The following is a 57,671-nucleotide window of genomic DNA, read 5'->3' as shown; positions in this document are numbered from 1 at the left end:
AAGACCTGATTGATGACGACGGGAAGAAGTTCCAGATAGCCCATATCCACATCTTTCACGATGTAGTCGCTGGCCCCCAGGTGCAATGCTTCAACGGCGATTTTTTCATTCCCCCTGCCGGTTAGCATGATCACCGGAGGAGAGGTTTTGCACTCCGCCATAATCCGCAAGACGTCGATGCCATCGCATGAGGGCATGCTGTAATCGAGCAGCACGACATCGAAGGGTGATTTCTCGAGCGTAGCCAAGCCGTCATCACCGTTTCTGGCGATTTCAACCGAGAAGGACTGTCGCTGCAATTTTCTCTGCAACAGCCTGGCTAAACCGGCGTCATCTTCCATATACAATACGCGAACGGACTTATTTTCGACCACACATCCTCCCCGATTAATTCCATCGCATCGTTACTCACAGATTGTGAAGTAAAGCCGCCAGGTCTATTCCCTGGCCGCTCTGCAATACGTGGGGCTACTTACTTACCACATCCGAGTCTTGTTGGGCAACGCTTAAACTTGTTATCTTTCCCAATCTTTCCCATATAAAACAGGCGTTTCAGTGGCTGTTGGGCTGGAATGGTCCGGCAACCCGGCGTTATGCCAAGGGGGGGAGCGTTCCTCCGCTCCCCTTGACACATCTTCTGGAAGAATGTAGCGTCTTACGAAGTTTCCATCGTTGTCTCTTCTGTCGCCATCGACGCATCTCCCGTTTATAGACAGAACTACGGCAACGCAGTCTCTTTCCGGAGCGAACAGTCATCGTGGTTTCCTGTCTGATCTTTGCCTTCAAGCGTACGGTTCTTTTGACCTCATTCGGTCTGTTCATGGTTCTCCTTCTGGTCTCATCGGCTTTAGCCCAGGGGAATATCGCCAAGTATCCCTATCTGCCGTCAGGCTATTCGTCGGTCAAGGTTTTCGACCGCAACGGACGGTTCGTGGGACGTCTCCTTCCCGAAAAACGCTACTGGGTCTCCATAGATAACATTCCCGCTTTCCTGCAAAAGGCAGTGGTGGCTGTGGAAGATGCACGGTTTTTCGAGCATGGAGGCATTGATATTCGAGGGATCGCCCGGGCGCTGGTGAAGGATGTGGTCAAGGGTAAGCTGGTGGAAGGGGGATCGACCATTACCCAGCAACTGATCAAGAACAGATATCTCTCCGGGGAGAAGACCATCGAGCGGAAGCTTGAGGAAGCCCGGATGGCCATGGAGTACGAGAAGATATATACCAAGAAGCAGATTCTTGAGATGTATTTCAACGAGATCTACTACGGCAATGGGGCGTGGGGCATTGCCCAGGCGGCCCGGATCTATTTTGACAAGACCCCCGATGAACTGACCGATGCCGAATGCGCCCTGTTGGCTGGAGTGCCCAAGAACCCGGGCCGTTACAACCCCCTCGGAAAAGCGGTCGATGTCAGCAGGCGAAGGGACGTGGTCCTTGCTCGCATGCTTGACCTCAATATGATATCCGCGCGGCAGAAACAGAAGTTGAGAACCCGCCCCATAACAACGGTGCAGCGCAGTCAGGCTCCCTACTATCTGGCCCATATCCGGAACGAACTTGTGGAGCGCTTCGGCCCGCAGATCATCGAGCAGGGGGGGCTGGAAGTTACTGCCGCCATGGACCTGAACCTGCAGAAACTGGCCGAAAAGACCTTGAAAGAAGGGGTAAAAAGGATTTCCCCCGAGCTTCAGGGGGCATTGGTTTCTCTGGATCCTGCAACGGGTGATGTGCTGGCAGCCGTAGGGGGGGTAGATTTCACGAAGAGTCCCTATGATCGCGCCTTCCTTGCCAGGCGTCAACCCGGCTCAGCCATCAAGCCGCTGATCTATGCCGCAGCCCTGGAAGTGGGGATTACCGCCGGCAGCGTCTGGGATGATACGCCGGTTGCCTACGATCGCGGGAACAATCAGACCTGGAAGCCGCTGAACTACGGGAAGGAGCGGTATGGCCAGCTGTCGCTGCGGCGAGCCCTGGCATACTCGAACAACATCATAGCGGTCAAGTTGCTGGACACGATCGGGGTCCCGTATTTTGTCGATTTTGCCCACAAGGCGGGACTTCCCCTGCGTCCAAACAACGATCTTTCCCTGGCCCTCGGGACGGAAGACGTTACCTTGCGCGACCTGGTAAGAGCCTACACCCCTCTGGCCAACGGAGGGCTCAGGTCCGAACCGAGAACTATCGTGCGTATCTATGACAGGAATCGCCGCGCCTGGACGGAAAACGCTCCGTCAGTTACATCAGCCCTCTCCCCGGCGGCTGCCTTTGTCACCACCCGGATGCTTAAGGACGTCATGGTGTACGGCACCGCAAAATCCCTCAAATCCTTCAGCCAGAAGCGTCCCTCGGCCGGGAAGACCGGCACCACCGATGATTACCGTGATGCCTGGTTCATCGGCTACACTCCCCAGGTGCTGACCGGCATCTGGGTGGGATACGACAAGCCGCGGCCGGGAGGGAAGGGCTTTACCGGCGGGGCTGTGGCGGCGCCCATCTGGGAGCGGTTCATGGGGCCGGCTCTGGCATCAAAGCCAGTTGTGGATTTTTCCAAACCCGATACGGTTGTTTCTGTTTCCATCGACCCGGCAACCGGTTATCAGGCAACGCCGGACTGCCCGGAAAAGCGCGACGAATTCTATATCGAGGGAACCCAACCCACCGAATACTGTCCGAAACATGGCGGCGATCGCCTCAATCAGGTACCGCCCGTCCTATCCCTCCCCAAGGAGGAGACTCAGCAACCCGAGTGAATCCTCTCGCCTCCTTTCCCTCCATCACACTATGAAGCCCTTTGGCACTGGTGCGCACACTGCCGGTCATCCCGCCGTTTTGAACATGATGACCTCGGCCTCGGCCATGGTCTGACCGTCCATTTCGATGACCCCGCGCACATCGATGAGCCGGCGCCGGTCGCCAACGATCTCGCCGATAACGGTTACCACGCTGCCGGTGGGTACCGGTTTCCGGTAGCGTAGGCGCATCTCGCTGGTCACCACCTGGAGTCCGCGGGCCATGCAGGCCTGGGCGCATATTTCGTCCAGAAGGGCCGAGAGGATGCCGCCGTGGACTATCCCCTGCCACCCCTGGAAATGCTCCGGAATACTGACCCGGGTCTCGGCCCGGCCCTTTTCCGGATCGGCTGTGAAGACGGCGTGAAGTCCGATGGGGTTATTGCTGCCGCAGATGAAGCAGTGGTTGTCGTCGATTACCTGCATGGGGTCTCCTGTGGTTTCATGATTTGACACTCGGCAATCCAGTAGATCTGTTTGTGCTGGACGCGGGTCAGGGCAGTCAGTTGGCGTTCGGCGGCGGCGCGGTCGTCAAAGGTGCCGACCAAAAACCGGTTGCCGTTGTCGTCTTGGCGCCAGAGTTCAAAGGCGGCATGATGGTGGTTCACTCAGTACGCCCAGTAGGGTCCGGTGCCGAGGCTGGAACTGGTCCCATTAATCCCCACGAAAACGGAGCGGCCATAGAAGAAGGGGAGGCCCCAGTCAAAACTGCTTCCAAAGCCTGATCCGCCAAGTTCAGCGAAGGCACTATGTGACGTGTTGAACAGACTGGTTGCGTTGGCTATGCTGAATGATACGGAGCCGCTCGGGGTGCCGAAAGCGCCGGAGTTGGTAGCGCTCAGCGATAGGGTGGATGGAGGACAGTACCATTCCTGGTTGGGAGACGAGCATGCAGGTATTGTGGGATCGTCGAAAAAAAGCCCGTTTGATCCGCTGTCGATGAAGCTGTTGTTGAAGGTCGTACCATTGAATACGGTTGTAAACTCTCCAAAGTTACTGGCTGGGTAGGATGTTACCCCGGAAGGCGTATTGTTTGTTTGGGTGCCTATGCCGAGAATGAGCTTGCCGCTGGCTGTTGCAGCCCCTCCGGCGGGAATACCTTGCATTTGCACGACAACGCCGTTGTTGTTCTGGCTGAGATGGGCAACCGGGTTTTGCACCTGGTTGGCGATGGGGACGATGATTCCGGCGCAGTTCGATCCGCTGCAGGTGAAGTACACGCCGTTAGTGTCGCTCCTGGCACATCCGTCTCCACAATCCTCGACAAACAGACCGACACCGAGAATTCCGTTATATCTTGCGTCAGACGGGCTTTGGTTCAGACGCGTTACGTTCGGAGTTGTGCATTCGAGAGGAATGGCACCTGAAAAATAGGTGGCATCGATAATTTGAATCGGGACGTTGAGAGCAGTCTCAACACCAAGCTTTACATCGGCTCTCTGCACTGGCCCCCAGATTCCCGAGCCATCCAAGAAGGACAAACACTCGGCGACAGGAGCAGAACCGACCAACTCCGGCGGCAAGGTAATGTTGGAAGAGGCTTGTTTGAATATCCTCAGGCCATAACTGCCGGTATCCAGGAGAACGTTGCCGACGGTCTGGCAGTTGGATGTCCCAGGCTCACAGACCGTGACGCTGACGGTCGGTTTATTGGGGTATGACAGGTCATTGGGGACGGTGATTGCGAGGGCGTTGGCCTCCGTGCCGGTCCCACCACCACCTCCTCCTCCGCCACCACCTCCCCCACCGCCACCACAGCCGGAAATACCCAGTGCAACGATAAGGGAAAGCAGAAGGATTCTATTTGATTTCATTGATGGTCACTCCGGTCGGGATCAAGGCGGGCACATAAGCTCTCCCTTGCAGGTTGCGCATGTGCCCCCATTTTTCGACCACGACCCTGTTGCCTTGAACTTGAAAACGACGCTGCCCCCGCTGCCTGGGGGACTGCCGTAAAGCCTGCTTATACTCGGTGAGATAGGACCCCAGCAGCGGCGTGAGGTCGGGGTGGGAAACCCCGTTCCAGGCAACGGCGAACACGATGCCTGACGGAGTAATGTACTCACGCACGGTGTTGCCCCCGGTTACGAGTTCCTGAACCGAATATCCCTTCCGGGGTGCGGCGGCACGTTGTGAAGCAGAAAGGGCCTTGCGGTCAACGGCAACCGAAGCGGCAGGTTCACCGAGCGCAGCTTCTGCCCGATGAAGAGGTATGAACGGCGTCATCAGAAGGCCGGTAACAAGGCTCAGAGCAACAACGCTTCTTCTCATGATCGGTTCCGCTCCTTTCGGATGTGAAGTGCAATCTTTCATATTTTCCCACTCATGCCGGTGAGTGTCCAGCAGCAATTATAGAGCCGGCTCCCGGTAGACGCAGAAGTGACCCGCATATTTTCGTTACTTCCCTTGCGCAACCCGCCTCTTCACGGGACAATTGCGATACAGTAGCCGACTATTCCGCGAGGTGGCCATGAGTTATATCCTTGCCCTGGATCAGGGCACTACCAGTTCCCGCGCCATTGTCTTCGACACCACCGCAACGATCCGCGCCATTGCCCAGCGGGAGTTCCGCCAGATATTCCCCCGGCCCGGCTGGGTGGAACACGACGGCCGGGAAATCTGGGCCACCCAGGTTGGAGTGGCGGCCGAAGCCCTTACCAGGGCCGGCATTTCTCCCCGCGAGGTTAAGGCCATCGGCATCACCAATCAGCGGGAGACGACGCTCCTCTGGGACCGGCGAAGCGGCGAGCCGCTCCACAACGCCATCGTCTGGCAGGACCGACGCACCGCGGAACTTTGCGATCGCCTCAAGGCCGATGGCCTGGAGCCGCTCTTCAGGCAGAAGACCGGCCTGGTCCTGGATGCCTACTTCTCCGGCACCAAGCTGGCCTGGCTGCTGGATACCATACCCGGCGCCCGCAGTCGCGCCGAAGCGGGAGAGTTGGCCTTCGGCACGGTGGATTCCTGGCTGGTCTGGAACCTGTCGGGAGGAACGCTCCATATCACCGACGCGAGCAATGCTTCCCGGACGCTCCTCTTCAACATTACCACCCTGGATTGGGACGATGAGCTGCTGGCTACCCTCGGGATACCCCGGGCCGTGCTGCCCCGGGTGGTGGATTCCAGCGCCGTCTATGGCGAGACCGCCGGGGATATCTTCGCCGCCACGATTCCCCTTGCCGGCATGGCCGGAGATCAGCAGGCGGCCCTCTTCGGCCAGGCCTGCGGCACGGCAGGGATGGCCAAGAACACCTACGGCACCGGCTGCTTCATGCTGATGCACTGCGGTGCGCAGCCGGTAGGGTCCCGGTACAGCCTCCTCACCACCGTTGCCTGGCAACTGGGCGGCTGCGCCGAATACGCCCTGGAGGGAAGCGTATTTGTCGCCGGTGCCGCGGTTCAGTGGCTTCGGGACGGTCTCGGGATTATCCGCTCCTCCGGGGAGGTGGAGGCCCTGGCGGCCAGCGTCCCGGACAGCGGCGGCGTCTGCCTGGTTCCCGCCTTCACGGGCCTTGGCGCTCCCCACTGGGATCCCTATGCCCGGGGGACCATCGTCGGCATCACCCGCGGCACCACCGCCGCCCATATCGCCCGGGCCACTCTGGAAAGCATCGCTTACCAGAGCGCCGACCTTCTCACTGCCATGGAGGCCGATGCCGGCATCAAACTGGCCGAACTGCGGGTCGACGGAGGCGCCACGGCCAACGGGCTCCTGATGCAGTTCCAGGCCGACCTCCTCGGGGTGCCGGTGGTGCGGCCCAGAATCAGCGAGACTACAGCCCTGGGGGCGGCCTACCTGGCAGGGTTGGCGGTGGGCCTCTGGCGCGACCGGCAGGAGATTGCCGGCCACTGGCAGGTGGATCGGGTCTTCGAACCTGCCATGGGCCGTGAGCAGGCTGCAGAACTGCGAGGAAGGTGGGAACGGGCCGTGGAGCGGGCCCGGGGCTGGGCGGCGCCATGACCAGATCGATGCTTTTGCAGCAGCTTGAGGATGAGAAGTGCTGGGATCTGCTCGTAATCGGCGGCGGTGCGACGGGACTCGGCGTGGCCGTAGAGGGGGCAAGCCGGGGCTACCGGACGCTGCTCCTGGAGCGCGACGACTTCGGGAGCGGCACTTCTAGCCGGAGTACTAAGCTGATCCATGGCGGGGTCCGGTATCTGCAACAGGGAAATATCTTTCTCGTGCTGGAGGCCCTTCATGAGAGGGGAACACTGATCCGCAATGCGCCACACCTGGTGCACAACCTCTCTTTTGTGGTGCCGCTCTACGACTGGTGGGAAGGGCCGTTCTACGGCATCGGACTGAAGCTCTACGACATGCTGGCGGGTAAGCTGGGGCTCGGGCCGTCGCAGATACTTTCCCGGGAAGAAACCCTGCGCCGCATTCCCACCGTGGAGCCGGCAGGGTTGCGCGGCGGAGTGATCTACCACGACGGCCAGTTCGACGATGCCCGGCTGGCCGTGGCCCTGGCCCGCACCTTTGCCGATCTGGGCGGAGTTCCCCTGAACCGTCTGGAAGTGTCCGGACTGCTCAAGGCCGGTGGCCTGGTCTGTGGTGCAGCGGCCCGCGACCGGGAGAGCGGTCGTGAATACGAGCTTGAGGCGCGGGTGGTGGTTAATGCCGCCGGCCCCTTCTGCGACGCCATCCGCCGGCTGGACGAGCCTGGCGCGCAACCGGTCATCGCCCCGAGCCAGGGGGTGCACCTGGTCCTCCCCCGGGAATTCCTCCCCGGCGACAGCGCCATCATGGTGCCCCACACCGACGACGGCCGGGTGCTTTTCGCCGTCCCTTGGCACGAACGGGTGATCGTCGGCACCACTGATACGCCGGTGGACCGGGCCACCGTTGAGCCCCGTCCCCTGGCCGCGGAAGTGGAGTTCCTTCTGGCACACGCATCCCGGTATCTCTCCCGTGACCCCGGCATAACCGACATCCTCAGCGTCTTTGCCGGTCTCCGGCCCCTGGTGCGGGGAGGCGACATAGCCCACACCGCCACACTCTCCCGCGATCACACTATTCTGGTTTCGGCTGCCGGCCTGGTCACCATCACTGGCGGCAAGTGGACCACCTATCGCAGGATGGCCGAGGATACAGTGAACAGTGCGGCCAGGCTGGCGGGGCTGGAAGAGCGCCCTTCGCGCACAGCCGACCTCCCCATCCACGGCTGGCTGGCCAAGTCGGCCGCTGACGGCGAGTGGTCCATGTACGGAGCAGAAGCCGCCGCCCTGGAAGAACTGTGCACCGTTCAGCCGGACCTGCGCCGGAAGCTCCATCCCCGGCTTCCGTACCGTCTGGCTGAAGTGGTCTGGGGGGTTCGTTACGAATGGGCGCGAAGCGTGGAGGATGTGTTGAGCCGCCGTACCAGGGCACTCATCCTCGATGCCCGTGCCGCCATGGAGGAGGCCCCGGCGGTTGCGGCTCTGATGGCTGCCGAGCTGGGACGTGATGAGACCTGGCAGGCGGCAGAGGTTGCGGCTTTCCGTGCCCTGGCCAAGGGGTATCTTCCCTCCGGCGTGTCAGGTTCCTGATCTACCCCGATTGGGGATTTTCTCTTTGCGGGGGATGAGGATGCGTTTTGTCCGGAGCGTCAACGCCCCGTCGGGTCCAACGGATTCTTCTCTGCATTCAACAGCTTCTCCGTCGCGCCATTTCGGGTCGCGGCAGTGCCGGATTCCTGAGATCTTCTCCCCTGATGCGTCGAAAACCGCCACGTCATGGAAAAGCTGGTCGCCTCCCTGTTCCCGCACGCAGTGAAAGGCGATGCGCCCCTGCCGCGTGGCCACGGGGCCGGGGTCGATGCAGTTTTCCTCCAGCACCGTGCGTTTGCCGGAGGGGGAAGCCAGGATGACCCGCTCCCGCCTCCCTTCCAGAGGATCTCCGGCCGCCGGGGAATAGGAGCGTACAACGACGATACTGCGCCCGTCGGGGAGCGGACGTACGGTGGAGATCCGGTCCTTTTCCTCCCAATTCACTGCGTTTTCCGGGACATCTGCAATGGAGGGAGCCACCGCGGTCATCCTGAGCGCGAGCAGGGTCTGCGGTTCCGCGTCGCAGCGCTTCAGATATGCATCGCCTGTGGTGGCGCGCATGCGGGAAAGGGCGGCACGTGCGGCTTCGGGAGAGGCGGCAATCTCGGGAACCCAGGCAAAGATACTCCTCTTGTCGCCACAGTCGCCTGTCCGGACAACAAGGGGATCGGGATCAGCGGGGGCCAACGCCTTGGCCTTCCGTGCTATTCCCGCCGCAGTGGGATCGCTTGCCCCGATGACGAGCCAGAGGCGCTCCCCCCTGGCCGGGAGCGCCGTGCCGGCGATCAATGCTGCCGCAACGAAAGCCCTGATCACAGACCGCTCTCTTGCTTGACCCGTACCAGTTCTCCGTTCTGCACCAGTTGCACGTGGGCCCAGTCCCGGAAATTCACCCAGTCGCCCCCCCAGATGAGGCCGCACTTCTTCGCCTCTACCCCCAGGGCTTTCCAGAAACCCGTCTGTTCCGCCTCCGGTGCCCAGCCGAAGCGGCTGTCGACGATGTCAGCGGCATAGGCGTTGGGGGTGCCGTCGGGGTGTTGGGCGTTATGGAAGCTGAATTTCACCTTGCTGTTCCCCTGGTAGTAGAGCTGCATCTGTACCGCCACGGAACGCCACCCGTAAAAGACCTTCGGCTGGAATCCCCGGGCACAAAGAGCCTGCAGCACCTTCTCAACCTTCGGGCGCAGTTCCGGATGCAAACTTTGGAGCTTTTTCTCCTGGGTCCACCGGGCGCTGTCGCCACTCCACTGGGAAAGGTCGGGCGCGGCGCCACCGGTGCCCGCCAGCTTCTGCCACGTCTTGCGTCCCGGCTCAATGAGCCCGTCCGGATTGCTCAGGAACGTGGCCTGGAATCTGCGGATCGCCGCGATGGTGTCCTTGCCGCAGACGCCATCCACCCCGTTCGGGTCGAAGCCCTTGGATTTCAGGAGACTCTGGACCGTTTCAACATCCCCCTTCAGGTTTTTCCCATTTTCGCCGACGGATGCCTGGAGCACGCTCATGGTTGTATCTCCTTTGGATGGTATGAATCGAAATTATTTTGTTTAATTAAATCACCGGAATGATAGGAGTCAATCAACCGTCGCCCATCGCGCCGGAACAAAAAAAGGCCGGTCCTTGCGGGTCGGCCTTCATGGTGCGGTGATGATATGGTGTTACTTCTTTTTTTCAACCTTCTTTTCTGCCTTTTTCTCTGCTTTCTTCTCGCCGCCCTTCGCCTCGATGCTGGCGGCCTTCATGGTGTACTGGACCGTGACCTTGGAGCCGACCTTCAGGTCGCCGGTAACTTTGGTATCCTTGTCCTTGGCGATTTCCCACTTCTCTTTCCCCTTCTGGACAACGATCATGTCGTCCTTCACTTCGAGGACGGGACCGGTTGCCTGGTAGGTCTTGGTGGCGCCAAAGGCGAGGGACGAGGAGAGCATCAGGGCGGCGGTGAGCAGTGCGGTACGCTTCATGGGAATCCTCCTTGGTAAATTAGATGGCTTCTAACCTTACTTAATAGAACGCTGTTGTCAATGGGGATTTTTCAGTTTGTCGCGTTTTGTGGCGACGAGCTCACGGTAGGGGTTGCGGGGGAGCATCCTCCCATCGGCGTACGAGAGAACCATGAAATGGAGGTGGGTAGGAGACCGGCGCGGGTAGGCGTTCTTTCCGGTTCTTCCCAAAAAACCGATGGGGTCGCCCGCGGTCACGGTTTGCCCCGGCGCTACCGTCACGGACGACAGGTGAGCGTAGTAGTAATAGCGCTCCTCGGCGGGGTTGAAGATCCAGACGTACTTCCCTCCGCGGATGGGACTCGGGTACTCCCAGTCGGGATTCGTTGCGATGATGACACCATCCGTAAACGATACGATGGCGACCGGTTTGCCGGTGGCGTCATCGAGAAAATCCTGGTTTCGGTCCCGCACGAAGATGTCGTGGGCCGGATGGCCGCCGTGCCGGACTCCCTGGTAAAAGGAGTACCCGCTGGGGCGGTAGTCGTTGCCGTGCCGTCCCCCGATGGCGCGGTAATCATAGCCCGCCACGGGGAAGACCTTTGCCGAATTGGCTGCAGTGGTGCCATAGGTATCGAGGAGGAGCCGGTGGAGGAGGGTGATGCGGTTTCCGGCGGATGCGCGGTCGATGAGACCGTCGCGGATCTCCTTCTCCAGGATGTTCCAGTCATCGCAGGGGCTTGCCGCGGCCACCCCGTGAAAAGCCAGGAGCACCGCGACCGCCAGGAGGATAATCCGTTTCATAGTGTCATCTCCCGATCAATGTGGATAAAGGAATGAGCCAGGGCTGGACTTATAGGGTTTGAGGCTTGATTGTGCAAGGACTTAATTCTCTGGAGAGTACCCTCTGGAGTGACGGGGATCATAAGGGTCTTTCACCTCTTGTGGTCGCCATAGCGGTATAAATAGAGCCGACAAAATTCAAGCATTTTAATTGATTGCCGCAAAAAGTAAATGTATAGTTCGCAGCACAAAAAGAGCGCTATTTTCGAGTTAATTCAATGGTAACACGCTTGAAGCTGAAGCCTGGTCAGAAAGGAACCAAGGCACTGGTCGAAAAGTATGGTGACGCCCTTGTCTGCGTGCGTTACCGCTATAGATACCGGTCCTGGCCGGTCAATCACGAGTTGTAGAACCAGATAAAAATAAAGGACGTGAATTAAACTTGAAAGCAAATACTGAGTTTTGGTCCCTATGGCATGAGCAAACAAGTCGGAACCTTTGCCTCAATTTCTCCCCCCGCACAAGGAGAGAATTAAGAAGATAAAATACTGTACAGTCAAATATCTTACTCTATAGGAGGGTATATGAAAATCACTATTGCAATATTAGCCGTTCTACTTCTAATTACTGTGATTTATGCGATTTATATTTACTTTAAAAGACAAGAATACACAAGAGAACGTTTTGCATTCGCAGCATTAACATCTTTATCTTCAATGACAATGTTAGTACTATCCTGCATCAAAAGCAATCTTATGCCCTGGAATTTTGGTCTAGAATTATTTAACAAGGTAACTGGTGAAAATATAGTAGTCCATGAAGTCACTTGGACAGATTATGGGCTATTAATAATAGTCTATTTTGTAGGTGTTCAAGCCATATTATCTTTATATAAAAATTGGGATGGTTTGAAAAGTTATGAGCAATACCAACGTGAACAGAGAAATCAGCCTTCAGGGATCATTAGCGAGGGCGTGAATGAAATACGCAGAATGGCAAAAAAGGAGCCACCTCCCGCAGCATTTTCGCCTCTATCGGTTAGAAACTTTTTTGAGTTAGAGCCAGTAACAGATTCTCTAGCGTGGAAAGATCAAGCTAGAGAATTGCTTAGGCTTTCATCTTCCTCTTATGTTTTTCCAAAGGTTGGATGGCATGACAATGTAGGATATTGGATTGGTAAAAATGTTGACAATAATTCTGATGTTTATCTTTACCCCTCACACTCTGACATTTCTGATAAAGAATTAAATGAATTCATAGAATATACTTCACATCTGAAGGCAGTTGAGAATGTTCAAACTGAATATATTATAGCATTACACTGCGATGTGCCAAGTAGAACTATTAAATATAAAGGTAAAAATATACGCGTGGAAAGTGAATCATCATTACTTTCAGACTTAGTGAACTTTACAGATTACAAGAACCACATAACCCAAAGAGTTACAATAGACAACCTTCCAGATTCAGATTTTAAATTGATAGATGTCTATGTACCTGCTCGTTTTGTGAGTACACAAGATATAATAGAGGTAAATAATAAAAGTTTACAAGATATAGAACAGTTGCTACAAGACTGGCTTGGTGATATTGGTGGGCGGCAACTTGCACTGTTGGGGGAATATGGTCAAGGGAAAAGCACTGCAACGTTGATGTTTACCTATCACCAACTCAAAGATTCGAGTGCTAAACGATTGCCATTACTGATTGAATTAAGAGGGACCAGCCCTCGAAATTTAACGCCTTTACAATTGCTCGGCGCGTGGGCATCACAGTATAATCTAAATCCGCAGGCTTTAATGAAGCTGCATATTGCCGGTAAGCTTTTACTCATTTTTGAAGGTTTTGACGAAATGGCGCTGGTTGGCGATGCAGAAATGCGGCTAAAGCATTTTCGAACACTATGGGATTTTTGTTATCCGAAAGCTAAAATACTTATAACTGGTCGTCCTAATTTTTTTCTTGACGAAGATGAAATGAAGACTGCTCTAGGGATCGCACAAGCAACTTCCGACAGGCCGCACTGTGAAGCCTTAAGACTGCTGCCATTTTCTCTGACTGAAATTGAAAAGTCATTACGTAATCATAAAAGCAACGTAAGAAATCAAATATGTCAGTTAGTTAAACATAATCAACGTTTTAAGGAACTAGTATCACGACCATCATTATTGCATATTGTTTCTACCTTGTGGGAGTCAGAACGACTATTCGAAAAGGTTGAAAGTTTGAATTCAGCATTTGTAATGGATCTTTTTATAAGGCACAGTTATAGAAGACAAGGACTTAAAGAGAATGATTCAAGAGATTTTATGGCGCTAAATTCTTCTGAACGGGAATATTTTATGTGCGGAATTGCTGCTTATATGGCAGCAAATGACCTTCCTAATCAAATACACTCAAATCAATTAAATACTCTCATAGACAATCTGATTCAGTGCATTCCTGATTCTATTTCCGCGAATACTTCAGCGATTACAGGGGAGGTAAGAGCTCCATTAAAACAAAGAATTGAAGACTCTGAGTATGGGATAGATCATGTAAAGACCGATGTTAGGGCATGTGGAATTTTAGTTGATGATCCATCCACACCTGGAATGTTTAAATTTGGGCATAAATCCTTCATGGAATACCTGTTGGCTAGCGTAGTGGCAGAAAAGATTCTCGACAGAAATTCACCGAAAGCAAATGCAATTTTTAAAGCGACAGAGGTAAAGATTGAGGACGCCGTCAAACTTCCAGTTTCAGTAGAGTTTCTGTCCGAAATACTAAATGATAAAATGCAAAGCCCAAAAGGCACAGCTGAAAGTCTAAAAATAATTGCAATAAATGTGCTTAATTCATTCTTGAGTGACAATAAAATAAAAAGGTTACTTGGAAAGGTTATTTTGTTCGAGGAGGCATACTACTTTATCTTAAAAATAAAATTTTCTCCATTTAAGCGGCATCTTTTAAGTTATTTATCGCCAGTTAAGTTATTCATGATAACTTTTGTTGTATTTATTATTTATACTCAAAAATCATCTGCAGTTGCACAGGAAAGTTCTATTATTACAAGGGTTTTATCTAGTACTTCAATGGTATTTTCGACTGCCTTTCTCATAGCCATGTTTGGCAGAACGTTCCCTTCATCATTCATGAAAAAAAGATTGATCTTATGGCTTAGGCTGTGTACTGCTTTAAATATTGACTGTGCTGTCTTGCATAAAATTTTGTTCACATATTATGTCCCATGGGCTAACTCAACTCCGCTCAAAATCACAGTTATTCAGGATGCAGATTAGATTGCTAAGACGAAAGATAAAAGTGACAACCTAACACAAGACAAAAGAGAATAATCGAAAAAGGCAATAGAAGTGTCAAAGCTCCAATTCTTAAAACGGAGCAGTTCCAAAAAGGCTTACGACCCGACACCAAGAAGCCGGCGGGTCAAGCCATACCCGTTATGCAGAAAAATAATTGAACGATGGTAACATATAAGGTACTATTCTGGCATGGGGTTACAGGGCTGAGGAATATATCCGTGAAGATGGAACAAGCCCATATGAAGAGTGGTTTATTGGGTTGGATACCGTCGCGGCTGCAAAAATTGCGATTGTGAAGCTCAAGATGGAGCAAGGAAATCTCGCCAACGTAAAATGGTTTGGTGGAATCGGAGAATACCGGCTTGATTGGGGGCCTGGCTATCGCGTCTATATTGGAAAAGACGGTGACAGGTTGATCATTCTTCTCGGTGGAGGGACAAAAAGAGGACAGCAAAAGGATATCAATAAAGCAGAAGCTATGTGGAAGGAATACAAGAAACGAAAGGCCAACCAGAAAAAGAAATAGATGTAAGGAGTTGAAAAATGGCCCTGACAAGAGATTTCAAAGAAACTATTAAAAAACGGGTTGAGTCTGACCCTGATTTTGCCAAGTCACTGCTTCATGAGGCGATTGATTTAATGCTGGATGGCGACTCCGTGACCGCCAAGCTCGTTCTCCGCGACCTTATAAATGCAACGGTCGGATTTGAGCGATTGGCTGAAGAAGTTCAGAAGCCGAGTAAAAGCCTTCACAGGATGCTTTCTGCTTCTGGAAATCCTACCATGGATAATCTATCAGCCATCTTTGCAACCATCAAAAAAGCTCTGCATGTGAGAATTGATACCAGGGTCGATTCTCTCCAGGCATAGGAAACATCACGGACAAGCCAAACTCAAAACGCCGTGAGCCTCATTCACAGGGGCTCACGGCGTTTGTGCATCTGCTTTTGTCAATTCAATTAATCACAGCACCTTGTTCAGGGAGTACTCAATGATCCCCTGGGCGCCGAGCCTGATGAGCTCCGGCACGATCCGCCGCACTTCCTTCTCGTGGAGGATGCTCTCGATGGAAACCCAGTCGGATTTGTAGAGGTGGGCCACGGTGGGGTGGTTGAGGCTCGGGAGGATTTGGGTAATAGCCTCGACTTTGTCATTGGGGGCATTCATCTTGAGCCCCACCATTCCTTCGGCAGCCAGGGACGCCTTGAGGAGCGTGGCGATTGATTCGATCTTCTGTCGCTTCCAGGGATCGGCCCAGGCGGCCTTGTTGGCGATGAGGACCGGCACCGACTCCATGAGGTCGCAGACGATCCTCAGGCCGTTGGCCTTGATGGTGGAGCCGGTTTCGGTCACCTCAACGATGGCGTCGCAGAGGCCGTCCACCACCTTGGCCTCGGTGGCCCCCCAGGAGAACTCCACGTTCACCGGGATGTTGCGCTCGGCAAAATAGCGCTTGGTGAAGCCGACCAGCTCGGTTGAGATGGTGGCGCCGTGGAGGTCTTCGGGCTTCTGTACCGGCGAGTCCTTGGTGACCACCAGCACCCAGCGGGCCGGGCGGCGGGAGACCTTGGAGTAGACCATCTCGCAGACTTCCACCACGTCGGAGTCGTTCTCCCGGACCCAGTCGCGGCCGGCGATGCCGGCGTCGATGGTGCCGCGCTCCACATACTTTCCCATCTCCTGGGGACGGATCAGCTTGCAGTTCAGTTCGTCGTCGTCAACGCCGGGGAAGTAGCTGCGGGAGGAGATGCTGATCTGCCAGCCGGCCTTCTTGAAGAGGTCCACGGTGGCGTTTTCGAGGCTCCCCTTGGGGATGCCGAGGTTCAGGAGGTTGCTCATTTCTTGTAGACCTCCTTCGGATCGAAGAGGGGGTTGGAGTGCTCCACCCACTGGCCGTCCTCCCACCGCACATAGAAGCAGCTCCGGTTGCCGGTGTGGCAGGCGGCCGGGCCGTTCTGCTTCACCTTGATGACCACCGAGTCAGCATCGCAGTCGGTGAGGACTTCCATAACCTCCTGGGTGTTACCCGACTCCTCGCCCTTCATCCAGTACTTGTTGCGGGTGCGGCTGAAAAACCAGGTCTTGCCCGACTCAAGGGTCAGGTTCAGGGTTTTTTCGTCCATGAACGCCACCATGAGAACTTCGCCGGATTCGTGGTCCTGGATGATGGCAGGAATGAGCCCCCCCATTTTCTGGAAATCGATCTGGATCATGACTGTTTACGCGCCTCCTCTTGAAAGTGTTCGTGAAAACAACCTGTGTTTAATACCGTGGTGTCTAAGAGAGTGTCAACAGAAGAAACGCCCTTGCTCCTCCCTTCCTTTTCCGGGCAAAAGCGTATAGTCTGATGTTCCCGGTGGCGGCGCAAGTTCAAGACGTATTGTGACTCATTGTCTTCCTACGATGCACCTTGAGAATATTTTTTTCGCGGAGACCCCATGTCCCTTTCTCTCTACTCCAGCAACCGGATGGAACATCTCGTCGCCCGGCTTGTCGAGGTTCTTCGGCGTCCTCTGGCCGACCCCCTGGCGCCGGAGGTGATCGTTGTCCAGAGCAAGGGGATGCAGCGCTGGCTGGCCATGGAACTGGCAACGGCACAGGGCGTCTGGGCCAACGGTGCCTATCCCTTTCCCAACGCCTTTGTCTGGGACCTGTTCAGGAAAGCCTTGCCGGAGCTTCCCGCCACATCCCCCTTCGACCCGGCGGTTCTGTCGTGGCGGATCATGGGGCTGCTCCCCGCCTTCCTGGACCAGTCGGCGTTCGCCCCCCTGGCGGGATACCTGACCGGGGGGCAACGGGAGTTGAAACTCTATCAGCTTGCCGGGAAGATCGCCGACACCTTCGACCAGTACACCATCTTCCGTCCCGGCATGATCACCCGTTGGGAAAAGGGGAGCGAGGACCACTGGCAGGCCATCCTCTGGCGGGCCCTGGCGGAGCAAGGGAGGGGGCTCCACCGGGAGGCGGTGCGGAGCGAGTTCTTGCGGCGCCTGGCCCGGGGAGAGGTGGACACTCCCCTTCTTCCGGAGCGGATCACCGTCTTCGGCATCTCGTACCTCCCCCAGTTCCACCTGGACGTCTTCCGGCGCATCGCCGACGTAACCGAGGTGAATCTCTTCGTCATGGGCCCCTGCCGCGAGTACTGGGCCGACATCCTCCCGGAGCGTATTATTGCCCGGCTCTCCCCGGAGGAGCGGGAGGTGCGGATCGAGGGGAACCCGCTCCTGGCTTCCCTGGGGCTCCTGGGAAAGGAGTTTTCGGACACCCTCGTTGAGCTGGGGGCCACGGCCGGCTGCGACACCGACCTCTACGGCGAGACTCCCGACACGACGCTTCTCGACATGGTTCAGAACGACATCCTCCGCCTGGAGGGGAGCGGCGGCGAAAAGCGACCCGTGACCGCAGCGGACCGTTCCGTCCTGATCTCCTCCTGCCACAGCCCCATGCGGGAGGTGGAGGTGCTCCACGACACCCTCCTGAACCTCTTTGCAACGTCAGGCGACCTCACCCCCCGCGACATCCTCGTCATGACGCCGGACATCGAGACCTACGCCCCCTACATCTCCGCCGTCTTCGACGGGTGCCAGGACCCGCGGCTGAAGATCCCCTACTCCATCGCCGACCGGAGCATCCGCAGGGAAGGGGGGCTGGCGGAGACCTTCCTGGCGATCCTTGACCTTCCCGGCAAGCGGTTCCCGGTGACTGGGGTCACCGAGATCCTGGCCTCTCCCATGGTCCACGCCAGGTTCGGCCTCGACGCCGGTCATCTGGAGCTGATCCGCACCTGGCTGGAGGAGACCCGTATCCGGTGGGGGATGGACGAGGAGGAGCGGCGCCGCGCAGGATTCCCTCCCTATCGGGAGCACAGCTGGCGGGCCGGCCTGGACCGCCTCCTCCTGGGATATGCCATGCCCGAGGAGGATGGCCGGATGGTGAATGGCATCCTCCCCTTTGACGCCATGGAAGGGGAGGGGCCGGCGGTCCTCGGCCGGTTCGCGGGTTTTGTGGAAGGACTCCATGCCCTGGTGGACGAACTGGAGCGCCCCCGCACCCTGACGGAATGGGTGCGGCTCTGCCGGCGGATTCTCGATGATTTCTTCGCCCCCGGAGAAGAGGGGGCTTTCGATCTGGCTGCCCTGAACGGCATTCTCGCCGAGCTTGAGACGGTGCGTGACGAGGCGGAGTTTGGCGGAGAGGTGGAGCTGCCGGTGATTCGCGCCTGGCTCCGGGGGAGGCTCGATCGGGAGGTGCGGGGGCTCGGCTTCATGACCGGCGGGGTCACCTTCTGCGCCATGCTCCCCATGCGGAGCATCCCCTTCGCGGTTATCGCGCTCCTGGGAATGAACGACGGGGCTTTCCCCCGCCAGAACCGTCCCCCCGGTTTCGACCTCATCGCCCGGGATCGGCGGCGGGGGGACCGCTCCCTGCGGGACGAGGACCGTTACCTCTTCCTGGAGGCCCTCCTCTCGGCCCGGCGGCATTTCATCATCAGCTACACGGGGCAGAGCATCCGGGACAACAGCACGCTCCCCCCGTCGGTCCTCGTGGACGAGTTTCTCGACTACCTGGGGCGCCGCTTCATGGACGGCTCCCCGGATTTCCCGAAAAACCTCGTGACGCAGCACCGGCTCCAGCCCTTCAGCCCGGCCTATTTCACCGGCGCCGGCACGCTTTTCAGCTATTCGGAAGAGAACCGCAAGGCCGTGGCGCAGCGCCAGAAGGGGAGTGCCCCGGTGCCGTCTTTCATGACGGAGCCACTGCCGGAGCCCCCGGAGGAGCTGTTGACGGTCTCCCTTGCCGGCCTCCTCTCCTTCTTCGATAACCCGGCCCGGTATTTCGTGCGGACCCGGCTCGGGATCCGGCTCGATGAGCTTCCGCCCTCCCTCGACGACCGGGAGCCTTTCGAGCTGGATTCCCTCGACGCCTTTCGGCTCAAGGGGGAAATGCTGGACCTGGCCCTGGCGGGGAGGGATCCCGTGGAAATCTTCCCCGTGGCCCGGGCCAGGGGAGTGCTCCCGCCGGCTCGCCAGGGGGAGCTCATGTTCCGGGGACTCGACGATGGGGTCCGGGAACTGGCCGGGAGGATCAAGGAGTTGATCGGGGGAAGGGCCCCCATGGATTCACTTCCGGTTGACCTGGCCATTGGCCCGTACCGGATAACCGGCACCCTGGGCGACATCTGGCCCGATGCCCTTCTGCGCCATCGGGGCGCGAAGCTCTCCGGGCGGGACCAGGTGCGGCTCTGGATCGAGCACTTGGTGTTGAACGCCCTCATCCGCGAGGGATATCCGGCTTCAAGCATCTTTGTTGCCACCGATGCCTCCCTGTGCCTGGTGCCGGTGAAGGAATCCCTGGCGCACCTGGAGACCCTTGTTGGCCTATACGGGAAAGGGCTGCGGGAGCCGCTCCGGTTCTTCCCCCGCACCGCGGCCGCCTATGCGAAAAAGTGGGAGCTTTCCGCCGCCCGCACCGCCTGGGAGGGGGAGTTTTTTCCGGAGAGGGATGACCCCTACTACCGTCTCTGCTTCGGCGCCACCGACCCCCTCGACGGGGAATTCGCGCGGATCGCCCGGGCCGTCTTCGAACCCCTGACCGACCACAGACAGGGCAGGGGGGAGTGAGCGATGGAAACCTACAATAACCTGACAATCGACCTCTCGGGACGCAACCTCATCGAGGCCAGCGCCGGCACCGGCAAGACCTACGCCATCGCCTGCCTCTACCTGCGCCTGGTGGTGGAAAAGGGGCTCAAGCCCGAAGATATCCTCGTGGTCACCTTTACCGAGGCGGCCACCAAGGAGCTCCGCTCCCGGATCCGGGAACGGCTGCGGGAGGCCCGCGACGTCTTTGCCGGGGCCGGGACATCGGACGAGTTCCTCCTGAAAATGGACGAATCAGGCCGCATCGAATGGCCGGGGACCGACGAGGCCCTGCGGCGCCTCGACCTGGCCCTGCGGACCTTCGACTGCGCGGCCATCTCCACCATCCACGGCTTCTGCTCCCGAGCCCTGCAGGAAAACGCCTTCGAGAGCGGCTCTCTTTACGACACGGAGCTTGTGGCCGACCAGAACCCCCTTATCCAGGAGATCGTGGACGACTTCTGGCGCCGCACCTTTTTCGGCGCCGATGCGCCCCTTCTCCCCCAGGCCCTCCGGTTCAAGTGGTCACCCGAGGGGCTTGCCCGCTTCCTCCGTGGGAAGCTCGGTAATCCGGAGCTGGTGGTGGTTCCCCTCTTCGGCGACGATGAGGTGGCAGTCCTTGTCAGTGAGTGTGAGGCCCTCTACGGCGAGCTGACCCGCATGTGGGAGTCAAAGCGGGGTGAGATCGAGGAGATCATCACTAACCACAAGGGGTTGAGCCGATCACAGAAAAACTATCATCTCGACCTGGTTCCCGGCCTCCTGGAGGGGATGACGAATTACGCGGCCTCAGGGAATCCGTGGGATCTCTGCCCAGGGTTCGAGAAGTTCACCACCGCCTTTATCCTGGGCCAGATCCTGAAAAAAAACGAGCCGCCGGAACATCCCTTTTTCGATCTCTGCGACCGGCTGCTCCGGCTCGTGGAGAAGCGTTTCCTGGCCCTCCGGGGAAGTCTCTACACTTTCGCCCGGGAGCGGCTTGCCATTCTCAAGGGAGAGCGTGCCAACCGCTCCTACGACGATCTTCTTGTGGATCTCCACCGGGCGCTCCGGGGACCCACCGGGGCCGATCTGGCCGAGCGGCTCGCAAAACGCTACCAGGCAGCCCTCATCGATGAGTTCCAGGACACCGACCCGGTCCAGTACCGGATTTTCAGGGAGATCTACCGGGACGCGACCACCCCCCTTTTCCTCATCGGCGACCCCAAGCAGGCCATCTACAGCTTCCGGGGGGCCGACATTTTTGCCTACCTGGAGGCCCGGAACGATGTCCCCGCGGAGACCCGTTTCACCATGGGGGAGAACTGGCGTTCCACCCCCCCGATGGTGGAGGGGGTCAACACCCTGTTCCGGCAGAAACGGGAAACTCCCTTTGTGGTTGAGGCCATCGGCTACCCGGAGGTGACAGCGGCCAAACGGGAAGATCCCCTTATTATGGACGGGCGCAACCTGGCCCCTCTCCAGCTCTGGTTCATGGCACGGACTCCGGAGGATGGCGCCGGAATCTCCCTTGGACCGGCCAGGGAGAAGATTGTGACGGCAGTGGGGGCCGAGATCGCCGGGCTCCTCGTTGACGGCCGGGCGGGAAAGGCGACCATCGACGGCCGGGGAGTGGTGCCCGAGGACATCGCCGTCATCGTCCGGAGCCATAACGAGGCGGCCCTTGTGCAGGAGGAGCTGCGGCGGCTCGGCATCCCGTCGGTGGTCCAGAGCGCCATGAGCCTCTTCGCCACGGCAGAGGCGGCGGAGGTCTTTCGGGTGCTGGAGGCCGTTGCCGAGCCCTCCAGCGAGACCAGGGTGCGGGCAGCCCTTGCCACAGCCCTTCTCGGCGTGTCCGGGAACGAGATCGCCCGCCTCCTGGAGGACGAGCGGGGATGGGAGGATCGCCTTGCCACGTTCCGGGAGTACCATGATCTCTGGCAGGGGCGCGGCTTCATGACCATGTTCCGGACCCTCCTGGCCCGGGAGGGGGTGCGGGAACGGTTCCTTCCCCTCGCTGACGGGGAGCGGCGGCTCACCAACGTCCTCCACTGCGGCGAGGTGATCCACGGGGCCGCCACGGAGGGGAGCCTTGGTGTGGATCCCCTCTGTGCCTGGTTCGGCGAACGGGTGAACTCTCCTCCTCCCAACGAGGAGTACCAGATTCGACTTGAATCGGACGAGAAGGCGGTCCGGATCGTGACGATCCATGTAAGCAAGGGGCTTGAGTATCCCATTGTTTTCTGTCCCTTCACGTGGGGTGGCGTCCGGGATGACGACGATACCGCCGTCTGTCACGACGGCTACCGGATGGTGGCGGACTTCGGTTCCGACATGTTCGAGGCCCGCCGTCGGAAGGCCCGCACCGAGGTCCTGGCCGAAAACGTCCGGCTCCTCTACGTGGCCCTGACCCGGGCCAGGTACCGCTGTTACCTGGTGTGGGGGAAGTTCCGCCACGCCGAGACCTCGGCCCTGACCTATCTCCTCCATTGTCCCGATGATCGCCAGGGCGACGACTTGACGGCGGAGCTTGGTCGAGTGATGAAGGATATCTCCGACACCCAGCTCCTGGCGCGCCTTGAGAAGTTGAAGGAGGAGGGGGGAGGGGCCATCGCCGTCTCCGTCGATCCCGCGCCGGTGGCGGGGAGCTTCCGGAGCGGGTCAGCGGTGGCCGAAGCTCCTGTCTGCCCCCACTTCGGCAGAAAGATCGAGAGCGACTGGCGTGTGGCGAGTTTCACCTCTTTTGCGGCCCGTCACCGCCCCGAGGAGGAACTCCCCGACCGGGACCAGGCAACCCCTGATGCCGGGTATGAGCAGGTCGCCGAGGAGGCTGTGCTACCGCAAGAAGGAAGCATTTTCGCTTTTCCCCGGGGGCCACAGGCGGGGATCGCTCTCCATGCCGTCTTCGAGAAACTCGATTTTTCCGACACCGCACCGGAGAAGGTGCGGGACGTGGTGGTCCATGAATTGGCGCGCCACGGCTTCGGCGGCGAGTGGTGCGGTGCGGTTTGCGCCATGGTCCATAACGTTCTGGCCGCTCCCCTCGGCGCCGGGGAGGGGGCCTTCAGACTCGCCGATCTGGCGCCGAAGAGCTGGCGCCCCGAGATGGAATTCTTTTTCCCCCTCCGGTTCGTGGGCGCCGATCGGGTGGCTGCGATCCTGCGCCGCTGGGGAGCCCTGCCCGATGGCGCCAGCCTCGCGGAAGTGGCCGCGCGGCTCGATTTCGCACCGGTGCAGGGGATGGTGCGCGGCTTCGTGGACATGGTCTTTCGCCACAAGGGTCGTTATTATCTGATCGACTGGAAGTCGAATCACCTGGGGAACCGGGCCGAAGAGTACGACCGTGAGGACTTGAGCCGGGAGATGGAGCGCAAGCTCTATCCGCTTCAGTACCTTCTCTATACGGTGGCCCTCAATCTCCACTTGGCGCAGCGGGTCCCCGGGTACCGGTACGAAACCCACTTTGGCGGCGTCCTCTATGTCTTTCTCCGGGGTGTCGACCCTGTACGCCCCGGCTATGGCATCTACCGCGATACCCCACCCAAGGGGCTCATCGACGAGCTTACTGACTGTCTTGTGGCACTGAAGGAGCAAAGCCATGGCGTTTGATACCGCCGACTACCGGGACATAGACTACCGTTTCGCCGATTTCCTCTGCCGCCTTGCCCGGAACGAGAGTAGTGAGTTGCGTCAGGCTGCCCTCCGGGTGAGCAGTGCCGTGGGGCAGGGGCACATCTGTATTGATCTCGTCGCCGAGGCGGGAGAGGGTGAGGATAATAACCAGTTCGTCGATGCCCTGTGCTCTTCCGGCGTGGTGGGGGCGCCCGGCGAGTTTGCTCCCCTGGTCCTGGACGACAACCGGCTCTACCTCTACCGTTACTGGAAATATGAGGCTGAACTGGCTGAAAAAATCAAAGAAAAATCCGGATTAACCTGTCAGGTCGATAGCGCCCTTCTGCGGGACGGACTGGCACGCCTCTTCGGGCCTCTCCCCGATGGAGAGACCGACTGGCAGCGGGTTGCGGCGGCCGCGGGCCTGCGCGGCAGCTGCACGGTCATCTCCGGCGGACCGGGCACCGGCAAGACCTCCACGGTGGTCAAGATCATCGCCTTGCTCCTGGAGCAACCCGGCAACGAGGGGCTGCGCGTCGCCCTCACGGCCCCCACGGGGAAGGCTGCGGCACGGCTCAAGGAAGCGATCCGAGGGGCACGCGAAGGGCTTGCAGGGGCTACCTCAGTGCAGGATCGGATCCCTGACGAGGTGACGACCATCCACCGGCTTCTAGGGGTGATCCCCGGCTCCAACCGATTCCGGTACCATCGGGGGAACCTCCTCCCTTATGATGTGGTGGTGGTTGACGAGGCCTCCATGGTGGCGCTTCCGCTCATGGCCCGCCTAGTGGAGGCCATGACGCCGAACGCCCGGCTCATCCTCCTGGGGGACCGGGACCAGCTCGCCTCGGTGGAGGCCGGCGCGGTCCTCGGCGATATCTGCGATGCGGGCGATGTCCGCGGTTTCTCGCCGGAGTTCCGTCGCTTCGTTGAAGAAACCACCGGCGGGCAACTGGAAGAGGAGATTACGGATGGGGTACGCTCTCCTCTGGCCGACTCCCTCGTGATCCTCCGAAAAAACTACCGTTTCGGCACTGACAGCGGCATCGGAGCCCTCAGTCGTGCCATAAACGACGGTGATGGGGACCGTGCCCTGGCGATTCTCCGCGAAGAGGGCGTCCTCGGCGTGACCTGGCGTGGGACCCCATCCGCGGAGGAACTGGACCAGACCCTTGCGCCGGAGGTGCTTGCCGGATACGGCGACTACCTTGCCTATGACGATCCTGCGGCGATCCTGGCTGCCTTTGACCGCTTCAGGGTGCTCTGTGCCGTGCGAGAGGGACGGTATGGTGTTACCGGTCTGAACGGGGCCATCGAACGGATTCTTGCCGGCAGGGGAATCATCTCTCCGACCCGTCGCTGGTATCGGGGGCGGCCGGTCATGGTGACCGTCAACGATTATGCCCTGAGACTCTTCAACGGCGACGTGGGGATCACCCTTCCCGATCCTGAGAATCCCGGAAGCCTCGCCGTCTTCTTCCCGGCATCCGGAGAGGGGGTCCGGAAGGTGTCGCCCCTGCGTTTGCCCTCCCACGAAACGGTCTTTGCCATGACGGTCCACAAGAGCCAGGGGAGCGAGTTTGACGGGATACTCATGGTGATACCCCCCTTCGAGAGCCCGGTGTTGACCCGGGAACTTCTCTACACCGGCATTACCCGTGCCCGGGCATCGGTCGGGCTCTGGTGCGGTGAAGAGGTGTTGCGCGCTTGCGTAGCCCGTCGAATCGAGCGCAGGTCCGGGCTTCGGAAGGCCCTGAGTGGGTGAGGGAAGGCGAATTTATTCGGAGAGCTTTTTTCTTGACATCAAAAAAAAGATGGGGTAGATAGAACGTCTCTTTTGCGGCGGTGTAGCTCAGCTGGTTAGAGCATACGGCTCATATCCGTAGTGTCCGGGGTTCAAGTCCCTGCACCGCCACCAATAACAACCGACCCCTCTCTAACAAGGAGGGGTTTTTTCGTTTGCGCTCCCCACAGAACGTGGCGCACTGGAGTGAACCGATGCGATCGGTCCCCGCGAAGGTCCTTGCCTTTTCCCGCGAACATTCCCTCTTTACTCCCGGTGACACGGTGATTGTTGCCGTTTCCGGCGGTCCCGACTCCGTTGCCCTCCTCGATATCCTTATCTCTTTATCAGACCTCCGTTTGAACCTTGTGGTTGCCCACCTGAACCATTCTCTGCGTGGTGCCGAGTCCGATGAAGACGAGCGATTCGTTGCAGATCTCGCCGCCTCCCGCAGTCTCCCCTTCGTAAATGAAAAAATCGACGTGCGGGCTGCGAGTGCTCGGGAACACTTCTCCCTGGAGGATGCCGGCCGCCGTGCCCGCTACGAATTCTTCGACCGTGTGATGGAGCGGTACGGCGCCAGGTCCGTGGCCCTTGCCCACCATGCTGACGACCAGGCCGAAACGCTCCTGCTGAGACTTCTCCGGGGGGCCGGCGTCACGGGCCTTTCAGCCATGTCTCCCTGCAGGGATGGGCGGTTTGTGCGTCCGCTCCTTACGCTTTCGCGGTCCGAGATTGAGGGGTACCTCCACGCACGAGGGCTTCGCTTTCGTATTGACTCGTCCAACGCCGACACGGCCTTTCTTCGTAACCGTATCCGACACGAGCTTATTCCCCATCTCGCCCGCTTCAATCCTGAGATTTCGCGACGTCTTTCAGTGACTGCCGACCTGCTTGCCGCTGACGCGGAGGTGCTTGAAACCCTTGCAAGCGAAGCACTCCGCCGAACCGTGCGGGAACGAACCGATGACAGCGTGATCCTTGGTGTGGCCGAGCTTCTCCATGAGCCGCGTGGGGTGCGTTACCGTCTTTACCGCGGGGCTGTTTCCCTTATTAAAGGATCGTTGCTGGGGCTCAGCTATAAACATGTGCTGCAGATCGACGATCTTGTCCGTTCACGGAAACCGAACCTCGGCATCCGAGTACCCGGGGGGGTGGCGGTTGTTCGTTCTTACGGCCTTCTGACCATCGGTCGCGGAGTTGAAGAAGCTGAGTGGGAAGGTGACATCATCATCGAAGGGCCTGGATGTTACGCGCTTCCCGATGGCGGTGAGATGGTAGTTGACGTGGGTTCTCCGCCTGAAGATCTGGCCACGCTTCCCCCGGACCGGGCGTGCTTCGACCTGGATTGCGCCCCGTTTCCCTGGGTGGTGAGAGGGTTTCGCCCCGGCGACCGGATCAGGCCCCTCGGAATGACAGGGACCAGGAAGGTTAAGAATATCTTCATCGACGAAAAAGTCCCGATGGAGCGCCGTCGGCTCGTTCCCCTGGTTTTCAGCAACGGTGATCTTGTCTGGGTCTGCGGGTACCGTACCGGCTACTCTGCCCGTGTCACTGAAAAAACCGTACGCACCGTGCTTGCAGAGGTCCGAACCAGCGCGGGAACTGCCCTTAAATGACTTGTCAACGGGCAAGGGTTATGATAGCTTTTTTCAATTAGTTAGATACATCGCAAATACAATGGCCTAAAGGCCGTAGGGCACATCAACGGGGGGTATCCTTGAACCAGTTCTACAAAAACCTGGCGCTCTGGCTAGTGATCAGCTTGATGATGATTCTTCTTTTTAATCTGTTCAACAAACCGCGCACCACTTCTGAGAGGTTGAGCTACAGCGACTTCATCACCGCCGTCGACGCGGGCAAGGTGAATGCAGTTACCATTCAGGGGAATGAAATTATTGGCAAATTTGCCGACGGCAAGGAGTTCAGAAGCTACAAGCCCATGGACGCCACGCTCTCGGACAAGCTTCTCGAAAAGAAGATCAGCATCTCTGCCAAGCCGGAGGAGGAGAAGGTTTCCTGGTTCTCCATCTTCATCTCGTGGTTCCCGCTTCTCTTCCTTGTGGGGGTTTGGATCTTCTTCATGCGCCAGATGCAGGGGGGGGGCGGCAAGGCAATGGCCTTCGGCAAGAGCAGGGCGAAGCTCCTCACCGAGGCCCAGGGACGGATCACTTTCGAGGACGTGGCAGGCGTAGACGAGGCCAAGGAAGAACTGGAGGAAATAATCCAGTTTCTGAAGGATCCGAAGAAGTTCACCAAGCTCGGCGGTCGTATCCCCAAGGGGGTGCTTCTGGTTGGCCCTCCGGGAACCGGTAAGACCCTCTTGGCCCGGGCTGTGGCCGGCGAAGCGGGCGTTCCTTTTTTCTCCATCTCCGGTTCCGATTTTGTTGAGATGTTCGTGGGGGTTGGTGCATCACGGGTCCGTGACCTCTTCGTCCAGGGGAAGAAGAATGCCCCGTGCATCATTTTCATTGACGAGATCGACGCCGTTGGCCGTCACCGCGGGGCCGGCCTTGGCGGCGGCCACGACGAGCGGGAGCAGACCCTCAACCAACTCCTGGTGGAGATGGACGGGTTCGAGTCCAACGAAGGGGTCATCCTTATCGCCGCCACCAACCGTCCCGACGTCCTCGATCCGGCCCTGCTCCGCCCCGGCCGCTTCGATCGTCAGGTTGTGGTTCCCCAGCCCGATGTGAAGGGGAGGGAGATGATCCTCAAGGTTCATACCAAAAAGACTCCCCTGGGACCTAATGTGGATCTTGGTGTCATAGCCCGCGGGACTCCCGGTTTTTCGGGCGCCGATCTCGCCAACGTGGTGAACGAAGCGGCGCTTCTTGCTGCCCGTAAGGACAAGAGTGTTGTGGATATGCAGGACTTCGACGATGCCAAGGACAAGGTCCTCATGGGGGTCGAGCGCCGGAGCATGGTCATCTCCGAGGACGAAAAGAAGAACACCGCCTACCATGAGGCGGGCCATACCCTGGTGGCAAAGCTTATCCCCGGGTCTGACCCGGTTCACAAGGTTTCCATTATCCCCCGCGGCCGGGCCTTGGGAATCACCATGCAGCTTCCCAGCGAGGACAAGCACAGCTACTCAAAGGAAGCGCTCCTCAATCGCATCGCCGTTCTCATGGGTGGCCGTGCCGCAGAGGACATCATTTTCGGAAGTCTTACCACCGGCGCTGGAAACGATATCGAAAGAGCCACGGATCTTGCCCGCAAGATGGTCTGCGAATGGGGCATGAGCGAAAAGATGGGCCCTGTGTCCTTCGGCAAGAAGGAGGAGTCTATCTTCCTGGGCCGTGACATGGCCATGCACAAGAACTACAGCGAGGCCACCGCCGTGGAGATTGACGGCGAGATCCGCAGGATCGTCGAAGATAGTTACAGCCGAGTTACCACGCTTCTCAGGGACAACATCGATATTCTCCACAAGCTTTCCCTGGAGCTTATTGAGAAGGAAAACCTGACTGGCGACGAAGTGGAGCAGATCGTCAGGTCAGTCAGGGGAGCGGTTCCGGCTTCCGAGGGAATTCCCGCTTCCTGATGGGAAACACCGAAGAGATAGCCGTTACGTCTACCTGGAAGTTAGCGAAGAGGTCCCTGGACCTCTCCCGGCGTCCCTGCATCATGGGGATCCTGAACGTAACCCCTGACTCCTTTTCCGACGGCAGCCGTTACCTTGATCTTGACCGTGCCGAAGAGCGGGCTCATCAGATGGTTGGACAGGGGGCGGACATCGTCGATATCGGGGGGGAAAGCACCCGTCCCAATGTTGTACCGGTGGATGCCGATGAGGAACTGCGGCGGGTCATTCCTCTGGTCGAACGGCTTGCAGGACGCATTCCGGTGCCGATTTCGGTGGATACCTACAAGGCGGTTGTGGCCCGTGAGGCGCTCCGCGTCGGCGCCGAAATCGTGAACGACATAAGCGGCCTTACCTTTGACCCGGCCATGGCTGCGACGGTGGCGGAAGCCGATGCCGGGCTGGTGGTGATGCATACCCGCGGCAGACCCGACACCATGCAGAGAGATACCGCCTATGGCAACCTGATCGCCGAGGTGATTGATTTCCTTCGTCAGTCCGTGTCGATTGCGGAAGCCGCAGGAGTTTCCAAGGAACGGATTATTGTTGATCCGGGAATTGGTTTCGCCAAGAGCGTTCAGGGCAACCTCGAGATACTGAGGCAACTTCGGGATTTTGCCAATCTCCATCTCCCCATACTTGTCGGAACCTCTCGCAAGTCGTTTATCGGTACCATTCTCGGCCGCAATGTGGATGAACGCCTGTTCGGCACAGCGGCAACGGTGGCCCTTGCAGTCGCCAACGGTGCCTCCATCCTTCGGGTTCACGAAGTACGTGAGATGCGCGACGTGGCGGATATGGCCCATGCCGTGCTGCACCCCCACGCGTATTGATTCACTGGACGAGCTTTCCGTGTTAGTAACGCCGCTGAACTCCCAGCGGCCTGGTGCCTACGATGCCCGATTCCCTTCAGCTTTTCGGGTGGCGAGATCTGGTAGACATCACGCTCGTCACCTTCATTATCTACCGGGTTATCCTTCTCCTGAAGGGGAAGGTAGCTGCACGCCTTCTTCTCATACTTGCCATTCTCGGCACACTCTACTTTCTTACCAGTCTTGTCGGCCTTGATACACTCCACTGGATTTTGAGGTCTCTGTTCGGCTCCTTCATCATCATACTCGTCATTGTGTTCCAGCATGACTTGCGTCGTGGGCTGGTCAGCCTGGGAAGGAGTGGCAAGGAAAGGGATTATGAGGTTGAAGAGGCCACGGAGGCCATCGACGGCCTTACAACGGCGCTGGCTGATCTTTCAGCCCGCCGGCATGGCGCTCTTATCGTGATCGAACGTGAGATGGGAGTCTCGGCCCACCTCCAGACCGGCACCGAGATCGATGCAAAGATAACGAGCGAGATTCTTACCTCAATTTTTCTCCCCTATTCGCCCATCCATGACGGTGCTGTCGTTATCCAGCGTGGTAAACTGACAAAGGCCGGCTGTTTTCTCCCCCTCTCCCAGAACCCGGCCATCAGCAAGAGCCTTGGCACCCGGCACCGGGCAGCCTTGGGACTTACTGAAGTGGTCGATGCCGTGGCCCTCGTGGTTTCCGAGGAGACAGGCCAGATGTCTGTGGTTATCGGTGGCAAACTTATGCCCATGCCCGATGGGGGTAGTCTCCGTAAGGCTCTCAAACGGCTCATAGAGCCCCAATGGCTGTCGTCATGAACTGGAGCAATTTCTCAAACAACTGGGATCTCAAGCTTCTTTCCCTCATTCTGGCCGTGATTGTGTGGGGTGGCGTATCCGGAGGACGCACCGCTGAACTGGAACTTACGGTGCCCCTGGAACTGCGCAATCTCCCTCCCGGCCTTTCTGTCGCTAACCCTGTTCCCACGGAGGCCTCAGTAACCGTTGCCGGACCGAAAATTCTTTTATTGAAGCTCCGTAGTGAAAGGATTATCATTCCGCTCGACGCACGGGGGGTGGGTGAGGGAACCACGCTGTTCAAGGGCCTTGAACGCAGGCTCGGTCTCCCTCGAGAAGCAACAATCACCCGTCTTTTTCCTGCAACGGTTGAAGTAAGGCTGATCCGTTCCAAAACAGTCCAGAAACCGTAATTTCGCTATCCAGGAGTTGTTATATGAAGAAGCTTTTCGGTACTGATGGCGTTCGCGGCGTGGCGAACGTTTATCCCATGACGACGGAAATGGCCATGCAGATCGGCCGTGCCGCAGCTTATCTGTTCAAAAACGGCAACCGGCGGCACCGGATCGTCATCGGCAAGGATACCCGCCTTTCCGGTTACATGCTGGAGAACGCCCTGGTGGCCGGTATCTGTTCCATGGGAGTAGACGTCCTCGTGGTGGGGCCACTGCCAACCCCCGGCATCGCCAATATCACCTCGTCCATGCGGGCTGACGCGGGAGTGGTCATCTCGGCATCCCACAACGCTTTTCAGGATAACGGCATCAAGTTCTTCTCCCGGGACGGTTTCAAGCTCCCCGATGAGATGGAACTCAAGATCGAGGAGTTGATCTTCTCCAAGAAGATCGATTCCCTGCGCCCCATTGCCACCGAGGTGGGGAAGGCCTACCGGATCGACGATGCGGTGGGGCGCTATGTGGTCTTTCTCAAAAACACCTTCCCCAAGGAGCTCGATCTCACGGGGATGAAGATCGTCCTCGACTGCGCCAACGGGGCCGCCTACAAGGTAGCGCCGGCAGTTCTGGAGGAGCTTGGGGCGGAGGTCATTCCCTACGGCATCAAGCCCAACGGCACTAACATCAATGCCGGCTTCGGATCCCTTCACCCCGAGGTTATCAGTGAAGCGGTCAAGGCGCACCGGGCCGATCTGGGCATAGCCCTTGACGGCGACGCCGACCGGGTCATTTTTGTGGACGAGTTCGGCAACGAGGTGGACGGCGACCACATCATGGCAATCTGCGCCACGGACATGCTCAAACATAAGAAACTCCGCAAGAACACCCTCGTGGCCACGGTTATGAGTAATATGGGGCTCGACATTGCCGTGAAAAAGGCAGGAGGGAAGGTGATCAAGACGGCAGTCGGGGACCGCTACGTGGTGGAGGAGATGCTGAACGGAGGCTACAACCTCGGCGGCGAGCAGTCAGGGCACATGATCTTCCTTGATCACAACACCACGGGGGACGGGATGCTCTCCGCTCTCCAGGTCCTCGCCATCATGCGTCGAAGCGGCAAGACTCTCTCCGAGCTGGCCGAGGTGATGATACCGCTTCCCCAGGTCCTCGTTAATGTGCGGGTTGCAGAGAAAAAGGATATTATGACGATCCCCGAGGTGGCTGCGCTCATCCGGGGGGTAGAAGATAAACTGAAGGACGAGGGGCGCATCCTCATCCGCTATTCCGGCACTGAGCCGCTATTGCGGATCATGCTGGAAGGTCAGGACAAATACCAGATTACCGGGTGGGCCAAGGAGATTGCCGACCTGGTTGAGAAGAAGATCGGAGGGAAGTAGGTGGCAAAGCTTGGCGTAAATATTGACCACGTGGCAACAATCAGGCAGGCGAGGGGAGGAGTGGAACCCGATCCCGTGGCTGCCGCCGCTCTGGCGGAGTTGGCCGGAGCCGACGGGATTACCATTCACCTGCGGGAAGACCGCCGTCATATCCAGGACCGGGACCTGAAACTCCTTCGCCAAACCGTGAAGACCAAGCTCAATCTGGAGATGGCGGCCACGGCAGAGATGGTTGCCATAGCCCTCTCCGTAAAGCCCGACATGTGCACCCTCGTTCCTGAAAAACGCCAGGAGCTCACCACCGAAGGTGGACTAGACGTGCGAATTGCCATGCAGGGGATTGCTGAAGTGGTGGAAAGGCTCCAGAATGGCGGCATCGCGGTGAGCCTCTTTGTCGATCCCGACCCCGACCAGGTGAAGGCCTCCAGCAAGGTTGGATCCGACTACATCGAGATACACACCGGGGCCTTTGCCGACGCAAAGGATTGGAAGTCCGAGCAGGCCGAGTTGGAGCGGATCGGGAACGCCATTAAGCTTGGCGCCAAGCTCGGTCTCGGTATCAATGCCGGTCATGGCCTTAATTACACCAACATCAGGAAGGTGGCGGCCCTGGGGGGCATCGAGGAGTATAACATCGGCCATTCCATCATCTCCCGGGCAGTCCTTGTGGGACTCGACCGGGCAGTGCGCGACATGGTGGATCTCATCAAGTACGCCTGAGGTTATCCGTGATTTTCGGCACCGGCGTTGATATCGTCGACATAACCCGCTTCGAGCGTTTTCTGGAAGAGGGGAATACGCGTCTGTTCGAGCGCCTGTTCACCATCCACGAGCAGGAATACTGTGCGGGAAAGGCCCACAGTGCCCAGCACTATGCCCTTCGTTTCGCAGCCAAGGAGGCCTTTCTCAAGGCATGCGGCCTCGGGCTTCGCGAAGGATTGACCTGGCATGACGTGGAGGTTGTCAACGACTCCCTCGGCAAGCCGGATCTGCGACTTCACGGCAAAGCACAACAGCTATTCGCTGAGATGAATCTCTCGAAGACATTTGTATCCCTTTCCCATGACGGGAATTTTGCCGTCGCCATGGTGGTTCTGGAGCGGGCATGAAGGTTGTTACCGGCGAGACCATGCAGCGGATGGACCGTCGCGCCATCGAGGAATTCGGCATACCGGGCATTGACCTCATGGAACATGCCGGACGGGGGTGCTCTGCGGCCATTATTGAACGATTCGGACCGGCTGCGGGACGGATGGTACTCATTGTTGCCGGCAAGGGGAACAACGGTGGCGACGGTTATGTAATTGCCAGGCTTCTGCAGCAGGAAGGGTGGGAAGTTCAGACCGTCGTCCTTGCCCCCCGCGAAGAGATTGCCGGTGATGCCAGGGTAAATCTGGATCGTCTTGATCCTGGGACCGTCACGTTTTCGCCTCCTCCGGCGGGGCTCGCTCCTTTTGCCCCGCATCTGGAACGGGCATCGGTGATCATAGACGCCCTCTTCGGCACGGGTCTCAAGAGTGAGGTTAAGGGTAGCTTCGCCGAGGCGATTAACCTTGTGAACGCCGCTGGAAAACCGGTCGTGGCCGTTGACATTCCCTCGGGGATAGACGCAGGGACCGGCCGGACTCTTGGCGTTGCGGTCAAGGCTGACGTAACCGTTACCTTTGCCCTTGCCAAGCTTGGCCATGTCCTTTATCCCGGTGCCGAGCTCTGTGGCGATCTCCGTGTGGTTGATATCGGCATCCCTCTTCAGGTTGCCGCTGATGCCGAAGGGTATGATTTTGTCGACCATGGGACGGCTTGTCGTCTGGTTCGCCCACGGGATCGTCGCGCCCATAAGGGGAGTTTCGGCCATTGTCTTGTTGTTGCCGGCTCCACCGGCAAGACCGGTGCCGCGGCCATGGCCGCAAACAGTGCGGTTCGTGCCGGCTCGGGTCTGGTGACTTTGGCGGTTCCCGAAAGCCTCAACGCCATTCTGGAAATGAAAACCACCGAGGCCATGACCCTGCCGCTTCCCGATGGCGGTGCAGGACGCCTTATGCAGGATTCTGTGCCGGCACTGCTCGAAGCCATTGGCGGCAAATCAGCTATCGCGTTGGGGCCGGGCATCTCGTGGCATCCAGAGACTGCACGACTTATCCGCGATCTTGTCACCAAGATCGAGACCCCTCTTGTGATAGATGCCGATGGTCTGAACGCCCTGTCCGAAGACCCCGCCATCTTGAAGCGAAAACGGAGCAACTGCATCGTTCTTACCCCGCATCCGGGCGAGATGGCCCGTCTTGCCGGCACCTCCACCGCGATTATCGAGGCAGACCGGATTGCTGCGGCGCGTGAGTTTGCAGAACAGCGTGGCGTGTATATGATACTGAAAGGTGCCCGTACCGTTATTGCCGCGCCGGACGGACGGGTCGCCATCAACGGGAGCGGTAACCCTGGTATGGCGTCGGGGGGGATGGGTGACGTCCTTACCGGTATCCTGGCATCTCTGTTGGGTCAGGGATACGAACCCTTTGACGCCTGCCGGCTCGGCGTGTTTATTCATGGTTACGCTGCGGATTTGGTGGCGGCCGACAAGGGAGAAATCGGCATGTCGGCCGTCGACGTTCAGGAAAGACTCCCCTGGGCGTTCAAAACGCTAACCCTATAATTGAAAGAAAGGATGTTAATATGCTGAAAGTGCGCGATATAATGACGACTGATGTCGTGTCGGTCAAAAGGGAAACCACAATCAGGGAGTTGGCGGAGATCTTCACGAAACATCGGGTCGGCAGCGTGCCGGTAGTGGATGAGAGCGGCAACCTCATCGGCATTGTCACTGAATCGGACCTCATCGAACAGGATAAAAGCCTTCACATACCTACGGTCATCTCCCTTTTCGACTGGGTCATTTACCTGGAGAGCGAGAAGAAATTCGAAAAGGAACTCCAGAAGATGACCGGCCAGACGGTTGGGGATCTCTATACCGGCAGTGCGGAGATGGTGACGCCGGATACCCCCGTGAGCGAGGTGGCCGACATCATGAGCAGCAAGAAGCTCCATGCCTTGCCGGTCGTGGAGGGAAAACGGCTCGTCGGCATGGTTTCCCGCATTGACCTCATCAGAACAATGGTGAAGTAGCGCGTTGTGGTTTCAGTTACTTCACACAGTGTTGAAGAAACTATCCTGCTTGGTGAGCGGCTTGGGCGACTGCTGGAGCCGGGGAGCTTTATCGCCCTTACCGGAGAGTTGGGCGCAGGCAAGACCCAGTTTGTTCGGGGGGTAGCCACCGGTCTGGGCATTGCTAGCTCTGTGCCCGTTACAAGTCCTACGTTTACCCTTCTGAATGAATACCTGGGGCGAATCAGACTTTACCATTTCGATCTCTACCGTCTTGGTGGCGTCGATGATGCAGCAGAACTCGGTTTTGACGAGTACTTCCATGGGGATGGAGTCTGCCTCGTCGAGTGGGCCGAACGGCTTGGTTCTGATACCCCTTCGGAACGGCTTGATATTATATTTGATTATTTAAGCGATACCGAGCGGCGTATCGACTTTATTCCCCACGGCTCAAACCATGAGGCATTATTAAAAAAATGTTTTGACCGTCGTTTGGATTCCTGCTATTAAGGGACGACGCGAAGCGGCGTATTCATTAGGACTCGATACGTAAAGGAGGAACGGTAGATGGCTCTGGTGGTCCAAAAATACGGCGGCACCTCAATGGGATCGATTGAACGGATCCGCAATGTTGCCAAGAGGGTCGCCAAGACCTACGACGCGGGCAACGATATGGTGGTCGTCGTTTCGGCCATGTCCGGCGAAACCAACAAGCTCGTGGCCCTGGCCAATGAGGTGTGCGAGTTTCCCGATAACCGAGAGTATGACGTTCTGGTTGCCTCGGGTGAGCAGGTATCCATCGCCCTTCTTGCCATGTGTCTCAAATCCATGGGATACAAAGCGAAATCCTACCATGGCTGGCAGGTGCCGATTATTACCGACAGCGTCTTCAGCAAGGCCCGCATTGAAGAGATTCCCGACGCAAAGGTGAGGGCTGACCTCAAGGACGGGACCATCGTTGTCGTAGCCGGTTTCCAGGGGATCGACAAGGACGGCAACGTTACTACGCTGGGGCGCGGTGGTTCCGATACCTCGGCCGTTGCCATGGCTGCCGCCATGAAGGCAGATGTCTGCGAAATCTACACTGACGTTGACGGGGTCTATACCACCGACCCCAACATCTGCGAGGACGCCCGTAAGATCGACAAGATTTCCTACGACGAGATGCTTGAACTTGCAAGCCTTGGGGCGAAAGTGCTCCAGATTCGTTCAGTCGAGTTTGCCAAGAAATACAACGTGGACATACATGTCCGCTCAAGTTTCAATGACAATCAAGGGACTATGGTCACCAAGGAGGATAAGGACATGGAAGCTGTACTCGTTTCGGGTATCGCCTACGACAAGAACGAAGCCAAGATTGCCGTACTGGGCGTGCCGGACAAACCGGGGATTGCCGCCAAGATTTTGTCGTCCCTTTCCGATGCCAACATCTCGGTCGATATGATCGTCCAGAACGTGAGTGGTGGCGATCTTACCGATTTCACCTTTACTGTCACCAAGGCCGACTTCAAAAAGGCACTTGCCATCACCAAGGAAATTGCCACTGAGATCAAGGCTACTGGCGTGTCGGCCGACGAAAGCATATCCAAGGTCTCCATCGTCGGCGTCGGCATGCGGAGCCATGCCGGTGTTGCCACCAAGATGTTCCAAACCCTTGCAAACGAAGGAATCAATATCCAGATGATTTCCACCTCCGAGATCAAGGTATCTGTCGTTATTGACGCCAAGTACACGGAGCTCGCCGTGAGGGTGCTCCACGAGGCATTCGGCCTTTCCGGCAAATAGCTTCAGATTAACTTCAGCGTATTCGTGTATAGCGTCTAGTGTCCGGCAACGCCGGCATGCTAAACGCTATACGCGTATCTAACACTTCATTTCAAAGGTGAATCAATGAGTCTCGTTAAACTGTACGATACCACCCTTCGTGACGGCACCCAGGCAGAGGACATATCGTTCCTCGTCGAAGACAAGATCCGTATCGCCAATAGGCTTGACGAGATCGGAATCCACTACATTGAAGGGGGGTGGCCCGGCAGCAACCCCAAGGATGTCGCCTTCTTCAAGGACATCAAGAAGGAGAAGCTCTCCCAGGCGAAGATCGCCGCCTTTGGTTCGACCCGCCGCGCCAAGATAACCCCTGACAAAGACCACAACCTGAAGACCCTCGTGCAGGCCGAGCCCGATGTCTGCACCATTTTCGGCAAGACCTGGGATTTTCATGTTCGGGAAGCATTGCGCATTTCCAACGAGGAGAATCTCGAGCTGATCTTCGATTCACTTGAATATCTGAAGACCCGGGTTCCCGAGGTCTTCTACGACGCAGAACACTTCTTTGACGGTTACAAGGCCAATCCCGACTATGCCATCAAAACCCTCAAGGCTGCCCAGGATGCCAAGGCCGACTGCATTGTGCTTTGTGACACCAACGGCGGCACTATGCCGTTCGAGCTTGCCGAGATTATCCGCGAGGTTCGCAAGCACATCTCAGCTCCCTTGGGCATTCACACACACAATGACTCCGAGTGTGCGGTCGCCAACTCTCTCCATGCGGTAAATGAGGGGATTGTGCAAGTTCAGGGCACCATCAACGGTTTTGGTGAGCGGTGCGGTAACGCCAATCTCTGCTCCATTATGCCTGCTCTTAGGCTCAAGATGAAGGCGGAGTGCGTGAGTGATGAGCAATTGAAGAAACTTCGGGATCTCTCCCGTTTTGTGTACGAACTGGCGAACCTTTCCCCTGACAAACATCAACCCTATGTGGGTAATTCAGCCTTTGCCCACAAGGGCGGAGTCCACGTGAGCGCCATTCAGCGCCATCCCGAGACCTATGAGCACATGAGGCCTGAACTGGTCGGCAATATGACCCGGGTGCTCATTTCCGACCTCTCCGGCCGCTCCAATATCCTTGCCAAAGCCGAGGAATTCAATATCAACATGGACAGCAAGGATCCGGTTACCCTTGAAATCCTCGATAACATTAAAGAGATGGAGAACCGGGGGTACCAGTTTGAGGGGGCCGAGGCTTCATTTGAATTGCTGATGAAGCGTGCTCTCGGTACTCATCGGAAGTTTTTCTCGGTTATCGGTTTCCGGGTTATTGATGAGAAACGCCACGAAGACCAGAAGCCTTTTTCCGAGGCGACTATCATGGTCAAGGTTGGCGGCAAGGTTGAGCACACTGCGGCTGAAGGCAACGGTCCAGTCAATGCTCTCGACAATGCCCTTCGCAAGGCCCTGGAGAAGTTCTATCCGAAACTGAAGGAAGTGAAACTTCTCGACTACAAGGTTCGCGTCCTGCCGGCAGGGCAGGGCACAGCCTCATCCATTCGCGTTCTCATCGAGTCGGGCGACAAGGAAGCACGGTGGGGAACGGTTGGTGTCTCGGAAAACATCATCGATGCCTCCTATCAGGCTCTGATCGACAGTATTGAGTACAAACTCCACAGGGCAGAGGATGCGGAGGGCGTCAGAAAATGAGGGAACGGGCGCATTTCATTGCGCTCTGGACCTTAGCAGTTCTGGCAAGTACTATTTTGATCACGAAAGGCCGTGGATTGCCACCCACTGAGGGTGGATCCACGGCCTTTCTTTTTGACCGCTCCAATGGCGTTAGGGTTAAGGTTACCGGCATTCAAGGAAAGTCAGGCATTTATTGTCTTCCCGAAGACGCAGTCTTAAGGAGCGTCATAAATATGGCGTATCGAGGACTCCCGGCAAATGCTACAAAATTGTCCGACCCTGCCACTCGTCTCAAGGATGGAGATTGGGTACTGTTTGAGATGGATGCATCAGAACCAGCCAAAATTTCGTTAAAAATGATGCCTGCAGCTGAAAGGATGCTTCTAGGTATTCCTCTTGACCCAGCCACAATGACCGAATCAGAATGGGAGCTACTTCCCGGGATTGGACCAGCCCTCGCACGAAAGATTGTATTTGACCGTCAATACAATGGCGGTTTCAGGTCTATTAGAGACCTTGAGCGAATTTCAGGCATAGGGAAAGTGACTGTGGACAAGCTTGAACGATATTTTCTGGACGATGCAACGCCTTGAATTAGCACGAATAATTGTTGATTGGATCAAGATCGGGAGTACAATTCATTAGAACTTGACCCGCTTGGCACATATGGTGAAATCCTCATTGCACTCACATCAAACTCTGCAGTGGGGGGGCTCCAAATGAAATGTCCAAAGTGCAAAGGGAGAATGTTTGCTGAAAAGTTTTATGATTTTGTAAGGTCGTTCGACGCTTGGAAATGCACCTGCTGCGGCGAAGTGATAGACCCGACAATTCTGGCCAATCGGGCGAGAAATCATAATTTGTTCTTGGGCTAATAGGTCATCCCAAGAGGATTCAAAGAGAGGAAAGCATGGTCTTTCCTCTCTTTTTTTGTCTCAAAATGATGGCACGTTCAGGAGTACTTTTTATGGGGTTCGGGTCAGAAAATCTGGATACGAAGCGTTTCACGGATGAAATGCTCGACTGGGTCAGAGGCAGAGGCAAAATACTGATAGTGATCCATGATAACCCTGACCCGGACTGTCTCGCTTCGGCCATAGCGCTTCGTCACCTCTTCGTTATGAAGGTCAACCGCGAGGCAACAATCGCTTTTTCGGGCATGATTAGTCGGAGCGAGAATCTTGCCATGGCGAAGGAACTCGAAATTCCCCTTACTCCCATAGGGTTTATTAACTTCCGGGAGTTCTCCGTGGTCTGCATGCTGGACACCCAGCCAGGGACCGGGAACAACTCACTGCCAGCCGACAGAAGTGTTGATATTCTCGTCGATCATCATCCGATGCGGGAAACAAGCAAGAAGTGCCGATGGGTCGATATTCGTGAGGATTACGGAGTCACGGCAACCATACTTTACGAATACCTCGTGACTCAAGGCGTCTATCTGGGGACCAAGCTGGCAACAGCGCTTTTTTACGCCATAAAATCAGAAACTCAGGATCTCGGCAGGGAGGCGAACAAGCCTGACCGAGACGCTTATCTCAAGCTGTTCACACTTTCCAACAAGAAACTTCTCTACGAAATCACTCATCCGAAACTCCCTGTCGAATATTTTCTTATGGTGAATAGGGCTCTCGAAAATACCAAGATCTACGGGAAGCTCCTGATAACTAATCTTGCACAGATGAATTTCCCCGAAATGGTTGCCGAAATGGCAGATTTTTTCTTAAGGTTGGAAGGAATAGAATTAGTGCTTGCCATGGGGCAGTACGGTGATGGGATGCTGTTGTCGTTACGCACGATCCGGCATGATCTAAATGCCGGTATTCTTATTGGGGTGTTGGTTGAGGGAAGAGGGAATGCTGGCGGCCATGGCATGATGGCAGGGGGAAAGATTGAAAATGTGCCCGCTTCACCGGAGGCAATTCACGAAGCCGAGGATTTCCTTGCCAATAGACTCCTGACTGAGCTTAATATTATCGACATCAAGCCGCAAACATTGCAGGGACTCAGAGAAAAACGGAATTTTGACGAGCCGAAACGTGAGGTGTAAGGTCGCGTCATGTCATGTGGATTGACATACTCCAGTCTATCGTTTAGTGTACGCAGCTTAAAATTTAGCATGAAGAGGTGAAATATGCGTTCGGACGGCCGTGAGGCGGGTAGCCTCAGGGGCATAAACATTACTCGGCATTATATCAAGCATGCGGAAGGGGCTGTGCTTGTGGAGTTCGGCGACACCAAGGTTATCTGTACCGCATCGGTGGAAGAGGGTGTCCCTCCCTTTCTCCGGGGGAAGGGGACCGGTTGGGTGACTGCCGAGTATTCGATGCTTCCCCGTTCGACTCATACGCGTTCTTCGCGCGAAGCTGCCCGTGGAAAAATCGGTGGAAGGACCCACGAAATACAGAGGCTGATCGGCCGTTCGCTTCGTGCCGTCACAGATTTGACGCTTCTCGGGGAGAGAAGTGTCCTCGTAGACTGTGATGTAATTCAGGCTGACGGAGGGACCAGGACTGCCTCTATAACCGGCGCCTATGTCGCTTTGGTGGATGCCTTGCACTTGCTTGTGGAGCGTGGTACGTTGCCGTCGCTCCCGATCAAGGAAGCCGTTGCGGCGGTCAGTGTCGGAATCGTGGATGGCAAGATTCTATTGGACCTGAATTACGTGGAAGATTCAGCGGCTGAAGTCGATATGAATTTTGTCATGACATCATCTGACCGTTTTGTAGAAGTCCAGGGTACTGCCGAGTCGGAGCCTTTTACCGTTGAACAGATGGACGGCATGCGTGTCGCTGCAGTGGAGGGAATACGAAAGCTTTTCTCTATTCAGAATGAGGCTCTTTCCCGATGACTGACTTGATTGTCGCCACGAGGAATAAGGGGAAGCTCCTGGAAATTGGAAAGATTCTCGAAGGAGTTCACTGCAGAATGTACTCTCTTGCGGATTTTCCCGATCTTCCAGAGATAGAGGAGGACGGCGTAACGTTTGAGCAGAATGCGGTTAAGAAGGCTTCTGCAATAGCGCAATTAACCGGACTTCCTGCGTTAGCAGATGATTCAGGGCTTGCCGTTGATGCTCTCGGTGGGAAGCCGGGCGTTTTTTCTGCCCGCTATGCAGGGACTGGTGCCACTGACGAGACGAATAACGCAAAGCTCCTTGAAGAGTTACGGGGAATCCCTCCCGAAAGGCGCGGAGCTGCTTTCCATTGCGTTATAGCGCTCTGTTTGCCTGATGGTTCATGCACCACCTTTTCGGGAGAACTCAGAGGATCTATCCTTGAAGCTCCCCAAGGGGGTGAAGGGTTTGGATATGATCCCCTGTTCTTTGTGGAGGAAGAAGGATTGTCCCTCGCAGAGTTGCCTCTGGAAAGAAAGAATCGACTCAGCCACCGAGGCAAAGCTCTAGAGTTGCTGAAGGGAAATTATCTAAGGCGTGACGTAGAAAAAAGCTTGCATGCCCTCAAGGGGTGTGCTATTAATGCAACTTCTTGCGGGGTGTAGCGCAGCCTGGCTAGCGCACCTGCCTTGGGAGCAGGGGGTCGGAGGTTCGAATCCTCTCACCCCGACCATCTCTGCGCCTGTAGCTCAGCTGGATAGAGCAACGGACTTCTAATCCGTAGGTCAGAGGTTCGAATCCTCTCAGGCGTGCCAAAACCCAAATTATGGTGGCTATGGTGAAGGGGTCTAACACACATGACTGTGACTCATGCATCCGTGGGTTCAAATCCCACTAGCCACCCCAATTAATGCAAAGCCCCGTGATTAACGGGGCTTCTTCGTATGTGGGTAGTTCGTACATCTGCGAGAGTGGCGGAATTGGCAGACGCACTGGACTTAGGATCCAGCGGGCAACCGTAGGGGTTCGACTCCCCTCTCTCGCACCATCCCAGTTATACAGAGGATTCCCTCCCGATAGATGTCCAATTCAATTCAATCTGCCTTTCGTTCAGTAACGCCTCTGTCTGATATTCAAATAATCCAGAAAAGAAAGGATAAGTGATGACGAGTACTGTCGAGTCTCTCAGCAGCGTGAAAAAGAAGATTTCTTTCGAAATTCCGGCGGAGCGTGTTTCTGCCGAGATCGAAAAGGTTTTTGGTCAGATTCAGAAGCGTGCAGCCATCAAAGGGTTCAGGAAGGGAAAGGTTCCCCGTTCCCTTGTGGAACAGAATTACCGGTCGATGATGGAGAGTGACGTTCTCAAGAACCTTTTCGACGAGACCTATTTTAAGGCCTTAGCCGACCATAAAATATTTCCTGTTGCCCATCCTCACATCGAAAGTGATGAAGTGAAGCGTGGCGAATCGTTGAAATATTCGGCAACGGTTGAGGTTATCCCGGAGATTGATGTCAAGGATTACAAAGGGCTCGAGGTGAAGAAGGAAAAATTCGTTTCCGATGATGCACCCGTGGAGGCTCGCCTCAACGAGATGCGGGAAGGGATGGCCGAACTCAAGCCGCTGGAGGAAGATAAAGGCGCCGAGACTGGCAATTTCGTCGTGATTGATTTTGTCGGGTCAGTCGACGGCATACCCTTTGAAGGCGGAGCTGCCGAAAGCTATCAGCTCGAACTTGGATCCGGACGTTTCATTCCGGGTTTTGAGGACCAGCTTGTTGGTGTCAAGTCCGGGGAGCAGAGAACCGTTGAGGTAACGTTCCCCGAGGAGTACGGGAACAAGGATCTTGCCGGAAAGGCGGCTAGCTTCGCCGTTACGGTCAAGGAGGTGAAGGTTAAGGAACTCCCGGAGCTTGACGACGAGTTCGCGATGCAGTTTGGCGAGTTTGAGACTCTTGAGCAGCTGAAAGCCAAGCTTGCCGAGTTGCACGAAGATCAGGAAACCGCCAGGATCAAAGCTGATGTGCAGGACCGTGTCGTCAAGGCACTCATCGGGAAAAACGAGATCGAAGTCCCGTCGACTCTGGTGGAGCGGCAGCTTCAAATGATGCTGTCAAATATGAAAAACCGCCTTGCTCAACAGCGCCTTTCTCTGGAAATGATGGGGATGGACGATGAGAGCTTCAAGGCCCATTATCGTGATTCCGCCGAGAGTCAGGTCAAAGGGTCGCTGCTCCTGGAAGCCGTGGCTAAAAAGGAAGGAATCACCGTAGATGATTCTGATGTCGAGGCTAAGCTCCGTGCCATGGCCGAAGAGGCAGGACAGGACTTTGATCGGGTAAAGGACTTCCACGAGCAGAACCATAATGCCAAGGAAAATCTTGTGGCTCATCTGAACGAGGAAAAAGTCTTGGGGTATCTTCTGGAGAACGCTGTTGTAACGGAAGTGGCCAAGGACGAACTCTAATATATTAACTTGTGGTTTCCGGAGGGAATATGCTCGTACCGATCGTGGTCGAACAAACCGGCAGGGGAGAGCGCTCTTACGACATCTATTCGCGCCTTCTGAAGGACCGGATCATTTTTCTTGGCGGCCCCATTGACGATCACGTGGCAAATCTTGTGATTGCCCAGCTTCTCTTCTTGGAGGCCGAGGATCCGGATAAGGATATTCACCTCTATATCAACTCTCCGGGGGGGGTCGTGACTGCTGGTATGGCGATATACGATACCATGCAGTATATAAAGGCTCCCGTCTCCACAATTTGCGTCGGCCAAGCCGCTTCAATGGGAGCTCTTCTCCTTTCCGGCGGCGAAAAGGGGAAACGGTTCAGCTTGACCCATTCCCGGATCATGATCCATCAGCCGCTTGGCGGTTTCCAGGGGCAGGCTACCGATATTCACATCCACGCCCAGGAAATCCTGAAGATGAAAAAGAGGCTCAACGAAATCATAGCCGAAAATTCAGGGCAGGCTCTCGAGAAGGTTGAAGCTGACACCGAGCGTGATTATTTTATGTCTGGTGAAGAAGCAAAATCGTATGGTATTATTGACGATATTATAGCGCGAAAACCCACCAGCGGAGGTTCTCGGTGAGTAGAAGAAACGACAGCAGCGAAAATCTGACTTGTTCTTTCTGTGGCAAGAGCCAGGATGAGGTGAAGAAGCTCATCGCAGGGCCGACTGTCTATATTTGTGATGAATGCATCGAACTCTGCAATGATATTATTGCCGAAGAAAGCAAGCTTGAAGAGGCCATGGGACCGGACGTAAAGAAGCTTCCCAAGCCCCGTGAAATCAAGGATGTTCTCGATGAGTATGTCATCGGTCAGGACCGGGCCAAGAAAATCCTTGCCGTTGCTGTCTACAATCACTACAAGCGCATCGAGTCCATGGGTAAGCCAAGCGACGTGGAGATGCAGAAAAGCAACATACTCCTCTTGGGCCCCACCGGTTCAGGCAAGACACTTCTTGCCCAGACCCTTGCCCGGATTCTCAGGGTTCCGTTCGCTATGGCTGACGCCACCAACCTTACGGAAGCCGGATATGTTGGTGAGGATGTTGAGAATATTATCCTTAACCTCCTGCAGGCTGCCGATTACGATGTGGAGCGTGCCCAGAAGGGTATTATCTACATTGACGAAATAGACAAGATTGCCCGCAAATCCGATTCTCCCTCCATAACCCGCGATGTCTCGGGGGAGGGGGTTCAGCAGGCATTGCTCAAAATAATAGAAGGCACCGTTGCTAGCGTGCCTCCAAAGGGTGGTCGAAAACATCCCCAGCAGGAATTTCTCAAGGTTGATACCTCAAACATCCTGTTTATCTGCGGCGGAGCCTTCGCTGGCCTTGATAACATCATCCAGCAGCGTATTGGTGTCAAGACCCTTGGCTTTGGTGCCGACGTCAAGAGCAAGGTGGAGAAGAAGGCAGGCGAACTCCTTACCGACGTCACTCCGGAAGACCTTCTCAAATTCGGGTTTATTCCCGAGTTTATCGGGCGGCTTCCGGTGCTTGCCACGCTCCACGAATTGGACGAGGCAGCAATGGTGCAGATTCTCAAGGAACCGAAGAGTGCCCTTGTCAAGCAGTACCAGAAACTCTTCGAGATGGAACACGTGAAGCTCAAGTTTACTGATGGCTCCCTCGTTGCCATAGCGCGTGAGGCACTGAAGCGCAAGACCGGTGCCCGGGGACTTCGATCCATTCTTGAGAATGCCATGCTCGATATCATGTACGAGATTCCTTCTCAAACCATGGTAAAGGAAGTGGTCATAAGCGAAGATGTAATCTATAACCGGGAAAAACCGATCATAGTCTACGAAAGTGTGGCGGAATCCGCCTGATTTGAGGAACTAGATGCACGATAATCAAGGTAGTCAATCGCTCACGAGAGGGGATCTGGAAAGATTCCCTCTTTTACCTTTAAGAGATATTGTTGTGTTTCCGCACATGGTTGTTCCGCTTTTTGTCGGGAGGGAGAAGTCCATTTCCGCCCTGGAAGCGGCCATGAACGATAACCGTCTGATATTTCTCGCTACCCAGAAAAACGCCAAGACTGAAGAACCGAATGAAGAGGATATCTATTCGATTGGTACGGTTTCTCAGGTGATCCAACTCCTCAAGCTCCCCGACGGAACCGTTAAAGTTCTCGTTGAGGGGAAAAGACGAGGTGTTATTGCGTCATATCTTCCTGAAGCCAACCATTTTATTGTCGACGTGCAGCCTCTTCCCGGCGAGTCTGAAACAACCTCTGAGATGGAAGCCCTTGTACGCAGCGCCCGTTCTACCTTTGAAAGTTACGTGAAGTTGACTAAGGGAATACCGCAGGAAACTGTCAATGCGACCCTCAATATCACCGACCCCGGCAGGCTTGCCGATACCTTGGCGCCTCATCTTAACCTCAAGCTGAGTGATCGGCAGGAACTTCTTACTCTTGCTGACTCGGGTCAACGGCTGGAGAGACTCCTCGCATTCATGGAGTCCGAGGTAGAAATTCTACAGCTCGAAAGTAAGATTCGCACCCGCGTCAAGAAGCAGATGGAGAAGAACCAGAAGGAGTACTACCTCAATGAACAGATGAGAGCAATCCAGAAGGAACTTGGGGGAAAGGACGACTACAAGCAGGAGATCGCAGAACTAGAGGAAAAGATTTCACAGGGCAAGCTTTCCAAGGAAGCAAAACAAAAGGCATTGGCCGAACTGAAAAAGCTCAAGCTCATGTCCCCTGCTTCTGCCGAGGCGGCCGTTGTCAGAAATTATGTTGACTGGCTTGCTACACTCCCGTGGGGAAAGCTCTCAAGGGAAAAGCACAACATTGTTGCCGCAGAGAGAATACTCGATGCGGATCATTATGGTCTTGTCAAGGTCAAGGAACGTATTCTTGAGTTCTTGTCAGTGCAGACGCTCGTCAAGAAAATCAGGGGGCCAATTCTCTGTCTTGTTGGCCCTCCGGGGGTTGGAAAGACATCCCTTGCACGCTCCATTGCAACTGCGACGGGCCGAAAATTCGTCAAAATGTCGCTGGGAGGCATGCGTGACGAGGCTGAAATTCGCGGGCATCGTCGCACGTACGTGGGGGCTATGCCCGGCAAGATTATCCAGAACCTGAAGAAGGCGGGGAGCAATAACCCCGTATTTTTGCTGGATGAGCTCGATAAAATGAGTTCGGACTTCCGCGGTGACCCGGCATCTGCAATGCTTGAAGTTCTCGACCCCGAGCAGAATGCCCATTTCAGCGATCATTTTCTCGATGTCGAGTATGACCTTTCCCGCGTGATGTTTATTGCTACTGCCAACTCAATCCATGGGATACCGCGCCCGCTGCTCGACAGGCTTGAGGTTATCCGAATCGACGGGTACACAGAGCATGAAAAGCTTGCAATTGCCGAGCGTTACCTCGTGAAAAAACAGATGGAGGCCAATGGCCTTGCCCAAGATAGGGTGAGTATTTCCTCGAAAGCCATTTTGGATATGATTAGATTCTATTCGCGCGAGTCAGGGGTGCGAAACCTCGAGCGGGAGATAGCTTCGGTATGCCGCAAGGTTGCCCACCGCATCGTGAAAGGCGAGAAGAAAAAGATTACACTCCAGCCCAAGCACCTCAAGGATTTTCTGGGCCCCCCCCGATTCAGGATTGGAACGGCCGAGGAAAAAGATTCAGCGGGCGCCGTTACCGGCCTTGCGTGGACGGAAGTCGGCGGCGATCTCCTCACTATCGAGGTGGCAATCGTTCCTGGAAAGGGGAAGCTTACGATAACCGGAAAGCTGGGTGAAGTAATGCAGGAATCGGCCCAGGCGGCAATGACTTATGTGAGATCACGTGCCCATATTCTTGGGCTCGAGCGGGATTTTTATCAGGCAATCGATATCCATATCCATGTTCCCGAAGGTGCGATTCCAAAAGATGGGCCGTCTGCGGGAATCACTATCGCAACGGCAATTACTTCGGCTTTGACTGGTAGGGGTGTTCGCCGGGACATCGCCATGACCGGAGAAGTGACCCTGAGAGGCAATGTACTTCCCATAGGCGGACTCAAGGAAAAACTTCTTGCTGCCCGTCGCGGTGGGATAAGAGAAGTCATAATCCCCGGAGATAATCAGAAAGACCTTCATGAGATTCCCCAGGAAGTATATGAGGGAATGACTATTACAACCGTTTCCCATATGGATGAAGTCCTGTCGAGGGCTCTTCTTGAAGGCAGATTATCCGTGGTTGCTCCCTCCGGCGTAACCGTTTCTGAAGGTCAAGCAACAAATATTGTTACTGCCCATTGAGAAATAAAATTATGGTTGACAGAATGCGTGGTGGTTTGGTATAAACAAAATCCGTTTTGTAAGGGCTTTGTTGTCGGAACTGACGTTATTTTAAGTGGTTAGTTCATCGGTCTTGCTTATATTTGGGGTCGTAGTTAAGTTGGTTATAACGCCGGCCTGTCACGCCGGAGGCCGCGGGTTCGAGCCCCGTCGACCCCGCCAAATATAAGGGCGAATAGCTCAGCTGGGAGAGCGCCAGCCTTACAAGCTGGATGTCGGGGGTTCGATCCCCTCTTCGCCCACCACATAATGTCGTAAGGAGACTTATTCAGTACGACATTGCTGAAGTAAACAGTTGAATAGTTTGGGGTCGTAGTTAAGTTGGTTATAACGCCGGCCTGTCACGCCGGAGGCCGCGGGTTCGAGCCCCGTCGACCCCGCCATCTGCAAAAAAAGGTCATGCATCGCATGGCCTTTTTTTGTTGCTTATTTTTATACAGGTCCTATGTTATTTTCTTCAGTTGACCCGTTGAAACATAATTCTCTATCCTGCAAACAAAATTTATTGCTATGGGCGTCCGACTTGCCAGCGGCGACAACATGGAAATAACCTATCTGAACCATCGTATTTTGTGGAGGGCGAAAATAAGGTGAAGGTATTTGTCATCGTACCAACCTATAATGAAAGTGACAACATCGTTGCACTTATAGAGAAGATACTGGCCCAGCGTGACGACATACATGTCCTGGTGGTGGATGATAATTCTCCGGACGGCACGGGAGAAATCGTTGCCCGGATGAGTAGTGACAATCCACGTATCCACGTACTCCACCGCTCTGGTAAAATGGGGCTTGGCTCAGCCTATTGTGACGGATTCAGAGAGGCTTTGAGGGACGGGGCTGATTTCATCATCGAAATGGATGCCGACTTTTCCCACGATCCGGCAACTATTCCAGCGCTCCTTGCAGCTACGGACAAGTATGACGTTGTGGTCGGGTCTCGCTATCTGAACGGCGTAAGCGTTGTCAATTGGCCCATCAGGCGACTGATGCTCAGCTACTTCGCAAGTGTCTACACACGATTCGTAACCGGGCTTGCGCTTCGAGACTGCACCAGCGGCTTCAAGTGCTTCCGACGTCGAGTGATAGAATCCGTTGACCTGGATACGATACGTTCTGACGGATACTCATTCCAGATTGAAATGAACTACCGTTGCGTCGAGCGAGGTTTCCGTGTCGGCGAGATTCCGATTATCTTCATCGACCGTCATGCGGGAAGTTCCAAGATGTCGAAGAAGATTGTCCGGGAAGCCGTCCTGATGGTCTGGAAGTTAAAGCTAGGTTCGTTGGTCAAAAAACTGACTCGCAGGGGGGGCCCCCATGCTGCATGACGGCTGGGCAGTTATCTGTCAGGTTGGTTTGTGGGGATGGATAGCCTCGACAATGGTTCTTATTGTTAAGGCATTCCCAAAGCGCGGGACAATGAACGGTAAGGCCGCTGCACGGTGGTGGGGGGCGATGGCCGTCTTTTTTACCATCTGGATTGTGGGGATGGTGCTGGCATGAAGTCAGTTCGTCATTCGTGTTCTGTACTGTACTTGTTATGCCTCTTGCTCGTTCTCTTTCTTCCTGGTTGTACTGGAGTAGGCACCACCCCCATTTCTCTCCATGACCCCGCAGTTGATCTTGTCTGGCCTCCGCCTCCCAATCCGCCCCGAATCCGATTCCTCCGTGAAATAACCGGACCAGAACAGATTGTGCCGATTCAGAGTAAGGTTGGGCGCCTTTGGCAAATTGTTACTGGTGAAGAGCGGTTGATGATACCACTGATGACACCGTACGGATTAGCCAGCGACGGTGGCTCCCTCCTCTGTGTTGCGGATTCCTCGGCAAGGGTAGTACAGTGCTACGATTTGAACAATCGTGAGGTTTTCTACATCCGCCAAGCCGGGGACGAACCGCTCGCAAGCCCTGTTGGAGTGGCCTTTGACTCGAACGGCAATGTGCTGGTGTCTGATTCAATCAATGCCAGGGTATACGTATTTTCGCACCAGGGAGAGTACCTTCGTGAGTTTGGCAATGGAGAGACCACGTTCAATAGGCCGGCCGGGATTGCTGTTGCCGGTAACGGTGATGTGTATGTGGTTGATGTGTTGGCACATAAATTGAAAAAGTTTGACAAGGATGGACATTATCGTGGGGAGTTTCCCCGCGACGGGAGTGGCGAGCCACTCAGCTTGCCGTCCAACGTAGCGGTGGATAGGGAAGGAAACACCTACGTAACCGATTCCATGAACTTCACTATAAAAAAATATGATCGTGACGGAAATTTCCTTAAAAGTTTCGGCGAAGTCGGCGACGCTCCCGGTTCATTCGCGCGACCGCGGGGAGTGGCCGTAGACAGCGATCTTCATGTTTATGCTGTGGATGCCTCCTTCGATAATTTTCAGATATTTGACCAGGAAGGGAAACTTCTCCTTTTCGTGGGGAAGCCTGGTAACGGGCCGGGCGAATTCTATCTCCCGAGCGGATTATTCATTGACAAGCATGACCGGATCTTTGTTGCCGACACATATAACAAACGTATCCAGATATTTGAGTACCTGAGGTAAGGCACGCCATGATGGTGAGAATAGGCAGCTTTCTGTCAGTCTTTGTATTCGTAGCTATCGTTTTTTTTGACGTTGGGTTGGGTTTCTGTGCCCCAGGCCCCAAGTTCAAGGATGGGGGCAACAAGCATAACCTCTCGTTCAGTAATACCGGGGTGAACTATAAGGCTACGAGCGCCTCCGACCCGAGGGGCAACCAGATCTGCATTTTCTGCCACACCCCCCACAACGCAAAACCCCAGACGGTTCTCTGGAACCGCAATGATACCACTCAGGCTTTTGGCCATTACTCCTCTAACACCCTTGCTATCCATACCGATCCAACCGCTCGAACTTCAAGCGATTACAAGACTGAGCCCAATGGCTCATCGCGTCTTTGCCTCAGTTGCCACGACGGGGTCACTGCGCTGGGAGCTGTTTTAAACGGTGATGCTATCGAGGTTAATAATAACGTCAATACGGTTATGTCGGGTGCTCATGTTTTTGACCGGACCAAGATAACCAATTCCCATCATCCGGTTTCATTTGTCTATAACGCAACAGTCCGCGATCGGCTTAATGTCCTGGAGGGAGCGGGTACGTACAAGCTCCCCGCGAACGCAAAGGTTCGGCTTGACAAAGAGAAGAGAATGCAGTGCATAACCTGTCATGATCCACACCAGTCGCAGTTTAATGACCCTTCCACTCCCTTTTGGGTGATCGGCGGTACAAATGCGACCGATGCCCATGATACCGTCTGTCTGGACTGCCACACCTTTACTTCTCCCAATCTCTAAGGGTTTGACCATGATCCTGAAGCATATCGTTGCAGTTATGGGGCTCCTTTTGATATTCCCGCTTGTTCTGTTTGCTGCGCCATATCCCAGGGATGCAGTTCATCTTGACTCCAAACGAGTGGCTACCGGTTGCTCCACCTGTCATTTAAGCTTCAATTTCAAGTCGGGCGGCGGCCCCGAAACCTGTATTATTTGTCACGGAGAACCTTCCAGGTTGACGAAGGAATACAAGAACATGCCGAAAAATTTTGCCCCGTCCGGCAGCAACCGGAAGAACGTTGAGGCGGAGTTTGTAAAGCCCTATCGCCATCCGACGTTCGATGCCAGGGGGATTCATCGGAGCAAAGAGGTCCTTCCCGAGGCGGACTCCCGCATGCCTCGCCACGCCGAGTGCGTTGATTGTCACAATCCTCATTTCGTCACCACGGAAAACAAGTTTGCCGGGATCCGGGGTAAGCGGGTCGGCAACGTCATTTCATCCGTAAGCAAGGAATATGAGCTCTGTTACAAGTGTCACGCCGAGAGTGCCAACCTGCCCGGGAGGCAAGTAAACAAACGGATGGAGTTTGCACTGACCAATCCTTCCTTTCATCCCGTGGAGGGAGAGGGGAAGAATACCGCAGTCATCAGCCTTCTGAAGCCATATAAAGAAAAGAAGATTAATGCGGGTGATGTAGCTACAATCTCTTGCGGTGACTGTCATGGCAGCGAGAATCCTGAGTCCCCACGAGGGCCCCATGGTTCGCAGTATGAACATATCCTCGTGGACCATTACTCGACAAGCGACAAGCAGCCGGAAACACCCTATACCTATGCTCTCTGCTACCGTTGTCACGATCGTACGAGCATTCTCGGAAACGAGAGCTTCCGTTACCATGCCCTGCACATCCAAGGAAGAGGAGGTGGAAGCGGTGCCGACTCAGGAACTTCATGCTATACCTGTCATAGCTCCCACGGGAGTCCGGATAATAAATATCTGATTGCATTCAATAAATCTGTAGTGTCACCAAACTCGCAGGGGCAACTCAAGTTTGTAGAGAAGGGTATTTCAACATTCCGGGGCGAATGCTACCTTTCCTGTCATGGTGTCGATCACAATCCCAAGGTCTACTGACCCGCAGAGGTGCCAAGCGATGTCATTTGTTAAGCAGGGAATCGGGGTTTGCATTGCAGTGCTTGTTTTCTCAGGAGCAGGGATAGCCGCGCCGGAGGTTCCGGATAGTGCAGTGAACCCCCACAGCACTCCCGAGAGTTGTGGGATCTGCCATGTACTTTCCAAGGAAAAACTGGAAAGTTTTTTTGTTGCTAAAGCAACAAAAAGACAGCTCCTCACCAACCAGGTGGCTCTCTGCAGGCAGTGTCACGGCATGGAGTTCGGTCACGGCATCGGTATGAAACCGGTGATGAACCGAGAAGGTCTCCCTCTGGCTGAGGACGGGACCATTACCTGTGCCATCACCTGTCATTCAATGCACATAAAGAATCCCGCCAATCAAGAACAGGAGCGTTATCATCTTCGCCTTCCCCTGTCGACAATCTGTTTTTCATGTCACGAGAAGTGAGCAGTAACGGTCGATGTCCTAATTGCTTAAAATATGCTAAAATAGCGTATCTATTTGGTTTTTTAGTTCAAATTTTGACGCTGTTATGTTAAGAAAGACCTATGGCCCTCTACACATGCAAGCTTGGCTCCACTGAAGGCAGAATCATCGTCAAGGAGTTTGAAGCAGTAAACCCCGAGATGCTTCGCGTCAGCCTGGAGGAACAGGGTTTTTTTGTTTTTGAAGTAAAAAAAAAGCCGTTGCAGTTTTTGTGGGAAAGGGGCGGACGCAATAGGAGGGTGGACAACAAGACCCTTCTGACCTTGAACCAGGAACTGTTGGTTCTCATCAAGGCCGGTCTACCAATCATACAAGCACTGGATACCATTCTAGAGCGCTTTGATCGGGGGCAGCTCGCGGATATCCTCAAGGAAGTCCGCGAGAACGTCAAAGGAGGCATGGCTCTTTCCGATGCCTTGGAAAAGTATCCTAAGGCGTTTCCACATCTCTATGTTGCTTCCGTCAGGGCCGGCGAACGGACAGGAGACCTCCCCCTCACCATCAGGCGTTACATCGCTTTTCTGAAGAGGGTGGAGGAAGTGCGGAAAAAATTCGTTTCAGCCCTTGTTTATCCATCGATTCTTGTTACTGTGGCAACCATTGCAATTGCTTTCCTGCTGGTGTACGTGGTCCCGACCTTCAGTCAGGTTTATGCTGATGCCGGTTCGCAATTGCCTCTTCCCACGCGGATTTTAATCTCGTTTTCCTCTGCACTCAAACACTACATACTCCTTGTACTTGCATTGATCGCCGGTGTTGTCATGGGCCTGCGTCGTTGGTCCGCAACCGAACGGGGACGCTTCTGGTTTGACGATCTCAGGATACGACTCCCCTTTATCGGCGAGGTTTTTTCGAAGTTTGCCGTCGCCTCCTTTACCCGGACGCTCGCAACAGTCATCGGCAGCGGTATTCCCATCGTTGAGTCACTGAAGATGTCGGTCGGCACGCTTAATAATGTGGTTCTCGAAAGAAGGCTTCTCCAGGCGGTCGTTAAGGTGGAGGAGGGGATGAGCCTCTCCAATGCCATTGAGTCGGTAAAATTCATGCCACCTCTGGCGCTCCGCATGCTCGGTGTAGGCGAGACAACCGGATCACTGGAGGAGATGTTGAGCGACATCTCGGAATATTTTGAAAGTGATATCGATGCACGGCTTCATCTCCTTACCACTGCCATCGAGCCCGCCATAATGATTGTCATGGGGCTGGTGGTCGGCGTCATCATCATTACCATGTATCTTCCGGTATTCAAGATCGCTGGGACAGTTGGTTAACCAAAGGTCGGAGACTAATTGCGGGCACAAGGCCTGATCGGATACAAACCATGATGAAGCATGTCTTTAAAAGGAAAAACATCGGCGAAATTCTTATTGAGCGCGGGATATTGAGAACCGATGATCTCCCCTTCGTCGTCGAAAGACTGAAGGTAACCACAAAGCGTTTCGGGGAGATATGCGTCGAAGAAGGCTTCATTACCGAGGAGTCCCTGGCGGAAGCACTGGCGGAGCAATTCGGCTTGGAGTACGTCGATGCCAGGGGATTGCGGCCCAATGAGGCAATTCTCAATGCGCTTCCTCCCGATGCCATTTACCGGTTCCGTTTTGTTCCCTTGGAGGAGCAGGGCAACAGCCTTGTCATCCTCATCTCTGATCCCACCGATGTCATAAAGCTCGACGAGCTTGAACTCCTCCTCGATCGGCCTCTTATCATTAAATTGGCCACCGAATCGGCGATTTCCGCCATCCTGAAAAAAGGAGAGGCCACGAGCCGGGTCCTCAAGGAAGTTTCCGAGGACTTCATGCTCCAACTCGTACGGGAGAACGAGACAGGTGAGGAGATCCTCTCCATGGAGAAGATCTCCGCCGATACGAGCCCCATCATCAAGCTGGTCAACTCTACAGTCATGGATGCCCTGACACGAAGGGCAAGCGATATCCATATCGAAACGGCGCTGGAAGGGGTCGTCATCAAATACCGGATCGATGGGGTTCTCTACCGGGCAACGGAGACCCTCGACGTCCATTTCCAGGCACCGATCATCTCACGCCTCAAGGTCATGAGTGAGCTCGACATTTCAGAGCGGCGCATTCCCCAGGATGGACGTTTCAAGGTCCGGATTGCCGACAAGGCCATCGACTTCCGCGTTTCAATCATGCCGAGCGCCTTCGGAGAAGACGCTGTTATCCGTATCCTCGACAAGGAGAGCATCGCCTCCGATCTCAAGGGGCTGACCCTCGAAACCCTTGGCATGAACCCGCGGGAGATGAAAAGACTGCGGAAGAAGGTCCGCGAGCCCTACGGGATGGTGCTGGTGACCGGACCAACCGGGTCAGGCAAGACCACGACTCTGTATGCTGCTCTTACCGAGATTCATACCGGCGAGGAGAAGATCATCACAATCGAGGATCCGGTTGAATATGCCTTGCGGGGCATTGTCCAGATTCCGGTCAACGAGAAGAAGGGGCTTACCTTTGCCCGGGGATTGCGTTCAATTCTTCGGCACGATCCTGACAAGATCATGGTGGGGGAGATCCGCGACCCTGAAACTGCCCAGATCGCCGTGCAATCCGCACTGACGGGGCACCTGGTATTCACCACGGTACACGCCAATAACGTGTTTGACGTTCTCGGTCGTTTTATTCACATGGGTATCGACCCCTACAACTTTGTTTCCTGCCTGAACTGCGTCATGGCTCAGCGATTGGTACGCAAGCTCTGCTCCCACTGCAAGTTGCCGACTGTGCATCCTGATTCGGTTCTCGTTGAATCAGGACTTGACCCGGAGCAGTGTCGCGGCGTAACCTTTTTCGATGCACGCGGGTGCGACGAGTGTAACGGCACTGGTTATCGCGGCCGCTCCGCCATAATTGAGCTGCTTGATCTCAACGACCACATCCGTGAACTGATCATGTCTAAGACGCCGGCTGCCCAACTCAAGGTGGCCGCCCGGGAAGCGGGGACGGTTTTTCTTCGCGAGTCGGCTGTGGAAAAGGTCTTGGCCGGAGAAACGTCTCTGCGGGAAATCAATCGTGTCACCTTTGTTGAATAGCGCTTGGTCTACTTTATCGATGAAAGGCTTTCATGTTTTTTTCCCGTAATGCAGTGGGGATGGAGATAACCCATCACGGGGTCAGGATGGCAGCGATAGGCGGAAAGAAGAACCGGCCGAAACTGCTCGCCTGTGAAACCGCCCAGTTCCCGGCCGGAACCATTAGACTCGTTCATCGCGAGCCGAACGTTGCGGAGCCGGCTCTTTTCGTCAGGGAGGTGAAAGAGGCGTACCTGAAGCTTCTGCACCGTACCGGCCTTGTCTCGGTGTCACTGCCCGACGCCTGTGGGCGGGTGGCCATTCTTGATCTTGAGACTCGCTTCAAGAGCCGTGACGAGGGATCCGACATTATCCGGTGGAAGCTCAAAAAGAGTCTTCCTTTCGACGTAAACGAAATGCATCTTGATTATCAGATTCTGCGAGAAAAAGAGAACGGCGAGATATCGGTTCTTGTAGCAATCATTGCACGGCAAGTGATCAGCCAGTACGAAGAACTGCTGGCCGAAGCGGGAATTCAACCGGCTCACATCGATTTCACCTCATTTAACCTCTATCGGCTCTTTTCTCCGCGGATAGCCATGAGCGAAAGTTCCCTGTTTGCTGCATGCCATGATAATGTGTTGAGTATACTTATATTTCATCACGATGTGCTTGAGTTCTACCGGGCAAAGGAACTGCCGGGCTCCGATCTTGATATGAACCGTATTTTCATGGAAACCAATAATTCGCTTCTTTTTTATCGGGACAAGAATCCTGGGCGGGAGTTTCGCGAAGCTTTCTGTCTGGCGCCCCCCGGGGATGGTGAGTTGTTCAGGACAGTCATTACCGAAGCGTGCGGACTGGAGCCCTTCATGCTTTCACCGGATACGTTTATTGACAATCCGGCCTCTTCCGTGGTGGGCGGTGGGGTGCCATTGGCTTCCTTGGCAGCTGCCGTTGGTGCTGCAACGAGGAATCTCTGATGGATCTGAAGATCAATCTTTCGACTCGCTATTTTATTGATACGCGAAAACTGAATGCTGCTTTGGCCGCTGCTGTCGCTATGCTGGTGCTGGTCATGTTCTTCTTCGTCAAAGGGGTCGCCACGAACGCCGGTCAGGCAAAGCAACTTGAAGG

Annotated in this window: 51 protein-coding genes and 8 tRNA genes (2 of these 59 cut by a window edge); 48 read left to right on the top strand and 11 right to left on the bottom strand. The window is 55.7% G+C overall.

The annotated features are described in order from the left end of the window. On the bottom strand, positions 1-374 hold the 5' portion of the coding sequence (locus tag KI811_RS05205; RefSeq protein WP_214185419.1) for a sensor histidine kinase. Its footprint begins 811 nt before the window's first position; 374 of the gene's 1,185 nt are visible here — the first part of the coding sequence; the start codon lies at positions 372-374; the stop codon falls past the left edge of the window. Between the two features lie 446 nt (positions 375-820). Here KI811_RS05205 and KI811_RS05200 point away from each other — a divergent pair, with 446 nt between their 5' ends. Next, positions 821-2,752, top strand: coding sequence for a transglycosylase domain-containing protein (locus KI811_RS05200; RefSeq protein ID WP_246551442.1), 1,932 nt, complete (start codon positions 821-823; stop codon positions 2,750-2,752). 66 nt (positions 2,753-2,818) lie between these two features. On the opposite strand, the gene KI811_RS05195 is transcribed toward KI811_RS05200, so the two are convergent. From KI811_RS05195 to KI811_RS05180, 4 genes are read right to left on the bottom strand one after another with little or no spacing between them, the layout of a single operon-like run. Further along, a complete protein-coding gene (locus KI811_RS05195) occupies positions 2,819-3,217 on the bottom strand; it encodes a PaaI family thioesterase (RefSeq protein WP_214185418.1) in 399 nt (132 codons plus the stop codon). Further along, positions 3,208-3,399, bottom strand: a complete 192-nt coding sequence (locus tag KI811_RS05190) for a hypothetical protein (RefSeq protein WP_214185417.1) — start codon at positions 3,397-3,399, stop codon at positions 3,208-3,210. The genes KI811_RS05195 and KI811_RS05190 overlap by 10 nt, the downstream gene beginning before the upstream one ends. Beyond that, positions 3,400-4,605: a DUF3443 domain-containing protein gene (locus tag KI811_RS05185; RefSeq protein WP_214185416.1), complete on the bottom strand. Its 1,206-nt coding sequence runs from the start codon at positions 4,603-4,605 to the stop codon at positions 3,400-3,402. Further along, positions 4,592-5,062, bottom strand: coding sequence for a DUF2844 domain-containing protein (locus KI811_RS05180; RefSeq protein WP_214185415.1), 471 nt, complete (start codon positions 5,060-5,062; stop codon positions 4,592-4,594). The genes KI811_RS05185 and KI811_RS05180 overlap by 14 nt, the downstream gene beginning before the upstream one ends. A 199-nt stretch (positions 5,063-5,261) precedes the next feature. Here KI811_RS05180 and glpK point away from each other — a divergent pair, with 199 nt between their 5' ends. Further along, positions 5,262-6,752 (top strand): glycerol kinase GlpK, encoded by a 1,491-nt coding sequence (glpK, locus tag KI811_RS05175; protein WP_214185414.1) that lies wholly within the window; start codon positions 5,262-5,264, stop codon positions 6,750-6,752. After that, a complete protein-coding gene (locus KI811_RS05170) occupies positions 6,749-8,320 on the top strand; it encodes a glycerol-3-phosphate dehydrogenase/oxidase (RefSeq protein WP_214185413.1) in 1,572 nt (523 codons plus the stop codon). The genes glpK and KI811_RS05170 overlap by 4 nt, the downstream gene beginning before the upstream one ends. Here KI811_RS05170 and KI811_RS05165 read toward each other — a convergent pair. From KI811_RS05165 to KI811_RS05150, 4 genes are all read right to left on the bottom strand, one after another. After that, positions 8,309-9,136 carry a hypothetical protein gene (locus KI811_RS05165; RefSeq protein WP_214185412.1) on the bottom strand — a complete coding sequence of 276 codons (828 nt, stop codon included), beginning with the start codon at positions 9,134-9,136 and terminating at the stop codon, positions 8,309-8,311. The genes KI811_RS05170 and KI811_RS05165 overlap by 12 nt on opposite strands. After that, positions 9,133-9,822, bottom strand: coding sequence for a peptidoglycan-binding protein (locus KI811_RS05160; protein ID WP_214185411.1), 690 nt, complete (start codon positions 9,820-9,822; stop codon positions 9,133-9,135). Before KI811_RS05160 ends, KI811_RS05165 begins: the two co-directional genes overlap by 4 nt. Before the next feature lie 153 nt (positions 9,823-9,975). After that, the gene (locus KI811_RS05155; RefSeq protein ID WP_214185410.1) at positions 9,976-10,278 is read right to left on the bottom strand and encodes a hypothetical protein; all 303 of its coding nucleotides are present in this window, start codon (positions 10,276-10,278) and stop codon (positions 9,976-9,978) included. Positions 10,279-10,335: 57 nt separating this feature from the next. Next, the gene (locus KI811_RS05150; RefSeq protein ID WP_214185409.1) at positions 10,336-11,061 is read right to left on the bottom strand and encodes a M23 family metallopeptidase; all 726 of its coding nucleotides are present in this window, start codon (positions 11,059-11,061) and stop codon (positions 10,336-10,338) included. Positions 11,062-11,624: 563 nt separating this feature from the next. Here KI811_RS05150 and KI811_RS05145 point away from each other — a divergent pair. From KI811_RS05145 to KI811_RS05135, 3 genes are all read left to right on the top strand, one after another. Continuing rightward, on the top strand, positions 11,625-14,321 hold the full coding sequence (locus tag KI811_RS05145; RefSeq protein WP_214185408.1) for an NACHT domain-containing protein: 2,697 nt from the start codon (positions 11,625-11,627) through the stop codon (positions 14,319-14,321). 202 nt (positions 14,322-14,523) lie between these two features. Continuing rightward, the gene (locus KI811_RS05140; RefSeq protein WP_343213592.1) at positions 14,524-14,868 is read left to right on the top strand and encodes a type II toxin-antitoxin system RelE/ParE family toxin; all 345 of its coding nucleotides are present in this window, start codon (positions 14,524-14,526) and stop codon (positions 14,866-14,868) included. 17 nt (positions 14,869-14,885) lie between these two features. After that, positions 14,886-15,212 carry a helix-turn-helix domain-containing transcriptional regulator gene (locus tag KI811_RS05135; protein WP_214185407.1) on the top strand — a complete coding sequence of 109 codons (327 nt, stop codon included), beginning with the start codon at positions 14,886-14,888 and terminating at the stop codon, positions 15,210-15,212. 93 nt (positions 15,213-15,305) lie between these two features. On the opposite strand, the gene hisG is transcribed toward KI811_RS05135, so the two are convergent. Further along, positions 15,306-16,181, bottom strand: a complete 876-nt coding sequence (gene hisG / locus KI811_RS05130; protein ID WP_214185406.1) for an ATP phosphoribosyltransferase — start codon at positions 16,179-16,181, stop codon at positions 15,306-15,308. Beyond that, positions 16,178-16,555, bottom strand: a complete 378-nt coding sequence (hisI, locus tag KI811_RS05125; protein ID WP_214185405.1) for a phosphoribosyl-AMP cyclohydrolase — start codon at positions 16,553-16,555, stop codon at positions 16,178-16,180. The genes hisG and hisI overlap by 4 nt, the downstream gene beginning before the upstream one ends. 225 nt (positions 16,556-16,780) lie before the next feature. On the opposite strand from hisI, the gene recC reads away from it, so the two are divergent. The 42 genes from recC to KI811_RS04915 all read left to right on the top strand — a co-directional run. Continuing rightward, complete coding sequence (gene recC / locus KI811_RS05120) at positions 16,781-19,963, top strand: exodeoxyribonuclease V subunit gamma (protein WP_214185404.1); 3,183 nt, start codon at positions 16,781-16,783, stop codon at positions 19,961-19,963. 3 nt (positions 19,964-19,966) lie between these two features. Continuing rightward, a complete protein-coding gene (gene recB / locus KI811_RS05115; RefSeq protein WP_214185403.1) occupies positions 19,967-23,569 on the top strand; it encodes an exodeoxyribonuclease V subunit beta in 3,603 nt (1,200 codons plus the stop codon). Continuing rightward, a complete protein-coding gene (gene recD / locus KI811_RS05110; RefSeq protein WP_214185402.1) occupies positions 23,559-25,337 on the top strand; it encodes an exodeoxyribonuclease V subunit alpha in 1,779 nt (592 codons plus the stop codon). The genes recB and recD overlap by 11 nt, the downstream gene beginning before the upstream one ends. Before the next feature lie 76 nt (positions 25,338-25,413). Further along, a tRNA-Met gene (locus KI811_RS05105) sits at positions 25,414-25,490 on the top strand. An 80-nt stretch (positions 25,491-25,570) separates the two neighbouring features. Next, on the top strand, positions 25,571-26,974 hold the full coding sequence (gene tilS, locus KI811_RS05100) for a tRNA lysidine(34) synthetase TilS (protein ID WP_214185401.1): 1,404 nt from the start codon (positions 25,571-25,573) through the stop codon (positions 26,972-26,974). 101 nt (positions 26,975-27,075) lie between these two features. Beyond that, a complete protein-coding gene (gene ftsH, locus KI811_RS05095; protein ID WP_214185400.1) occupies positions 27,076-28,902 on the top strand; it encodes an ATP-dependent zinc metalloprotease FtsH in 1,827 nt (608 codons plus the stop codon). Continuing rightward, complete coding sequence (folP, locus tag KI811_RS05090; RefSeq protein ID WP_214185399.1) at positions 28,902-29,774, top strand: dihydropteroate synthase; 873 nt, start codon at positions 28,902-28,904, stop codon at positions 29,772-29,774. Before ftsH ends, folP begins: the two co-directional genes overlap by 1 nt. 62 nt (positions 29,775-29,836) lie before the next feature. Beyond that, positions 29,837-30,604 (top strand): diadenylate cyclase CdaA, encoded by a 768-nt coding sequence (cdaA, locus tag KI811_RS05085; RefSeq protein WP_214185398.1) that lies wholly within the window; start codon positions 29,837-29,839, stop codon positions 30,602-30,604. After that, positions 30,589-30,996, top strand: coding sequence for a CdaR family protein (locus KI811_RS05080; RefSeq protein ID WP_246551377.1), 408 nt, complete (start codon positions 30,589-30,591; stop codon positions 30,994-30,996). The genes cdaA and KI811_RS05080 overlap by 16 nt, the downstream gene beginning before the upstream one ends. Positions 30,997-31,019: 23 nt before the next feature. Further along, positions 31,020-32,375: a phosphoglucosamine mutase gene (gene glmM, locus KI811_RS05075; protein ID WP_214185397.1), complete on the top strand. Its 1,356-nt coding sequence runs from the start codon at positions 31,020-31,022 to the stop codon at positions 32,373-32,375. After that, complete coding sequence (locus KI811_RS05070; RefSeq protein WP_214185396.1) at positions 32,376-33,095, top strand: pyridoxine 5'-phosphate synthase; 720 nt, start codon at positions 32,376-32,378, stop codon at positions 33,093-33,095. An 8-nt stretch (positions 33,096-33,103) separates the two neighbouring features. Beyond that, entirely contained in the window at positions 33,104-33,484 is a 381-nt protein-coding gene (locus KI811_RS05065) for a holo-[acyl-carrier-protein] synthase (RefSeq protein WP_214185395.1), read from the top strand. Further along, positions 33,481-35,025 carry an NAD(P)H-hydrate dehydratase gene (locus tag KI811_RS05060; protein ID WP_214185394.1) on the top strand — a complete coding sequence of 515 codons (1,545 nt, stop codon included), beginning with the start codon at positions 33,481-33,483 and terminating at the stop codon, positions 35,023-35,025. The genes KI811_RS05065 and KI811_RS05060 overlap by 4 nt, the downstream gene beginning before the upstream one ends. Positions 35,026-35,045: 20 nt before the next feature. Then, positions 35,046-35,495 (top strand): CBS domain-containing protein, encoded by a 450-nt coding sequence (locus KI811_RS05055; protein ID WP_214185393.1) that lies wholly within the window; start codon positions 35,046-35,048, stop codon positions 35,493-35,495. Between the two features lie 6 nt (positions 35,496-35,501). After that, positions 35,502-35,984 carry a tRNA (adenosine(37)-N6)-threonylcarbamoyltransferase complex ATPase subunit type 1 TsaE gene (gene tsaE / locus KI811_RS05050; protein ID WP_214185392.1) on the top strand — a complete coding sequence of 161 codons (483 nt, stop codon included), beginning with the start codon at positions 35,502-35,504 and terminating at the stop codon, positions 35,982-35,984. Between the two features lie 57 nt (positions 35,985-36,041). Then, entirely contained in the window at positions 36,042-37,259 is a 1,218-nt protein-coding gene (locus KI811_RS05045) for an aspartate kinase (protein WP_004511964.1), read from the top strand. A 105-nt stretch (positions 37,260-37,364) separates the two neighbouring features. Then, positions 37,365-38,951: a citramalate synthase gene (cimA, locus tag KI811_RS05040; protein WP_214185391.1), complete on the top strand. Its 1,587-nt coding sequence runs from the start codon at positions 37,365-37,367 to the stop codon at positions 38,949-38,951. Beyond that, positions 38,948-39,526, top strand: a complete 579-nt coding sequence (locus KI811_RS05035; protein WP_214185390.1) for a ComEA family DNA-binding protein — start codon at positions 38,948-38,950, stop codon at positions 39,524-39,526. Before cimA ends, KI811_RS05035 begins: the two co-directional genes overlap by 4 nt. Before the next feature lie 374 nt (positions 39,527-39,900). After that, the gene (locus tag KI811_RS05030; protein WP_214185389.1) at positions 39,901-40,983 is read left to right on the top strand and encodes a DHH family phosphoesterase; all 1,083 of its coding nucleotides are present in this window, start codon (positions 39,901-39,903) and stop codon (positions 40,981-40,983) included. Positions 40,984-41,067: 84 nt separating this feature from the next. Further along, positions 41,068-41,784 carry a ribonuclease PH gene (gene rph, locus KI811_RS05025; RefSeq protein WP_214185388.1) on the top strand — a complete coding sequence of 239 codons (717 nt, stop codon included), beginning with the start codon at positions 41,068-41,070 and terminating at the stop codon, positions 41,782-41,784. Continuing rightward, the gene (locus tag KI811_RS05020) at positions 41,781-42,434 is read left to right on the top strand and encodes an XTP/dITP diphosphatase (RefSeq protein ID WP_246551376.1); all 654 of its coding nucleotides are present in this window, start codon (positions 41,781-41,783) and stop codon (positions 42,432-42,434) included. Before rph ends, KI811_RS05020 begins: the two co-directional genes overlap by 4 nt. Next, positions 42,425-42,502, top strand: a tRNA-Pro gene (locus tag KI811_RS05015). The genes KI811_RS05020 and KI811_RS05015 overlap by 10 nt, the downstream gene beginning before the upstream one ends. A gap of 5 nt (positions 42,503-42,507) precedes the next feature. Continuing rightward, positions 42,508-42,584: transfer RNA gene (locus KI811_RS05010), tRNA-Arg, on the top strand. A gap of 14 nt (positions 42,585-42,598) precedes the next feature. Further along, positions 42,599-42,675 (top strand) — tRNA-His (locus tag KI811_RS05005). Positions 42,676-42,734: 59 nt separating this feature from the next. After that, positions 42,735-42,817 (top strand) — tRNA-Leu (locus KI811_RS05000). A 115-nt stretch (positions 42,818-42,932) separates the two neighbouring features. Beyond that, on the top strand, positions 42,933-44,234 hold the full coding sequence (gene tig / locus KI811_RS04995) for a trigger factor (RefSeq protein WP_214185387.1): 1,302 nt from the start codon (positions 42,933-42,935) through the stop codon (positions 44,232-44,234). A 29-nt stretch (positions 44,235-44,263) separates the two neighbouring features. Beyond that, a complete protein-coding gene (gene clpP, locus KI811_RS04990) occupies positions 44,264-44,863 on the top strand; it encodes an ATP-dependent Clp endopeptidase proteolytic subunit ClpP (RefSeq protein WP_214185386.1) in 600 nt (199 codons plus the stop codon). Next, the gene (clpX, locus tag KI811_RS04985; RefSeq protein ID WP_004511973.1) at positions 44,860-46,113 is read left to right on the top strand and encodes an ATP-dependent Clp protease ATP-binding subunit ClpX; all 1,254 of its coding nucleotides are present in this window, start codon (positions 44,860-44,862) and stop codon (positions 46,111-46,113) included. Before clpP ends, clpX begins: the two co-directional genes overlap by 4 nt. 13 nt (positions 46,114-46,126) lie before the next feature. Continuing rightward, complete coding sequence (gene lon, locus KI811_RS04980; protein ID WP_214185385.1) at positions 46,127-48,544, top strand: endopeptidase La; 2,418 nt, start codon at positions 46,127-46,129, stop codon at positions 48,542-48,544. 124 nt (positions 48,545-48,668) lie between these two features. Continuing rightward, positions 48,669-48,745, top strand: a tRNA-Asp gene (locus KI811_RS04975). Between the two features lie 7 nt (positions 48,746-48,752). Beyond that, positions 48,753-48,828, top strand: a tRNA-Val gene (locus KI811_RS04970). Between the two features lie 61 nt (positions 48,829-48,889). Next, positions 48,890-48,966: transfer RNA gene (locus KI811_RS04965), tRNA-Asp, on the top strand. A 207-nt stretch (positions 48,967-49,173) separates the two neighbouring features. Then, positions 49,174-49,914: a polyprenol monophosphomannose synthase gene (locus tag KI811_RS04960; protein WP_214185384.1), complete on the top strand. Its 741-nt coding sequence runs from the start codon at positions 49,174-49,176 to the stop codon at positions 49,912-49,914. After that, positions 49,904-50,089, top strand: coding sequence for a hypothetical protein (locus tag KI811_RS04955; RefSeq protein ID WP_214185383.1), 186 nt, complete (start codon positions 49,904-49,906; stop codon positions 50,087-50,089). The genes KI811_RS04960 and KI811_RS04955 overlap by 11 nt, the downstream gene beginning before the upstream one ends. A 251-nt stretch (positions 50,090-50,340) precedes the next feature. Continuing rightward, on the top strand, positions 50,341-51,135 hold the full coding sequence (locus KI811_RS04950; RefSeq protein WP_246551374.1) for a 6-bladed beta-propeller: 795 nt from the start codon (positions 50,341-50,343) through the stop codon (positions 51,133-51,135). Between the two features lie 8 nt (positions 51,136-51,143). Next, positions 51,144-51,908: a cytochrome c3 family protein gene (locus tag KI811_RS04945; RefSeq protein WP_214185381.1), complete on the top strand. Its 765-nt coding sequence runs from the start codon at positions 51,144-51,146 to the stop codon at positions 51,906-51,908. A 10-nt stretch (positions 51,909-51,918) separates the two neighbouring features. Further along, entirely contained in the window at positions 51,919-53,022 is a 1,104-nt protein-coding gene (locus KI811_RS04940; RefSeq protein WP_214185380.1) for a cytochrome c3 family protein, read from the top strand. Positions 53,023-53,041: 19 nt separating this feature from the next. Next, positions 53,042-53,470: a cytochrome C gene (locus KI811_RS04935; RefSeq protein ID WP_214185379.1), complete on the top strand. Its 429-nt coding sequence runs from the start codon at positions 53,042-53,044 to the stop codon at positions 53,468-53,470. Positions 53,471-53,571: 101 nt separating this feature from the next. Beyond that, the gene (locus tag KI811_RS04930; protein WP_214185378.1) at positions 53,572-54,780 is read left to right on the top strand and encodes a type II secretion system F family protein; all 1,209 of its coding nucleotides are present in this window, start codon (positions 53,572-53,574) and stop codon (positions 54,778-54,780) included. Between the two features lie 53 nt (positions 54,781-54,833). Further along, complete coding sequence (locus tag KI811_RS04925) at positions 54,834-56,555, top strand: GspE/PulE family protein (RefSeq protein WP_214185552.1); 1,722 nt, start codon at positions 54,834-54,836, stop codon at positions 56,553-56,555. Between the two features lie 86 nt (positions 56,556-56,641). Then, complete coding sequence (locus KI811_RS04920) at positions 56,642-57,517, top strand: pilus assembly protein PilM (RefSeq protein ID WP_246551372.1); 876 nt, start codon at positions 56,642-56,644, stop codon at positions 57,515-57,517. After that, positions 57,517-57,671, top strand: partial view of a PilN domain-containing protein gene (locus KI811_RS04915; RefSeq protein ID WP_214185376.1) — the beginning only. Its footprint extends 385 nt past the window's final position; the window shows 155 of its 540 coding nt (coding positions 1-155); it begins with the start codon at positions 57,517-57,519; its stop codon lies off the right edge, out of view. The genes KI811_RS04920 and KI811_RS04915 overlap by 1 nt, the downstream gene beginning before the upstream one ends.

Source organism: Geobacter hydrogenophilus (assembly GCF_018501225.1).
Classification (GTDB): Bacteria; Desulfobacterota; Desulfuromonadia; order Geobacterales; family Geobacteraceae; genus Geobacter; species Geobacter hydrogenophilus.
Note: the sequence above shows the minus strand (reverse complement) of the source record. Positions and strands in the feature narration are given on the sequence as shown.

Excerpts from the sequence above, each read along its gene's own strand:
- KI811_RS04935 (WP_214185379.1), top strand. The coding sequence starts at position 53,042 with ATGTCATTTGTTAAGCAGGGAATCGGGGTTTGCATTGCAGTGCTTGTT.
- KI811_RS04955 (WP_214185383.1), top strand. The coding sequence starts at position 49,904 with ATGCTGCATGACGGCTGGGCAGTTATCTGTCAGGTTGGTTTGTGGGGA.
- recB (WP_214185403.1), top strand. The coding sequence starts at position 19,967 with ATGGAAACCTACAATAACCTGACAATCGACCTCTCGGGACGCAACCTC.
- KI811_RS05160 (WP_214185411.1), bottom strand. The coding sequence starts at position 9,822 with ATGAGCGTGCTCCAGGCATCCGTCGGCGAAAATGGGAAAAACCTGAAG.
- tilS (WP_214185401.1), top strand. The coding sequence starts at position 25,571 with ATGCGATCGGTCCCCGCGAAGGTCCTTGCCTTTTCCCGCGAACATTCC.
- KI811_RS04930 (WP_214185378.1), top strand. The coding sequence starts at position 53,572 with ATGGCCCTCTACACATGCAAGCTTGGCTCCACTGAAGGCAGAATCATC.
- KI811_RS05145 (WP_214185408.1), top strand. The coding sequence starts at position 11,625 with ATGAAAATCACTATTGCAATATTAGCCGTTCTACTTCTAATTACTGTG.
- glpK (WP_214185414.1), top strand. The coding sequence starts at position 5,262 with ATGAGTTATATCCTTGCCCTGGATCAGGGCACTACCAGTTCCCGCGCC.
- KI811_RS04950 (WP_246551374.1), top strand. The coding sequence starts at position 50,341 with ATGATACCACTGATGACACCGTACGGATTAGCCAGCGACGGTGGCTCC.
- cimA (WP_214185391.1), top strand. The coding sequence starts at position 37,365 with ATGAGTCTCGTTAAACTGTACGATACCACCCTTCGTGACGGCACCCAG.
- KI811_RS05030 (WP_214185389.1), top strand. The coding sequence starts at position 39,901 with ATGGGGTTCGGGTCAGAAAATCTGGATACGAAGCGTTTCACGGATGAA.
- KI811_RS05045 (WP_004511964.1), top strand. The coding sequence starts at position 36,042 with ATGGCTCTGGTGGTCCAAAAATACGGCGGCACCTCAATGGGATCGATT.
- recD (WP_214185402.1), top strand. The coding sequence starts at position 23,559 with ATGGCGTTTGATACCGCCGACTACCGGGACATAGACTACCGTTTCGCC.
- KI811_RS05185 (WP_214185416.1), bottom strand. The coding sequence starts at position 4,605 with ATGAAATCAAATAGAATCCTTCTGCTTTCCCTTATCGTTGCACTGGGT.
- hisG (WP_214185406.1), bottom strand. The coding sequence starts at position 16,181 with ATGAGCAACCTCCTGAACCTCGGCATCCCCAAGGGGAGCCTCGAAAAC.
- KI811_RS05020 (WP_246551376.1), top strand. The coding sequence starts at position 41,781 with ATGACTGACTTGATTGTCGCCACGAGGAATAAGGGGAAGCTCCTGGAA.
- KI811_RS05155 (WP_214185410.1), bottom strand. The coding sequence starts at position 10,278 with ATGAAGCGTACCGCACTGCTCACCGCCGCCCTGATGCTCTCCTCGTCC.
- KI811_RS04945 (WP_214185381.1), top strand. The coding sequence starts at position 51,144 with ATGATGGTGAGAATAGGCAGCTTTCTGTCAGTCTTTGTATTCGTAGCT.
- KI811_RS05195 (WP_214185418.1), bottom strand. The coding sequence starts at position 3,217 with ATGCAGGTAATCGACGACAACCACTGCTTCATCTGCGGCAGCAATAAC.
- lon (WP_214185385.1), top strand. The coding sequence starts at position 46,127 with ATGCACGATAATCAAGGTAGTCAATCGCTCACGAGAGGGGATCTGGAA.
- KI811_RS05060 (WP_214185394.1), top strand. The coding sequence starts at position 33,481 with ATGAAGGTTGTTACCGGCGAGACCATGCAGCGGATGGACCGTCGCGCC.
- KI811_RS05200 (WP_246551442.1), top strand. The coding sequence starts at position 821 with ATGGTTCTCCTTCTGGTCTCATCGGCTTTAGCCCAGGGGAATATCGCC.
- hisI (WP_214185405.1), bottom strand. The coding sequence starts at position 16,555 with ATGATCCAGATCGATTTCCAGAAAATGGGGGGGCTCATTCCTGCCATC.
- tig (WP_214185387.1), top strand. The coding sequence starts at position 42,933 with ATGACGAGTACTGTCGAGTCTCTCAGCAGCGTGAAAAAGAAGATTTCT.
- KI811_RS04940 (WP_214185380.1), top strand. The coding sequence starts at position 51,919 with ATGATCCTGAAGCATATCGTTGCAGTTATGGGGCTCCTTTTGATATTC.
- KI811_RS05080 (WP_246551377.1), top strand. The coding sequence starts at position 30,589 with ATGGCTGTCGTCATGAACTGGAGCAATTTCTCAAACAACTGGGATCTC.
- folP (WP_214185399.1), top strand. The coding sequence starts at position 28,902 with ATGGGAAACACCGAAGAGATAGCCGTTACGTCTACCTGGAAGTTAGCG.
- cdaA (WP_214185398.1), top strand. The coding sequence starts at position 29,837 with ATGCCCGATTCCCTTCAGCTTTTCGGGTGGCGAGATCTGGTAGACATC.
- KI811_RS05035 (WP_214185390.1), top strand. The coding sequence starts at position 38,948 with ATGAGGGAACGGGCGCATTTCATTGCGCTCTGGACCTTAGCAGTTCTG.
- clpP (WP_214185386.1), top strand. The coding sequence starts at position 44,264 with ATGCTCGTACCGATCGTGGTCGAACAAACCGGCAGGGGAGAGCGCTCT.
- KI811_RS05055 (WP_214185393.1), top strand. The coding sequence starts at position 35,046 with ATGCTGAAAGTGCGCGATATAATGACGACTGATGTCGTGTCGGTCAAA.
- KI811_RS05150 (WP_214185409.1), bottom strand. The coding sequence starts at position 11,061 with ATGAAACGGATTATCCTCCTGGCGGTCGCGGTGCTCCTGGCTTTTCAC.
- KI811_RS05170 (WP_214185413.1), top strand. The coding sequence starts at position 6,749 with ATGACCAGATCGATGCTTTTGCAGCAGCTTGAGGATGAGAAGTGCTGG.
- rph (WP_214185388.1), top strand. The coding sequence starts at position 41,068 with ATGCGTTCGGACGGCCGTGAGGCGGGTAGCCTCAGGGGCATAAACATT.
- KI811_RS05180 (WP_214185415.1), bottom strand. The coding sequence starts at position 5,062 with ATGAGAAGAAGCGTTGTTGCTCTGAGCCTTGTTACCGGCCTTCTGATG.
- glmM (WP_214185397.1), top strand. The coding sequence starts at position 31,020 with ATGAAGAAGCTTTTCGGTACTGATGGCGTTCGCGGCGTGGCGAACGTT.
- KI811_RS05135 (WP_214185407.1), top strand. The coding sequence starts at position 14,886 with ATGGCCCTGACAAGAGATTTCAAAGAAACTATTAAAAAACGGGTTGAG.
- KI811_RS04925 (WP_214185552.1), top strand. The coding sequence starts at position 54,834 with ATGAAGCATGTCTTTAAAAGGAAAAACATCGGCGAAATTCTTATTGAG.
- recC (WP_214185404.1), top strand. The coding sequence starts at position 16,781 with ATGTCCCTTTCTCTCTACTCCAGCAACCGGATGGAACATCTCGTCGCC.
- KI811_RS04920 (WP_246551372.1), top strand. The coding sequence starts at position 56,642 with ATGGCAGCGATAGGCGGAAAGAAGAACCGGCCGAAACTGCTCGCCTGT.